Source organism: Solidesulfovibrio carbinoliphilus subsp. oakridgensis, assembly GCF_000177215.2.
Taxonomy (GTDB): domain Bacteria; phylum Desulfobacterota; class Desulfovibrionia; order Desulfovibrionales; family Desulfovibrionaceae; genus Solidesulfovibrio; species Solidesulfovibrio carbinoliphilus.
In genome coordinates this window covers 1,702,405-1,759,071 of record NZ_CM001368.1, presented here as the reverse complement: position 1 = coordinate 1,759,071, position 56,667 = coordinate 1,702,405, and the positions used below count along the sequence as shown (strand labels likewise).

Sequence of the window (56,667 nt, the reverse complement as noted above, 5' to 3'; positions counted from 1 at the left end):
TCGGTAATAGGCCTCGTAGAGGGCCGGGTCGGCGCTGGAGAGACTCACGCGGATGGAGGACCCGCCGGCGGCGGCAAAGGCTTCCACCGCGTCCGGCAGGCTGGCGTTGGTGTTGATGTTGATGGTCCCCCGGCCGCCGTCCTTGCGAAACCGGGCCACGGCCTCGCAGATGACCCGGGCTTCGGTCAGGGGCTCGCCCTCGCAGCCCTGGCCGAAGGAATAGATGGGCCGGCGCTCGTGGCGGCCGTGTTCGGCCATGACTTCCACGATTTCCTGGGCTGTCGGCTGGAAGGCGATCCGGTTCTGGGTCGAGGGGAAGCCCGAGTCCGGGTCCTGGAGGGACAGGCAGCCCACGCATCGGGCGTTGCAGACCCGGGAGGTGGGGAGCGGCGCCTCGAAACGCCCCAGGGCCAGGTTTCGGGCCGCCGGGCAGCACGAGGTCAGGGCGCAGCCGGAAAGGTGCGCAATGAGCCTGTTTTTGGGGTATTTGGCCCGCAGGGCCCGGGCGCCCTTGACGATCCGGTCCTGGGCTATCCCGGTGAAGACCTGCCGCCGGTCCTCGTCCACCTTGGCGGCGGCAACGAAGAAGCGGTCTCCGGAGAAGCCGACCGCGCCGTAGGCGAAAAGGGGCAGCACGGGCGCGCCGGGCCGTGTCGCGTAGGCGGCCGTGGCGGCCAGCGTGTGGCCGGGCGAGAGGAAGGCGGCTACGGCCCGCTCCTCCAGGCGCTCGACCTCGCCGGCCTCGGGATCGAAGCCCAGGGCGTCGCGGCCGGGCAGGAGAAAGAGCTCGCTTTCCGGGGGCAGGGGAATGATCTCGTCCGGGCGCGGCGGTTCCAGCCGGTCGCCCCGGCGGACCAGCATTTCGAGTTCCGGGTGGTCGTAGATGTTGCCGTCGTCGTCGGCGAACACCAGCATGGGGCGGGGTTTGTGCTCGGCCATGGAAGCCTCCTTGGGGCGGCCGGGGGAGGCCGCCCGGCAACGACAAAAGGCGGAACCGCATACGCGGTTCCGCCTCGAATGGTCTTGTAATCGCCGCGCGGATTAACGCTTCGAGTACTGGAACCGGGCGCGGGCGCCGCGCTGGCCAGGCTTCTTGCGTTCCTTTTCGCGGGGGTCGCGGGTGAGCAGGCCGGCCTTCTTGAGGACGCCGCGAAGCTCGGGGTCAAGGGCGAGCAGGGCCCGGGAGATGCCGTGGCGCACGGCCTCGGCCTGGCCGGTCATGCCGCCGCCGGCGACATTGACCTTCACGTCCACGCGGCCGTCGAGCTTGACCAGCAGCAGGGCCTGGCGCACGACGGCGACCAGGGTGGGCCGGGGGAAATATTCCTCGAAGGGCCGGTCGTTGACCAGGATGCGGCCGTTGCCCTTGTACAGACGGGTGCGGGCCACGGCGGACTTGCGGCGTCCGGTGCCGTAGTAAAATTCGTCGCTCATAACTTTTCTCCGCGTGGCGGGTTACACGTCCAGGGTTTCGGGCTTCTGGGCCTCGTGGGGATGGGCCTCGCCGGCATAGACCTTGAGCTTTTTCAGCATGGCCCGGCCGAGGCGGTTTTTGGGCAGCATGCCCCGCACGGCCTTGCGGATGACGTCTTCCGGCTTTTTGACCAGCATGTCGCGCAGCGAGGTTTCCTTCAGGCCGCCGATCCACCCGGAGTGGCGATAGTATTTTTTCTGGTCCAGCTTGCGGCCGGTGGTCTTGACCTTGGCGGCATTGACCACGACGATGAAATCGCCGGTGTCCAGGTGCTGGCAGAATTCGGCCTTGTGCTTGCCCCGCAGGCGAACGGCCACGGCGGTGGCCAAACGGCCGAGGATCTTGTCCGAGGCGTCGACCACGAACCAGTTGTGGGTAATATCTTTGGGCGTCGGGCTAAACGTTTTCATGGCGGCTCCTCTGAGTTGCTCGAAAGACGAATCGTGTAAGCGGACGAGGGGCGATTGTCAACACCCTTTTTGGCCCGGCCGGCCCGCCAAAGGGTGTGGCCGGGGCCGGCCGGTTGCCCTCGGACGCCCGCCGGGCTAGGCTGGCCGGAGCGATTTCCCAAGGAGCCTGCATGGTCAGCGTCCGCAAGAGCCTTTTGCAACTTTTGTTCGCCGGCTCGTTCATGAAGCGGTGGAACGACAAACACCGCAGCATGGATCTGGTCGAGATCGACAAGCAGGCCCACAAGATGATGGTGGCCTGGATGCTCTACGAACTCAACAGCCGCCACCTGTCCGAACCGGACCGTCTGGCCCTTGGCCTCGAAATCGTCGAGGGCGGACTCTTCGAATACCTCTACCGGCTGGTCATCACCGACATCAAGCCGCCGGTCTTCTACCAGATCAAGGCCAACCCGGACCATTACGGGCGGTTGACCGCCTGGGTCTTCGACCAGCTCGAACCCCGGGTCCGGGACCTGGGGGACGATTTCGGCCAGCGCCTGCGGGAGTATCTGGCCGTGCCCGAAGGGACCACTCCGGCCCGGCGCATCCTGGACGCCGCCCACCTCTACGCCAGCGGCTGGGAATATTCGCTTATAAAGCGCGACAATCCCTGGGACGACGAACTCCTCGAGATCGAGTCGTCCTTTCGCGACGGCCTGGCCCGGTTTTCCGATCTCGCGGGGGTGGCCGATCTGGCGGCCGGGCTTTTCGAGGGCAAAAAAACGGCCCTTGGCCACTTCGGCCGGTTGCTCGGCCAGTTGCGGTTCCAGACCCGCTGGTCCCAGACTCCGCGCATTCCCGAGACCTCGGTCCTTGGCCACATGTTCCTGGTCGCGGCCTACGCCTATTTCTTCAGCCTGGCCGTGGACGCCTGCCCGGCCCGGCGGCTCAACAACTTTTTCGCCGGCCTGGTGCACGACATGCCCGAGCTTCTGACCCGGGACATCATCTCCCCGGTCAAGCAGTCCGTGGCCGAGCTTGGCGGCATGATCAAGGAGTACGAGAACGCGGAGATGACCCGCCGGGTGTTTTCGGTGTTGACCGAGGGCGGCTACGCCGGCCTGTCCGACCGGCTGGCCTATTTCCTCGGCATCGAGATCGGTTCGGAGTTTTACGAGTGCATCCGCGACGAGGAGGGGCGGGCGGTGCGGATCACGCCCGAGGACCTGAGCGAGCGGTGCAACCTGGATAGTTTCGACCCCAAGGACGGGCAACTGCTGAAGGTCTGCGACTCCCTGGCCGCCTTCATCGAGGCCTACACCGCCCTTCGAAACGGCATCACCTCGGACCAGCTCCAGCGGGCCGTCTGGCGATTGCGGACCCAGTACGCGGCGGTGGTCCTTTTCGGCCGGGTGCACGTGGGGGCGCTTTTGGCGGATTTCGATTGAGGGCCGTCTCCGGAGCCGCCAGGCCGGGCCCCGGGGCTTCCCAAGCCGCGCCAAACATGGTTAACCTGCCGACGCACCACACCATCGGAGAAAAACCATGATCCGCAAACGGGCCTTCGACGCCATGCGCACCGACCTCCTGACCGTCGATGCCGGGGACACCCTGGACACCGTGTCCGAAAAGCTGGCGCGGCACCTCGAGAAAAGCCCGGACATGGACGCGGTGGCAGTCATGCGCCTGGGCCGGTTCTACGGCATCGTCAGCCTGCGCACGCTTCTTGGGGACTTAAACGACTGCGCCCTGGACGCCAGCCTGCGCACCAGCCTTGGCGACGACGACTTCGAAAGCACCTACCGCGAGGCCACGCGCCACTGCATGGCCCGAAAGGCCTCCGAGGCCGCCCGCCGCGACATCCCCCGCGTCGCCCCTGCCGATCCCCTGCACCTGGTCCTTGACGCCATGATCAAGGCCGACAGCCGTTTCGCCGTGGTCCTCGAGGGCGAACGGGTGCTCGGGCTCGTGCCGCTTGGCGAGATCTTCCGGGAAATGCGCCGCCAGCACGACGCGCTTTAGGCCGTTTCGAAACGCCCGGTCCGGATTCGCGGGAAAAAGGAAAGCGGGGCCGGCCGGTTGCGGCGGAGTCCCGCGGGCTGGACCGCGCCGGCCTGCCGGCGGACGGAAGGGAAACCGGCCGACGCCTATTTGGCCAGGACCCCGAGCAGCCGCTTGACCCAATCGGCTGGATAGCGCCGGTTGTCGTCCAGCAGTTTCTTGGCCGCGGCGAGCGGTTCCATGGCCGGCGCGTAGAGCCGCTTGGTGATCATGGCGCAGTAGGAATCCACCACCCCGGCCAGGAGCCCGGTCTCGGAAATCGAGCCCATGCCGAGCTTTTGCGGATAGCCCGAGCCGTCCAGGCGTTCGTGGTGCTCGGACACCGAACGCTCCATCTCCGGAAATTTGATGTCCAGGCGGGCCAGCATCTCGTACCCGGCCATGGTGTGGCCCCGGACCTTCTGCATTTCCTCGGGCAAAAGGGGCTTGGTCTTGTCGCGGATCATGCCCGGCACCCGGGTCATGCCGAGGTCGTGCAGAAAGAGGCCGAGGATGGTCCGGTCGAGGAGGGTGCGGGCGTTTCTGGACTCGCGGAAGGTTTCGGACTGGCCCGCCAGAAAGAGGAAAAGGCCGAGCAGCCCGCAGTTGACCGCGTGGTTGGCCAGGGTGTGGTTGGGGTGCATGCGCCGGGCCAGGGCCTTGGCCCGGTGGAAATCCTCCCACACGTACTGCGTGAGCACCAGCACGTCCTCGCGCACCTTGTCGTAGACCAGACGCACGGGCTGGTCGAAAAAGGCTTCCATGCGCCTGGTCAGGGCGATCTGGAAGATGTCCGCGATCTCGGCCTCGGTCAGATGCTTGTCCAGAAGCACCAGGTCGAGCTGGTAGCTGATGTGCTTGACGTAGACGGGGTGGTCCTCGCGGGAGACGAAGATGACGCCCGCGGCCACGAGGTCGGCCAGTTCCTGGGTCTGCTCCTTGGAGAGCCGCTCGCCGACCTTATAATACGGCGTGATGCGGCTGACCTCTTCCAGAAAGCGGTAGATATTGAGCGGCGGTCGGAACTTGCTGAAGCTCTGGAGGATGTCCGGGTTGATCTGGTAGTATTCCTCCTCCAGCCCCGCCGGAACATCGAGTGTCGGCCTGTCGCGCATGCTGCCCTTCCATGGGTCGTGGACTGTCGCCGGACGTCGGACCTTTTCCAGGCCGTCCGGATCGACAGGCGGGTTTTCGTGAGGACTTTTGTTCCTTTACGGGCTGGGGACCGTTCTGGCAAGGCTTGGGTCCCGGGCTGCGGTTTTCTCGTCGTTTTTCATGGTCTTGCCGCCCTGTCCCGGGATTTTTCCCCCATCGGCCCAATCCCACTTCCGATATCGAAAACCCCTTCTTTTTCGAACCATTCTCCCACTTTATCCTGGAAACGGCCCCTCAGGCCAGCCGGCTTTTTAAGGGCGGGTGGTTTCTTCTTGACACCCCCCAACGATTGGTGGAGAGAATGTGGGAAATGGTGGTAAGAAGTGGTGACTCCGTTGTGAGGTATTGTGTTCAGAGGGCATTCCAATCGCAGCCTGGACCCCAAGGGCCGGCTGATGCTGCCACCGGAATATCGGGAGGAGGTCCTGCGCCTCGTTCCGGAAGGGCGGCTTATGCTCACGAACAACTTTGACGGCGCCATCACCGGCTACCCCATGCCCGCCTGGGAGGCCGTGGAGGCCAGTTTCCAGGCCGGCAACAAGCTGGATCCGAGAATCCGCGACATCGAGCGCTTCTACATTTCGGGCGCCATGGAAGTTGCCCTGGATAAGCAGGGGCGGATTCTCATTCCGCCCTATCTGCGGAGCTTCGCCGGACTGGACAAGGACCTCGTGTTGGCCGGGGTGGGCGAGAAGTTCGAAATCTGGAATCAGGCGAAGTTCGAGGAACGCCGGCGCCAGGTGGGCCTGCGGTTCGATGCCGACCTGGCCGCCTTGGCCGAGTCGGGCGTAACGCTGCGGCTGTAAGAGGGACATGTGGATTTCGTTCCCTCGCATATCCCGGTGCTTCTGCGTGAAGTGGTCGAGTTTCTGGCCATACGGCCGGGGATGCGAATTTTGGACGCCACGGCGGGGCTTGGCGGGCATATCAAGGGGATGCTCGAAGCGGCCGGGGGAGAGGCTTCGGTGCTCGGCCTCGACAGGGACAGGGAGGCCCTGTCGGAGGCCGGGCGGCGACTGGAAGCCTACGGCGACCGGGTGCGGCTCGTGCGCACCCGATACAGCCGGTTCCCGGCGGCCCTGGCCGAGGCGGGGTGGGAGACGGTCGATGCTGCGCTGTTGGACGCGGGGATGTCCTCTTTGCAGCTCGACGACCCGGAGCGCGGCTTCGGGTTTTTGACCGACGGCCCCCTGGACATGCGCATGGGGGTCGAAGACGGCGGGGAGAGCGCCGAGGGTCTGGTCAACCTGGCGTCCTTCGCAAGGCTTCGGGAGATCATCCGGGAGTACGGGGAAGATCCGCAGGCCGGGCGCATCGCCCGGGCCATCGTGGCGGAACGGGAGACGGCCCCCATCACCACCACCCGGCGTCTGGCCGAGGTGGTGGCGGCGGCCTACCCGGCCAAGTGGCGGGCCATGGCCCGCCAGCACCCGGCCACCCGGACGTTCCAGGCCTTGCGAATGGCGGTCAATGACGAGCTGGGGGAGCTGGAGGAGTTTTTGCGGGCCATTCCCGGTCACATCGCCCCTGGCGGGCGCGTGGCCGTCATCTCCTTCCATTCCCTCGAGGACAGGCTGGTCAAGCGGGCCTTTCGGCTCGAAGCCACGGACTGCCTGTGCCCGCGCGAACAGATCGTGTGCGTGTGCGGGCACAGGGCCAGGTTCCGCATTCTGACCAAAAAGCCTGTCATGGCCGGCGAGGAAGAGGTCGCGGCCAATTCCAGGGCCAGGAGCGCCAAGCTGCGGGTGGCACAGCGGGTTGCGGCGGCGGACGTCGTGGTCGCCGGGGAGTAGGGGAGATGAGCACGCTTTCGAGGGAATGGGGCATATCCATGGCCTTTAGCATCGCGTTGCTGCTGGTCTTCGGCCTGGGGCTCGTCTGGCTCAATATCGAACGTGTGGACCTCGCCTACGAACTCAACAAGATGCAGCGCCAGATCGACGACGTGGAGACCCTGTCCGCCAAGCTCGAAGTGGAGCGCAACACCCTCATCACGCCGTCCCGGCTTCGCGAAGTGGCCAAGGAGTACAACCTCGGTCCGGCCCGGCCCGGCCAGATCCGGCGCGTCACGGCCACGGGCGAGGTCGAGGCCTCGCCGCTCGTGACCATGGCCGAGGACCCCAAGGCCAAGGCCAAGGCGCCGGCCGACCCCGCCGCCCCGGCCAAAGTCAAATCCCGACAGAAGGCCGGGACCAAACCCTAGCGTCGCGCGTAAGAAATATGGCCCTGTTTTTTAATGAAAGTATAATCATTCAAGTGCGTTGCCTCCGAAATTCGCCTGCGCGGATTTCGAAGGCGCGGCGCTAGGAAGCGCGGGAACCGGGCATGCGCAAGCCACCTGCCGACCGCCAGCACAAGACCGTGCGCGATTGGGGCCGGGTCAAGCTCACCTGCGTGGGGGTCTTTTTCTGTCTGGCCTGGCTCGGGCTGTGGACCCGGGCCGGCTATCTCCAGATCGTGGCCGGGCCGGAACTGGCCCAGCAGGCCATACGCCAGCACCTGGCCTCGGAAATCGACAAGGGGGCGCGGGGCGAGATCTACGACCGGGGCGGCCGCCTGCTCGCCAAAAGCGTGGAGTTCGAGGCGGTTTTCGTGCGGCCCAAGGAAGTGACGGACCCGGAGAAGACCGTGGCCTTTCTGGCCAAGGTCCTGCACATGAAGGAACAGCGGGTCCGCAAGAAGGTCCAGAGCTCCTCCAACATGGCCTACCTGTCCTGGCGGGTCGGCGACCGCACCGCGGCCCGCATCCGGGAAGCGGCCCTGCCGGGCGTCTATTTCACCAAGGAATCGGGACGGTTTTACCCCAACGGCCACCTGGCCAGCCAGCTCATGGGCTTTGTCGGCGTCGGGGACGTCGGCCTCGAAGGCGTGGAAAAGTCCTTTGACGAGCGTCTGACCGGTCACCAGGCCAAATACGTGGTCCAGCGCGACGCCTCGGGCCGGCGCTTTTTTTTCGACTCCCAGGGCCGGGAGCTGGCCGACGTCAACGGCCATGACGTCCGGCTGACCATCGACTCCCAGATCCAGTTCTTCGCCGAGGAGGAGCTGGAAAAGGCGGTCACGGCCAACAACGCCAAGGCCGGCACGGCGCTGGTCGTCCACGTGCCGACCGGCGAAATCCTGGCCATGGCCAACTATCCCTTTTTCAATCCCAACGTGGGCCGCGGCATAAGCCCGCGCATCGCGCGAAACCACGCCGCCCTCGACGTCTTCGAGCCCGGCTCCACCATGAAGCCCCTGCTGGTGGCTGCGGCCCTCCAGGAGCGGGTGGTGCGGGCGAGCTCGACGTTCAACTGCGAAAACGGCAGGTTTTCCTTCGCCAACCGGGTCATCAAGGACACCCACCCCTACGGTGTGCTGCCGGTCAACATGATCGTGCGCGTCTCGAGCAACATCGGCGCGGCCAAGATCGGCCTGCAGATGGGGGCCCAGCGGCTCTACGGCTATTTCCAGAAGCTCGGCTTCGGCCAGCCGACCGGGCTGCCCATCTCCGGCGAGGGCAAGGGGCTCTTGCGGCCGCTCAAATCCTGGTCGCCGCTTGACGTGGCCACCCAGTCCTTCGGCCAGGGCGTGGCCGTGACCCCGGTCCAGCTGGCCCAGGCCTTCCTCATCCTGGCCAACGACGGCGTGTACAAGCCGCTTCGGCTCGTGGCCGACCCGACGGACGCCCAGGCCGAACGCAAGCCCTACCGGGTCTTTGACGCCGACGTCTGCCGCACCGTCCAGGGCATGATGCGCGAGGTGGTCCAGGAAGAGCACGGCACCGGCCGCACGGCCCGCATCGATGGCCTGGAGATCGGCGGCAAGACCGGCACGGCCCAGAAGGCCGGCAGCGGCGGCGGCTACGGCAACAAGTACCTGGGCTCGTTCGTGGCCTTCGTGCCCGCGATCAGCCCCGAATATGTCGTCCTGGTCATGGTGGACGAACCCGAACCGAGCCACTACGGCGGTGTCGTCGCCGCGCCGGCCGTGCGGGACGTGACCCTGCGCATGCTGTCCTATCTCGGCCGCATGCCCGAGACCGTGCAGCTGGCCAAGGGCCAGGCCTCGGGCCCGTCCGCGGCCCAGGCCCAGACCCAGGCCGCGTCCGTGCCGGCCGCGTCGGACGCGCCCGTGGAGCTGTCCCGGGCGGACAAGGAGATCATGGAGATCGCCCAGTCCACCCCGTCGGGGGCCAAGGCCGTCGAAGTCCGGTCCGTGCCCAATTTTTCCGGCATGCCGCTGCGAAAGGCCGTGGAGATCCTCATGCAAAAGGGCATCGTGCCCCGGCTCGAGGGACAGGGCCTTGTGGTTTCCAAGCAGACGCCGGCCCCGGGCGCACCCTGGCCCGGGGACAACAACGCCGAATTCGTGCTCTGGCTGGCCAGGCCGTCCTAGATACGAGGCACTGTGATGATGGCAGACACCGACAACGCGGCCCTGGCCGCCCTGACGGAGGCCGTGCGGGCGGAAGCGATTCCTGTGGCCGGGCATTCGGCCAAGGTGCTTCCCGGCGGGGTTTTTGTGGCCGTCGCCGGTCCCGTGGCCGACGGGGAGCGGTTCATTCCCGACGCCCTGGCCCGGGGTGCGGCCCATGTCGTGGCTGGGCCGGGCACGGTGCTGCCGGCCGGCGCCACGGCCAGGCTGGTTGTGGCCGAAAATCCCAAGGCCGCCCTCGGCCGGCTGGCCGCCGCCCGTTACGGCACGGACCGCATGGCCATGCCCGTGGCCGCCATCACCGGCACCAATGGCAAGACCACCATCACCTACCTGATCGAGCGCCTGGCCACGGCCGCCGGCCGCAAGGTCGGGGTGCTCGGCACGGTGGCCTACCGCTGGCCCGGGGTGTCCCGCAACGCTTCGCTGACCACCCCCGACTGCCTGACCATCCACGAGAATCTCGCGGCCATGCACGCCGCCGGCTGCGACCTGGCCGTGATGGAGGCCTCCTCCCACGCCATCGCCCAGGACCGGCTGGCCGGCCTGGCTTTTGCCGCCGGCATCTTCACCAACCTGACCCAGGACCATCTGGACTACCACAAGGACATGGAGTCCTATTTCGAGGCCAAGGCCGGGCTTTTTCGCCGCTACCTCGCCGACCCCCGAAACGCGGTCCTCAATTTCGACGATCCCTTCGGCCGCCGGCTCCTGGAGGAATTTCCCCAGGCCCTCGGCTACGGCCTGACCGCGCCCCCGGCCGGCTTCCCCCGGATTCTGGCCGGGACCGTCCTCGGCCACGGCCGGGAGGGCCAGCGGCTCGACGTCCGCCACGGCGACGCGGCCCATGCCGTGGCTTCCCCCATGCCCGGCCGGCACAACGCCCAGAATGTCCTGGCCGCCATGGGCGCGGCCCTTGTCCTCGGCCTGCCGGCCGCCGCCTTCGCCGCCCTGGCCGACTGCCACGGCGCGCCCGGCCGGCTGGAGCGGATCGCCAATCCCCGGGACCTCACCGTCTTCGTGGACTACGCCCACACCCCGGACGCCCTGGAAAACGTGCTCGGCGCGGCCCGGGAATTCACCAAGGGCAAGCTGTTCGCGGTCTTCGGCTGCGGCGGCGACCGCGACCGGACCAAGCGGCCGCTCATGGCCGCGGCCGTGGCCCGCTTTGCCGACGTGGCCGTCCTCACCTCGGACAACCCCCGCCACGAGGACCCCCTGGCCATCATGGCCGACGCCCGCCCCGGCCTTGCCGGCGCGCGCCGGGCCGTGGCCGAGCCGGACCGCCGCCGGGCCATCGGACTGGCCCTGTCGGAAATGGGCCCCGAGGACGTCCTGGTCATCGCCGGCAAGGGACACGAAACCTATCAGCAGATCGGCGACGTGAAGCACCCGTTTTCCGACGCCGCCGTGGTCAGGGAGCTCACCGGATGCGCATGACCCTGTCTGACATCCTCGCGGCCACCGGCGCCGTCGGCGACGTGGGGGAGCGGGGCAATCCCGTCATCGAGGCCGTCCGCATCGATTCCCGGGCCGTGGTGCCGGGGAGCCTTTTCGTCTGCGTGCCCGGAGCGCGCCTGGACGGCCACCATTTCGCGGCCGAGGCCGTGGAAAAGGGCGCGGCCGCCGTCCTGGCCGACCGGCCCCTGGCCGGCCTGCCCGAAGGCACGCCGGTGCTCCTGGTGCGCGACACCGTGGCCGCCCTCGGCCGGCTGGCCCGGGCTTGGCGCGAGCGGGTCGGGGCCAGGCTTGTGGCCGTCTCCGGCTCGGCCGGCAAGACCACCGTCAAGGAACTCACTGCCGCCATCCTCGGCAAAGTCGGTCCCACGGCCAAAAACTACAAGAATTTCAACAACCGCATAGGGCTCCCCCTGTCCATGCTCGAAGCCGGCGAAAACGACGCCCTCTGGGTTATGGAACTCGGCATTTCCGCGCCCGGCGAAATGGCTCCCCTGGCCTCCATCGCCGAGCCGGACGTGGCCGTCATCCACAACGTGGGTCCGGCCCACTTGCAGGCCCTTGGCGACGTGGCCGGGGTGGCGGCGGAAAAGACCTTTCTGTTCCGGTCCCTGCGTCCCGGCGGCACGGCGCTCGCCTCCATGGACTATCCCGAGCTCTGGGACGCGGCCCGGGCCGCCTTTCCCGGGGTGCGGGGCATGTCCACCAAGGGCCAGGCCGCGCCCTACCGGGCCAAGTACCTGGGCGCCATTTCCGAGGGCCGAGGCCGGTTTTTCCTGAAGCTCGACGACCTGGAGCTCGAGGTGGTGACGCCGCTGACGGGCGGGCACTTCGCCGAGAACATCCTGGCCGCGGCGGCCGCCGCCCGCATCCTCGGCGCCGGGGAGCCGGAGATCGCCGCCGGCCTGGCCACGGCCGTCATGCCCGAGCAGCGCTTTTTCTGCCGCCGGCAAGGCTGCTACACGCTCATTGACGACACCTACAACGCCAACCCGCTGTCCATGCGCCGGGCCATCGCCGCTGCGGCCGAGACGGCCCAGGCGCGGCCCCTGGTCCTGGTCCTTGGCGAGATGCGCGAGATGGGGGCCCACGCCGAGGCCGAGCACGGGAAGCTCGGCGAGGCGGCGGCCGCCAGCGGCGCCAATGCCGTCTTTTACCACGGCGCCCACGCCGAGGCCGTCGGCGAAGGCCTGACCCGCAGCGGCTACGCCGGCCGCTTCGCCGTGGTCGACACCCCGGACGCCTTCCTGGGCGCCCTGGCCCCCATGGGGTTTGGCGGCGGCGTGTTTCTGTTCAAAGGTTCGCGCTCCATGCGCATGGAGGAGTATCTGGCCGCGTTCTCCCAGAGCATCCAAAAGGACCCCAAGGCATGATCTATTACCTGCTGGTGCCGCTGGCGGCGCACCTAAGCGCCTTAAACGTCTTCCGCTACATCACGTTCCGGTCCATCGCGGCGCTGTTGACGGCCCTGGTCCTGTCCATCGTCTTTGGCCCGCGCATGATCCGGGCTCTCACGCGACTCAAGTTCGGCCAGTACATCCACGAGGACGTGGAGGCCCACCGCCGCAAGGCCGGCACCCCGACCATGGGCGGAATTCTCATCGCCTTTTGCATCGTGACCAGCGTCCTTTTATGGGGCGACCTGGCCAACGAATACGTCTGGATGACCATTTTCGTGTACCTGGGCTTCGGGGCCCTGGGCTTTGTGGACGACTACGCCAAGGTCGTCAAAAAGCGGAACAAGGGCCTCTCGGCCCGCAGCAAGCTCCTGGGACAGCTGCTGGTTTCCGGCGTGGCCGCGGCCGTGCTCCTGTCCGACCCCGAGTATTCGACCCGGCTGGCCCTGCCGTTTTTCAAGCACATCACCCCGGATCTCGGCTGGTTCTATTTCCCCTTCGCCATGCTGGTCATGATCGCGGCCTCGAACGCCGTCAACCTGACCGACGGCCTCGACGGCCTGGCCATCGGCCCGATGATCGTCAACGCGGCCATGTTCTCCCTTTTCGTCTACGTGGCCGGGCACGCCCAGATGGCCCGCTACCTGCAAGTCGTGCCGGTTTCGGGCGTGGGGGAGGTGACGGTCTTTTGCGGGGCCATGGTCGGCGCGGGACTCGGGTTTTTGTGGTTCAACGCCTATCCGGCCCAGATCTTCATGGGCGACGTGGGCTCGCTGTCGCTCGGCGGGGCCTTGGGATTTCTCGCCGTCCTTTGCAAGCAGGAGCTGCTGCTCATTATCGTCGGCGGCCTGTACGTGGCCGAGACCGTCTCGGTCATCCTCCAGGTCGGCTACTTCAAGATGACCGGGGGCAAGCGGATTTTCCGCATGGCCCCGTTGCACCACCACTTCGAACTCATGGGCGTGCCGGAATCGAAGATCATCATCCGGTTCTGGATTTTATCCATTTTACTGGCCCTGGTCGGGCTTTCGACTCTCAAACTGCGGTAGGCGGACCATGCGCGACATGCTTCATGCGGGACAATTGAGCGGGCACCAATCCGTTGTCGTCGGCGCCGGCGCTTCGGGACGGGCGGCGGCCCGCCTCCTGTCGCGCCTTGGCGCCTCGGTCCGGTTCCTCGAGAAAAACGCCGCCTCCGTCACCGACGCCTTCCGGGCCGAGGCCGTGGAAGCCGGCTACGACCTGCGCGTGGGCGACCACGGGCCGGCCGATTTCGCCGGCGCGGACCTGGTGGTCCTCTCGCCCGGCATCCGGGCCGCCTCGCTCACCGACTGCCTGGCCGCCTGCCCCGGGGCCCAGGTCGTGTCCGAGCTGGAACTGGCCTCGTGGTTCACGGCTGAGCCCATCGTCGCGGTCACGGGCTCCAACGGCAAGACCACCACGGTCATGCTCATAAGCCACCTGCTCGAGGCCGCCGGCCGCAAGGTCTTCACCGGCGGCAACATCGGCACGCCCTTGTCCGAATACGTCCTGGCCGGCGACCCGGCCGACGTGGTGGTCCTCGAGGTGTCGAGCTTCCAGCTCCAGCTGGTCAGGACGTTTCGGCCGCGCGTCGGCGTGCTGCTCAATTTTTCGCCCAACCACCTCGACTGGCACGCGGACCTCGACGAATATCTCGACGCCAAGCTCAATCTTTTCAAGGCCCAGCGCCCCGGCGATCTGGCCCTCGTGCCCGAGGAACTGCGGGAGACTCTGGCCGGCCGGACCCTGAGCAAGGGCGAGGTCGTCTGGTTCGCACCGTCGGGCCGGTTTCACTGCCCGCGTCTGGCGGGCCTGCACAACCGCCAGAACATGGAGGCCGCCTACCTCGCCTGCCAGCCCTTCGGCGTCACCGAAGAGACGGCCAAGGCCGCCTTCGAGAGCTTTGCCCCGGCCCCGCACCGGCTCCAGATCATCGGCGAGAAGCGGGGCGTCCTTTTCGTCGACGACTCCAAGGCCACCACGGTCGCGGCCATGGAGGCGGCCCTCAAAAGCTTCGACCGGCCGGTCCGGCTCCTGTGCGGCGGCGTCTGGAAGGGCGGCGACCTGGCGGCCCTGCTGCCGCTTCTGAAGGGAAAAGTCGCCTCGGTCGGGCTCTTTGGGGCCAGCCGCGAGATTTTCGAGGCCGCCTGGGCCGGGCAGGTGCCGCTTTTTTACGAGCCGACCCAGAAGGCGGCGGTCACGCGGCTTTTCGCCGAGGCCGTCCCCGGCGACGTGATCCTCCTGTCCCCGGCCACGGCCAGCTTCGACCTGTATGACAGCTACAAGGCCAGGGGTCGGGACTTCCAGGAGATCTTCGCCGGCCTGCCCATGGGACCGGCCGGACAGGCGGAGGGCAGGCCATGAGCCGGGTGAAGGTGGCGACCGCCGAAACCAAGAAGCAGGGCCCCTTCGACCTGTGGCTTCTGGGCGCGGCCCTGCTGTTGGCCGGGCTGGGGCTGGTCATGGTCTTCTCGTCGAGCGGGGTCATGGCCGAGCGCCTAAACGGCAACCGTTACTACTTTTTCCAGCGGCAGGCCCTTTTCGCCCTGGTCAGCCTCACGCTCATGGCCCTTTGCGCCTGGATGCCGCGAAAGGTCCTGCACGGCCCGGTCTACCTGTGGCTTTTTGCCATCGTGGGCCTGCTCGTCCTGACGCTGGTGCCGCCTTTTTCCGTCAAGGCCGGCGGCGCACGCCGCTGGATGCACTTCGGGCCGGCCACGCTCCAGCCCATGGAGCTGGCCAAGGTGGTCCTGGTCATGTACCTGGCCTACTTTTTCAGCCAGAAGCAGAAGCTGGTGCGATCGTTTTCCGTGGGATTCATCCCGCCGGTCGTGGTCACCGGGTTTCTGGGCCTGATTCTCCTTTTGCAGCCCGATTTCGGCGGCGCGGTCTTTCTCGGCATGCTCTTTTTCCTCATGAGCCTGGTCGGCGGCACGCGCATGACCTACCTGGCCGTGTCCATGATGTTCGGCGTCGGGGCCATGGGACTTCTCATCGCCTCCTCGCCCTACCGGTTCAAACGGTGGTTCGCCTTCCTCGATCCGTTCAAGGACCCGCAGAACGTCGGCTACCAGCTCGTCCAGTCCTTTTACGCCTTTGGCTCGGGCGGCATCACCGGGGCCGGATTCGGGGCCGGCAAGCAGAAGCTCTTCTACCTGCCCGAAGCCCACAACGACTTCATCATGGCCGTCCTTGGCGAGGAACTCGGCTTCATCGGCATCTCCATCGTCTTTATCTGCATCGGCATTCTCCTGTGGCGGGCGTTTCGGGTGGCCCTGGCCCAGGACGACCTGCGCGACCGGTTCACGGCCTACGGCATGGCCCTCGTCCTTGGCCTGGGGTTCCTCCTCAACCTGGCCGTGGTCCTCGGCTGCGTGCCGCCCAAGGGCGTGGCCATGCCGTTTCTGAGCTACGGCGGCTCGAACCTCCTGTCGTGCTTCCTGTGCGTGGGCATTCTCCTCAACCTCTCGAGGAGCGCCAGGACATGACACGCATCGTGCTCACCACCGGCGGCACCGGCGGCCACATCTTTCCGGCCCTGGCCGTGGCCGAGGCCCTGCGCGCCCTGCGCCCCGACCTGCATCTCCTTTTCGTCGGCGCTGGCGGCCCCGAGGGCGAGTTGGCCACCAAGGCCGGGCTGCCCTTCGTGGGCCTGCCGGCCAAGGGCGTTTTCGGCCGTGGCCTGCGGGCCCTGGCCGCGCCCTGGTGGATGGGCCGGGCCTTTGGCCTGGCCGTGCGGCTTCTAAACGAATTCCGTCCGGCCGTGGTCGCCGGATTTGGCGGCTACGCCGGGTTCATTCCCGTGGCCGCGGCCCGGCTCATGGGCATCCGCACGGTCATCCACGAGCAGAACAGCGTCCCCGGCATGACCAACAAGGTCCTCGGCCGGTTCGTGGACCGCGTGTTCGTCACCTACCCCGACGAGGCCGGGGCCTTTCCCAAGGCCCGGACCGTGCGGGTCGGCAATCCCATCCGGGGCGGCATCGCCCTGGCCTCGGCCGCGCCCCGCGAACCCGGCGGCCGCCGCCTCCTCGTCCTTGGCGGCAGCCAGGGGGCGCGGGCCGTCAACGACGCCGTGCTCGACATCCTGCCGCGCCTCCTCGCGGCCGGCGTTTCGGTCCGCCTCCAGGCCGGCCGGGCCGACTTCGAGCGGGTCAAGGCCCGGGCGGCCGCGGTCATGGAGGGCCTGCCCACCGCCGGCCGGCAGGCCACGGTGGTCATCGAGAATTTCATCGAAAACATGGCCGAAGCCTATGCCAGGTCCGATCTGGTGGTGGCCCGGGCCGGGGCCACCACCCTGGCCGAGGTCACGGCCGCGGGCAAGCCGTCGCTTTTGATCCCCTTTCCCTTCGCCACCCACGACCACCAGAGCGTCAACGCCGCTTTTCTGGCCCGGGCCGGCGCGGCCGAGGTGGTGGCCCAAAAGGACCTGTCCGCCGGCTACGACCTGGGGACCGCCGTGACGGCCCTCCTCGACGATCCGGCCCGGCTCGCCCGCATGGGCGGGGCCTCCCGGGCCGCGGCCCTGCCCGACGCCGCGGACCGCATCGCCAAAGCCCTGCTCGATCTTGCCGCGCAAAAGGAAGACGCAAAATGACTTCTATCGTAAACACCTCCTGCGCCACGGGCGTTATGCGCACCAAGGTCCGCACCATCCACATGATCGGCATCGGCGGCTCGGGCATGAGCGGCATCGCCGAAGTGCTCTTGAATCTCGGCTACGAGATCTCGGGCTCGGATCTGGCCATGAGCCAGACGGTCAAGCGTCTGGGCAGCCTCGGCGCCGCCATTTCCATCGGCCACGGCCGGGAGAACCTCGGCCACGCCGACGTGGTGGTCAAATCCACGGCTGTCACCAACGACAATCCCGAGGTGGTCGTCGCCCGCGAGCGCGGCATCCCGGTCATCCCCAGGGCCGAGATGCTGGCCGAACTGATGCGGCTTCGCACCGGCATCGCCGTGGCCGGCACCCACGGCAAGACCACCACCACCTCCCTTTTGGCCACCATCTTCACCGAGGCCGGCCTCGACCCCACGGTCATCATCGGCGGCAGGCTGAACGCCTACGGGGCCGGGGCCCGCCTGGGCCAGGGCGAATACCTCATTGCCGAGGCCGACGAATCCGACGGCTCGTTTCTGTGCCTGGCGCCCATCGCCTCGGTGGTCACCAACGTCGACGCCGACCATCTGGACCACTACGCCGGCATCGAGGCCATTGACGACGCCTTTGTGGAATTTCTAAACGGCATCCCCTTTTACGGGGTCAACGTGGTCTGCCTGGACGATCCCGGCGTGGCCCGGCTGTTGCCACGGATCAACCGGCCGTTTGTCACCTACGGCTTCGGCGAAAAGGCCCGGCTTCGCGGCCGCATCCTCGAAACCGGGGCCAAGAGCCGGTTCCTGGTCAGCCTCGACGGCGAGGACCTGGGCGAGATGCGCCTCAATCACCCCGGGCGCCACAATGTCCAAAACGCCCTTGGCGCCATCGGCGTGTCGCTCGAGACCGGCATCGCGCCGGCGGTCATTGCCGAGGCCCTGGCCAAGTTCGGCGGCGTGGGCCGGCGGTTCGAGATCAAGGGCGAGCGGGCCGGCGTGGTGGTGGTCGACGACTACGGCCACCACCCGGCCGAGATCCGGGCCACCCTGGCCACGGCCCGGGCCGTCTATCCGGACCGGCGGCTGGTGGTCGCGTTCCAGCCCCACCGGTTTTCGCGGACCAAGGCCCTTTTCGGCGATTTCTGCACCTGCTTCGAGGCGGCCGACACGCTCCTTCTGACCGAGATCTATCCGGCCTCGGAAGCGCCCATTCCGGGGGTGAGCGGCGAGAGCCTGGCCCGGGGCATCCGGCAGGTGAGCAAGACCGATGTTGCCTACTATCCGGATTTCGCGGCCGTGGAGGCCGCCCTGCCCGGGGTCCTGCGCCCGGGCGACCTGCTGTTGACCCTGGGGGCCGGCAGCGTCTGGCAGGTGGGCGCGCGCTACCTGGAGGCGGGGGATGCCTCCTGAGGTCCTGCCGGGGCCGGTGCTCGCGGCCCGCACCACCTTGCGCCTGGGCGGCCGCGCCCTGGCCGAGGTCGTGCTGCGCCGTCCCGAGGACGCCGACGGGCTCGGGGCAGTCCTGTCCGGCCTCGGCGGGCGGCCGCTGGTCCTTGGGGGCGGCAGCAACCTCCTGGCGCGGGACGGGGAGCTGCCGCTGGTGGTCGTCTCGCCGCGCCTGACCGGCGAGCCCGAGATCCTGCACGAGCGGTACGCGGGCAAGATCCGGGTCCGGGTCCTGGCCGGGGTCAAGCTCCAGCGGCTGGTGGCCTGGATGGCCACCCAGGGCCTTTGCGCCCTGGTCGGGCTGGTCGGCGTGCCGGGTACCGTCGGCGGGGCCGTGGCCGGCAATGCCGGGTCGTATGGCGACGACATGGCCGGGACGCTGGCCCGGGTGCTCCTGTGGACCCCGGAAGAGGGCGTTGCCTGGAGAGGGCGCGAGGAATTTTCGACCGGGTACCGGTTTTTCGCCCCCAGGCGGGCGGCCGGGATGTTCCTGGTCCTGGCGGCGGAGTTCGACTGCGAGGTCTGCGAGCCCATCGAGCTGCGCCAGCGGATGATCGCCCATCTGGGACAGAAAAAGGCCAGCCAGCCGCTGACGGCGGCCACGGCCGGGTGCGTGTTCAAGAATCCGCCGGGCCAGGCGGCCTGGCGGCTGCTCGAAGCGGCCGGATTTCGGGGGAAACGGCTGGGGAACATGGCGTTTTCGGAAAAGCACGCCAATTTTCTGGTCAATTGCGGCGACGGCACGGGCAGGGAGGCTTTTGACCTGATCGAGGCGGCGCGAGAAGCGGTGCGTACGCAAAGCGGTCACGAACTGGAACTGGAAGTGAGGGTGGCGCCATGAACGTCAGGGTGGGGACGCTGTCCGGTCTCGGGGGGGGCGTGTCGGTCAAACGGAAACGCAATGGCTATGGCGGGGGCGGAAGCGGGCCACGCATCTCGGTGAAAAGCCGGGTGGTCAAGTCCAAAAGCAACCGCAACCGCAACGCCCGTGGCGGGTCGTCGCTGTCGCTGCCGTCCGTGAGCCTTGGCGGGATGGGGCGGCTTTTCACCCGGGCCGTGTCCATGGCCTTTCTCGGCGTCCTGGTCCTGGCCGTCAGCGTGGCCCTTTTGGCCGGCTACCGGTGGCTGACCACGGTCAATTATTTCGCCCTGCAGACAGCGACCATCACCGGCTGTTCCCGCCTGTCCGAGGAGCACATCCGCGAGATCGCGGGCCTGGCGCCGGGAACAAACGTCCTGTCCCTGTCCATGGACAGGATGCGGGCCGACCTCGCCCGGGAGCCCTGGGTGGACTCCGTGGTGGTAAAAAGGGTCCTTCCCGGCTCCATCGTAGTGGAAGTCAAGGAAAAGTCCCCTTCCTATCTTGTGCAGTATCAGGGAACGCTCTATTACGCCGACGAGGTTGGACGCATCATCGACAAGGTCGAACCCGGACAGTTCGTGTCCCTGCCCCAGATCGAGGTCGAAGCCGGCATGGAGAAGCATCTGGCGCTCTTGGCCGATCTGCGGCGGGCTGTTGCCGAACACCAGGTGCCGTTCGATTTCGGGCAGATCGCCTGGCTGCGCCTCAGTTGGGGCCGGGGGCTGGAAATTCGGCTCATGGACCCGGGTATTTTGTTGTGTCTCGGGTCCCGAGAGTGGCATAGAAATCTATCGCGCATGAATATGGTCTGGACGGACCTGCGCCGACGTGGTGAACTCGATAAGGTCGGTCTCATCACGGCCGAGGGCGACAAGGTCTGGGTGGAGAAACGCGGCACTTCGGGGGAGGCGCCGCCGGGCTGAAGGCTAGGGGATCGGAGAGCGGGCAATGCCGACGTCGGATTTCCAAAATGCGGCACCGCGATTTTGGACATGAAATCGGCGCGCGTTTGACGTAGAAACGCGCCAGGGCAAACGCCGACGTCACGAGTGGAAACGTTCAGGGAGCGGTTTATGGCCAGGTCGGAACTTATCGTCGGACTCGATATCGGCACCACCAAGATTTGCGTGGTCGTCGGAGAACTTTCGCCCGAGGGCGTGGATGTGGTCGGCATCGGCACGAGCCCGTCCACGGGCCTGCGCAAGGGCGTGGTGGTCAATATCGAGCAGACCGTGCAGTCGATTAAAAAGGCCCTCGAAGAGGCCGAACTCATGGCCGGGTGCGAAATCCGCTCGGTCTATGCCGGCATCGCCGGCAGCCACATCAAAGGCTTCAACAGCCACGGGGTCATCGCCGTCAAGGGCGGCGAGGTCGGCCCCCGGGACATCGAGCGGGTCATCGACGCGGCCAAGGCCGTGGCCATTCCGCTCGACCGGGAGGTCATCCACATCCTGCCCCAGGAATTCATCGTCGACGACCAGCGCGGCATCGCCGATCCGCTCGGCATGGCCGGCGTGCGCCTCGAAGTCCGGGTGCACATCGTCACCGGCGCCGTGACCAGCGCCCAGAACATCATCCGCTCCTGCCACCGGGCCGGGCTCGACGTCTCGGACATCGTGCTCGAATCCCTGGCCTCGTCCAAGGCGGTCCTGACCGGCGAGGAACGGGAGATCGGCGTGGCCCTGGTGGACCTTGGCGGCGGCACGACGGATCTGGCCATCTTTGCCAACGATTCCATCAAGCACACGGCCGTGCTGGCCCTTGGCGGCACCAACCTGACCAACGACATCGCCTTCGGCCTGCGCACGCCCATGGCCTCGGCCGAGAAGATCAAGATCAAGTACGGCTGCGCCCTGGCCGAGATGGTGCCGAAAGACGAGGTCATCGAGGTGATGAGCGTCGGCGGCCGCGAGCCCCGCCGCCTGTCCCGGCAGGTCCTGGCCGAGATCTGCGAGCCGCGCGTCGAGGAGATGCTGGCCCTGGTCGACCAGGAGCTCATCCGCTCGGGCATGAAGAACCAGATCGGCGCGGGCGTGGTCCTGACCGGCGGCACGGCGCTCATCGAAGGCATCCAGGAGCTTGGCGAGCAGATTTTCAACCTGCCCACGCGCATCGGCTACCCCGACAAGGTCGGGGGGCTCAAGGACGTGGTCAACAGCCCCATGTACGCGACGGCGGTGGGGCTTCTCATGTTCGGCGCGGAAAAGGAGGGCGTGGAACAGCGCTTCCGCATCCGCGACGAAAATGTGTTCAACCGCATTCTGGGGAGGATGCGGAAGTGGTTCGTGGACGTGAAGTAGTCCGCGAGAGGTACAGTGTCGGGGGATAACCAGGGAGTTCCGTTAGGGGGAGGTTTCTTTATGGAATATTTGGAACTGGAACACGGATCGAACGCACGCATCAAGGTAGTCGGCTGCGGTGGCGGCGGCGGAAACGCCGTGGAAAACATGATCTGCTCGTCCATGTCGGGCGTGACCTTCATCACGGCCAACACCGACATCCAGGCCTTGCAGAAGTCCCAGGCCGAGTACCGCATCCAGCTCGGCGAAAAACTGACCAAGGGCCTGGGCGCCGGCGCCAACCCGGACGTCGGCCGGGACGCCGCCCTGGAGAGCATCGACGCCATCCGCGAGGCCATCGGCGATTGCGACATGGTCTTCGTCACCGCCGGCATGGGCGGCGGCACGGGCACGGGCGCGGCCCCGGTCATCGCCCAGGTGGCCAAGGAGGTCGGGGCCCTGACGGTGGCCGTCGTGACCAAGCCCTTCTACTTCGAGGGCAAAAAGCGGCTTCTCTCGGCCGAGAAGGGCGTGCAGGCCCTGCGGGACGTGGTGGACTCCATCATCACCATCCCCAACGACCGCCTGCTGTCCCTGGCTTCCAAGAAGGCCACCTTCATGGAGATGCTCAAAAAGGCCGACGAGATCCTGTATTTCGCGGTCAAGGGCATTTCCGACCTGATCATGGTGCCGGGCCTCATTAACCTCGACTTTGCCGACGTCAAGGCGGTCATGAGCGAGATGGGGCTGGCCATGATGGGCTTTGGCACGGCGCGGGGCGAATCCCGGGCCCGGGAGGCCGCCCTCAAGGCCATCACCAGCCCGCTGCTGGAAGACGTCACCATCGACGGGGCCCGGGGCGTCCTCATGAACATCACCTGCGGCCCGGATCTGACCATCGAGGAGGTCGACGAGGCCGCCTCCACCATCACCGAGGCCGTCCACGAGGACGCCAAGGTGTTCTTCGGCACGGTCTTCGATCCCGACGCCACCGACGAGATGCGTATCACGGTCATCGCCACGGGCATCGAGTCGGCCATGCAGCGCGAGGCCGCCCCGCAGCAGAAGCGCGAGGAAGCCAAACAGCCCATGGAAGTCATCACCCAGCTGTCGCGCCAAAAGCCGACCATGCCGCCCCACGGCGGCGGTGGCGGCGGCGGTGGCGGCGTCCAGAGCCCGCGCAGCGTCCGGGTCCTAAACGGCCAGGGCAACGACTACAACATCCCGGCCTACCTTCGCAAAGGCGGCAAAAAAGGCGGCCCCGAGGCGGCCCTGTCCCAGCCGCCCATCAAGACCCAGCCCGTGGGCGAGGAAGAGTTCATCTTCGACGAGGAGGAGTTCGAAATCCCCTCGTTCATCCGCATGCAGGCGGACTAGGCGCGCCACGCCAGGGGAGGGACGGATGCCCCCGTCCCTCCCGGACCACCGGCCGGACGCAGGGGCCGGCCGCTGTGGGTTCGTCACCCCGGCGAAGCCCGGAACGAGGCGGCGGATGCCGCAACCGACCCGGATTTTGCCGGGGTGACGAAAAAGAGCCGGAGCATGGACCATTCCCGGAACGCGCCGTCGCCTCCCCATGCCTCCCGGTTCGGGAGCAGGGACAGGTTTTGAACGAAAGGCAGCGGGATACGGTCTATTTCGGCCTGGAACGGCCGGTAGTGCGCGATTTCGGCGGCCGGCTGCCCGTGGCCCTGGCCGTGCCGGGCGAGGCGGCCATGGCCCTGTCGGCCCTGGGCTGGCAGGCCGTGTGGCGGCTTCTCTGGGACAACCCGGGCCTCGCCGTGGAGCGGGTCTTTTGCAGGGCCGGCCAGCCGCCCAAAGCCGAGGATTCCGGCCGGCCGCTCACCGACTTTCCGGTCATCGCCTTTTCCCTCTGCTACGAAGAGGAATACCTGCCCGTGCTCGCGGCCCTCGACGGCGCGGGCCTTGCGCTGACCGCGGCCGGGCGGCCCGACTTCCCCATCGTGCTCGGCGGCGGGCCGCTGGCCTTTCTAAACCCCGCTCCCATCCTGCCGGCCCTGGACCTCCTCTTTGTCGGCGAGGCCGAGGCCGGGCTGGCCGATGTCCTGGCCCGCCTGGGCGAGTTGGCCCTGGCCGGCGCGGACAAGGCCGCCTGTCTGGCCGCCGTGGCCGACATGCCGGGCGTCCTGGTCCCGGGCCGCACGCCGCTCCCGGTCCGACGGGCCGTGGCCGTGGAGTCGGCCGGCCAGACCGTGCTGACCGCCCCGGCCTATTCCTGCTTCGTGTCCGGCCATGCCGAGTTTCGCGACATGTTCCTGGTCGAGGTCAACCGCGGCTGCCCCTACGGCTGCCGGTTCTGCGCCGCCGGCTACGTCTACCGGCCGCCTAGGCAGGCCGCCATGGCTCGGCTCCAGGCCCTTATCGAGGACGTCTCGCCGCGCAAGGTCGGCCTTGTCGGCACGGCCTTGACCGACTGGCCGGACCTGCTGCCGTTTCTCACTTGGCTTCGCGAGCGGGGCACCAAGTTCTCCCTGTCCTCGGTCCGGGCCGACGGCATCACCCCGGAACTTCTGACCGTCCTTCGCGCCGCCGGCCTTCGCACCCTGACGTTGGCCCTTGAGGCCCCAAGCGAGCGCCTGCGCCGGGCGGCCAACAAGCAGTTGTCCATGGACGCGCTGTTGCGGGCCGTGGCCCTGGCCGGCAAGCACGGCATCAACCACCTGAAATTCTACCTCATTGTCGGCTGGCCCGGCGAGACGGAGGCCGACTTCGAGGAGCTGGCCCCGCTTCTGGCCCAGGTGGCGGCCGCCGGCGGCATCGGGGTCGGCAAGCGCGGCGTGGCCCACGCCACCCTGTCGGTCAATCCGTTGGTGCCCAAGCCCCAGACCCCCATGCAGTGGGCGCCCATGGCTTCCGAAGCGGCCATCGAGGCGGCCTACGCCCGGGTCCGGGCTGCGGCCAAAGGCCTCAAGGGCTTTCGGGTCGAGGTGGAAACCGCGTCCATGGCCCGGATGCAGGGCCTGCTCGCCCGGGGCGACGCGCGGCTTTTTCCGCTCCTTACGTCCGCCGTCCGGGCCGGCAGCGTCCGCCGGGCCCTCAAGACCTGGGATGGCGACATGGCCTCCTTCCTCGACCGGGAGCGCCCCCGGGACGAGGTTTTCCCCTGGGACATCATCGACGTCGGCGTTTCCCGCGACTACCTCTGGCAGGAATGGGAACGCTACCGGCAGGGCGTGGGCACGGCCAAATGCCCGCCCGCCGGCTGCGACGCCTGCCATCGCTGCCAACCGGCCTGACCGGGCCGCCTTCTTCCCAAGCTTTTTTTCCTTACTCTCTGGCTGCCGCCGTCAGCAGGCCGGCGCCGATCATGACGCTGCCGCTGACGCCCTTGATCCGGCGCAGGAAGCGCGGGTTCTGGATGCAGTGGCCGGCCGTGCCGGAGAGGTAGCTGTAGAAGCCGACGTTTAAGGCCGAGAGCAGCACGAAGGTGAGGCCGAGAAGCAGGAGCTGGGGCCCGGCCGGGGCGGCGTGGCTGACGAACTGGGGCAGGAAGGCCACGAAAAAGAGGATGCATTTGGGATTGACGGCCGTGACGGCGAAGGCGTGGGCGAATTTTCGGCGCGGACTGCTGCGGACGGGCTTGGGGGTGAGGGCCGCGCCGGAGCGGAGCATGCCGATGCCGAGGTAGATGAGATAGATGGCGCCGGCATACTTGAGAAAGGTGAAGGCGGCGGCCGAGGCGGCCAGCACCGCGCCGAGCCCGGCCACGGAGCAGGCCAGGGCCACGGCGTCGCCAAGGGCCACGCCGACGACCAGGGCCCACAGGGATCTGCGTCCCTCGGCCAGGCCGTAGCTGACGACCATGAGCACGGTCGGCCCGGGCAGGAGCAGAAGCAGGGATGCGGCGGCGACAAAGGCGAAATACAGGGTGGCGGACATTTGTAATCCTCGCTGTGGTAGGCCCGAGACGATTCGGGCGGGAACCGTCCGGACGCGAAACCCATAGCGCGAGCCGCGCCAATCGTCATCCCCCTGCAGCCGATCTGTTGCCTCCGGCGGCCGGGAGGGGATGATCCCCTCCCGGACCCTCCTCACTTGGGGTTTGGACGGGTGGGAGGAACGGCGCAGGGGAAATATCCTCTAAACCCCGCCAACCACCCGCCTACCCAACTCCCCGTCCAGGGGGTCCGGGGGGATGATCCCCCCCGGCCGCCGGAGGCATCTTCTCGTTTTTTCTCCCCACCCTTACCGAAATCCTTCGGCCACGATGCCGAGTCTTCTCAATATCTTCTGGAGCGAGACGCGTTCGAGGCCGGACAGGCGGGCGGCTTCGGAGACGTTGCCGCGTGTCTGGCTAAGCAGGCGTTCGACGTAGCGGCGGGTGAAGGCATCGACGACCCGGGCCTTGGCTTCGAGGTAGGGGGCCGGCAGGTCCGCGTCGTCGGTCTCGGCCGGTTCGTTGTGGCCGGGGTCGGCGGCCTGGAGCGCGCTTGGGCCGATGACGTCACCCCGGCAGAAGACGGTCAGGCGGCGCACGAAGTTCAAGAGTTCCCGGACGTTTCCCGGCCAGTCCCGGCCGGCGAGCCCGGCCAGGGCCTCGGGGGAGAATTCCTTTTCCCCGATGCCGGTCTCGCGGCAGGCCCGTTCGAGAAAGGCGGTGGCCAGAAGCGGGATGTCGTCGCGGCGTTCGCGCAGGGGCGGCAGGCGCACGGTCAGGACGTTCAGGCGGTAGTAGAGGTCTTCGCGAAAGGTCTTGTCCGCGATCCGGGCTTCCAGGTCCTGGTTGGTCGCGGCCAGGATGCGGACGTCCACGGGGAGGGACCTGCTCGACCCCACGGGCCGGATCTCGCGTTCCTGGAGCACGCGCAAGAGCTTGGTCTGGACGCTCATGGGGATGTCGCCGATTTCGTCCAGCACGATGACCCCGCCCTCGGCCGAGAGGAAAAGCCCCCGCCGGTCGCGTTCGGCCCCGGTGAAGGCGCCGCGCACGTGGCCGAAGAGTTCGCTTTCGAGGAGCTGGTCCGGAATGGCCGGGCAATTGACCGAAAGAAAGGGGCCGGCCGCCCGGCGCGACAGGGCGTGGACGGCCCGGGCGGCCAGTTCCTTGCCCGTGCCGGACTCGCCCCGGATGAGCACGGTGTAGTCCGAGCCGGCCACGGCCGCGATGGCTTCCGTGACCTGCACCATGGCCGGGGACCGGCCAAGGAGCCCCACATCCGCGCCGCAGGCCTTGACCGCGGCCCGCAAACGGATGTTTTCGGTCAAAAGGGCCGCCCGTTCCAGGCCCTTGGCGATGACCCGGGACAGGTGCTCGGAATCCACGGGCTTGGTCAGAAAATCGTAGGCCCCGGCCTTTAAGGCCGCAACCGCGGTGTCGATGTCGCCGTGGGCGGTCAGGAGTACCACGCCAAGCCCCGGGGCCAGGGCCAGGGCCCGGGGGAGCAGGTCCAGGCCGGAAAGGCCCGGCATGCGCAGGTCCGTGACCAGGACGGCGCAGGGGGCGCGTTCGAGATCGGCCAGGGCGGCCTCGCCGGACAGGACATAGGACAGGGAGGCCCCCGGGAGCCGGGGGGCGAGCAGCCGGGCCAGGCCCTTGGCGAAGTCCGGCTGGTCGTCGACAATGAGGACGCGCGGGGTGTCGGTCACGGGGCCTCCTCCTGGCCGGGGCCGGGGCGGGGACAGGCCGGCAGGGTGACGGTGAAGACCGCGCCGCCGCTATTTTCCACCTCGATGCGGCCGTTCATGTCGCGAAGGAGGCCGTAGACCACGGCCAGTCCCAGGCCCGAGCCGCGCCCGGCCTCCTTGGTGGTGAAAAACGGGTCGAAGATGCGCGGCGCGTCTTCCGGGGCGATGCCGGGCCCGTTGTCGGCCACCCGCAGGTAGACGGTGCGGTCGTCCGGCCCGGCCCCGGCTTCGAGCACGATCTCTCCCGCGTCGGGCGTGACCGCGTCCAGGGCGTTTAAAAGCAGGTTGGACAGGACCTGCTCCAGGGCCGAGGCGTCGGCGTTGGCCAGGGGCAGGCCGGCCGAGGCCCGGCTGGAGAGGCGCACCCGCCGGGACTGGGCCTGGATGTCGAAGATGCGCGAGATACTGGCGACCAGGGCCGCCAGATCGCAGGGGCCGGGCGTGGCCTGCCTGGGGCGGGCGAAATCGAGCAGGTCGCGCAGGACCTTTTTGGCCATGACGGCGTGGCGCTCGATGACGGCCAGATCCTCCCGGGCCTGGGGATCGGTCAGGGACTGGCGTAAAAGCTCGGCATAGCAGCTGATGACGCCGAGCGGATTGTTGATCTCGTGGGCCAGGCCCGCGGCCAGCTTGCCCACGGCCACCAGCTTCTCGGTCTGACGCATCTTCTCGCGCATCCGGCGTTCGGCGGTGTTTTCCCGGGCATAGACCACCATGCGGCCGTCCTGGCCCGAGGGCGAGGCCAGGGGGTAGCGGGTGACGGCAAAGGTGCGGCCGTCCGGCAGGGTGATGGTGGACGCGGACGGCTCGACGGCGGACAGGCGTTCGAGGGGGGGCGTGTCGGCCTTGTCCGGAAGCGGCACGGCCGGACCGAAGAATTCCGGCGGCAGGCGCAGCGGGGTCCCGGCAACGGCCGGCGCGGCCGGACAGTCGCCGCCGGCAAGCTCCCTGGCCAGGGCCCGGGCCAGCTCCCGGGCCGGCTCGTTGGCCATGATGACGCCATAGCCGCTGTCGAGGAGGGCCAGGGGATCGGAGATGCCGTCGAAGATGGAGGCGAGCAGCGTGTTCTGGCCGAGGAGCGAATTGATGGCGTCGAGGTTTTCAAGCGCGATGCCGAGCTGCTGGCCGATGGCCCGGTAGAGTTCGGCGGCTTCGGGGTCCGGGCCTTGGTCGCCGCCCGGAAAATAGAGGCGCAAGAGCCCCCGGCTGACGTCGGTGGTCCGGACCGGAATGAAGGCCGCGTCGTCGGTCAGGCGCAGGGAGTCCTCGGCCACCAGCCGCCGCCAGCCGGGCGGGGAGGGCGGCGGCGTCCGGCCCGGGGGCCAGGACACGAACCCGCCGCCGGAAAATTCGCACTCGTAGGCCGCGGCCACCGCGCCGAAGCGGCCGGCGATGCGCCCGAGGGCCCCGCCAAGGAGCTCGGCCCTGGTCTGGGACAGGTTCAAGATGCTTAGAAGCTCGACGAAAAGGGCCACGTCCGCCCGCCGCTCGTCGGCCTCCCGGGCCAGCTCCAGGGTCCGGTCCGCCACCTTGCGCTCCAGGTTCTGGGCATGGTCCTCGATCTTTTCCCGGGCCTCCTTGAGGCGCGAGGCAAAGGCCTCGATGCCGTCGTAGATCTCCTCGATCTCGCCGTCCCCGGCGGCCGGGCGCGGCCCGTCGCCGCCGGCGGGCTTGGGCTCCTCGCCGGCCTCCTTGGGAAAATAGCGGCGCATGACTTCGGTCACCCGGCCCAGGTTGACCACCACCAAGCGGTCGAAAAAGACCTGCACCGTCAGGTAGAAGACGGCCAGGCCCAGGGCGAAAAGGGCCAGGAAGCTGATGGTCGCGCCCTTGACCTGCCCAAGGGCTCCGGCCACGGGCATGGTTACCGCGTCCACGCCCACAAGCTCGCCGTCGTGCCGCCAGAAGCCGCGCGTATCCCCGTAGCGGGCAAGCATCGCCCGCGGCGCCTCGACCGGATCGCCGTGGCAGTGCAGGCAGGTGGCGTCCAGGCGCACCGGCCGGGCGGCCACGAACACCTCTTCGCCGTTTCGGTCCGTGATTTCCTCGATGCGCGCCAGGTCCGGGTCCCTGGCAAACCGCTCCATGAGACCCCGCTCGAAGCCGTCGGCCTCGTAGTCCGGGTTCCTGGCTCCGTGGGCCACCCGGCGGTAGCGGTACTGCTCGCCCTGGACATTCAAGTCGCTCATGACCTTGCGGGTGACGTAGGAGGTGGACATGGCTTCGAGCAGGAAGCCGTCCGGCGGGAGCAGGTCGTACATGGACGGGCGCAGGACCTGCTTGACGTAGGCCTGCAACGCCTCGGCCTGGGACAGGATGAGCGAGGCCTTGTGCTCGGTGTCGGTCACGAGCTGGTTGCGCAGGTTCATGGAGATGACCACGGCGAAAAACGTGCCGAGCACAGCCATGATGACCGACAGGCCGACCACGAACCGGTGCTTGATGGTCTTGGGGTGCTGTTTGGCCATGGGCGTTTCCTTTGGGGCCGGGAGGCCGGATGCGGCCTGCCGTGGCGTCGCGTGGCGTCGCGTGGCGTCGCGTGGCGTCGCGTGGCGGCAGTGTGGGGCGGGCCCGGGAAAAAGGCAATGCAACCGCCGGGCAACGGGGTGCCTCCCGCGGTTGGCAGGGACGGGCCGTTTATTTGGAAATAACCAGTTATTTCAAGACAGTGCAAATGGACACGAGTTGGCCTCCTCCTTGCTATGGGGAAGAACCGGATCGCGGCCGTGCGGCGCGTCCCGTTCACCGACAACGAGAGAGGAGGGAATTATGGCGGAAAAGAAGTGGCTGACAGAAGACAAGCTGGCCCTGATCCTGGGGCTGATCGTTTTCGGCTTGTCCATGCTCAATTTCGGCGGCGTGGATCCGCTGGGCTGGGCCGTCAAGATCAATGTCTGGACCGATGCGTCGAAAATCTTTTCGGCCGCCACGGGCGCCTACAAGGACATGGCCGGACTGTTGAGTCTGGTCCTGACCTGGGTGTTCCTGACGGCCATGCTGGCCTTTGGCGTCAAGGCCCTGGGCGGCGACCCCAAACGGTTCGCCATGAGCTTCGCGCTGGTTTTTTTCATCAGCTATTGCTGCTTTGCGCTCGGCAACTACGCGACCATCGCGGCCACGCCCGACCAGCTCAAGAAGTTCAACCTGACCTGGGCCATGGGGCTGACCGGCGAGGCCGGGTTCATCATCGCCCTCGTGGTCGGCATCCTGATCGGCAACTTCTTTCCCGGGCTTGCGGCCAGGATGAAGGATGCGCTCAAGCCCGAGATGTACGTCAAGATCGCCATCGTCATCCTTGGCGCGGAACTGGGCGTCAAGTCCGTGGACGCCCTGGGCCTGGCTTCGTCGGTCATTTTCCGGGGCCTTTGCGCCATCGTCGAGGCCTATCTCATCTACTGGGCCCTGGTCTATTACATCTCCCGGAAATACTTCAAGTTCAGCCGTGAATGGGCGGCTCCGCTCGCTTCCGGCATCTCGATTTGCGGCGTGTCGGCCGCCATCGCCACCGGCGGGGCCATCCGGGCCCGGCCCATCGTTCCCATCATGGTCTCCTCCCTGGTCGTGGTCTTCACCTGCGTCGAAATGCTCATCCTGCCGTTCGTGGCCCAGCACTGGATGTACGGCGAGCCCATGGTGGCCGGCGCCTGGATGGGCCTGGCCGTCAAGTCGGACGGCGGGGCCATCGCGTCCGGCGTCATCACCGATGCGCTCATCCGGGCCCAGGCCTTTGCCATGGACGGCGTCAAGTACCAGGAAGGCTGGGTGACCATGGCGGCCACCACGATCAAGATCTTCATCGACGTCTTCATCGGCGTGTGGGCCTTTATCCTGGCGGCCATCTGGTGCACCATGATCGAGTGCAAGCCTGGCGAACGCATGAAGTTCGGCGTGATCCTCGACCGTTTCCCGCGTTTCGTCCTCGGCTACGTCATCACCTTCGTGATCATGCTGCTCCTGTGCGCCCAGGGCGGGGACATGCTGAAGTTCGGCAAGACCGCCATTGCCGACACCGGCCCCTTCCGGTCCATCTTCTTCATCCTGACCTTTTTCACCATCGGCGTGGTGTCGAACTTCAAGAAATTGTGGGACGAGGGCATCGGCAAGCTGGCCCTGGTCTATGTCGTCAGCCTGTTCGGATTCATCATCTGGATCGGGCTGTTCATCTCCTGGCTCTTTTTCCACGGGGTCAAGCCGCCCCTGGCGTCGTAGCGAACCGGCAGCACTTTGAAGGAGACATGCATGGAGCCTGAAAAGAAAGACGCGAGCTTTTCCGAAGAGCTCTCCAAGATGGAATGGGAACCGCTTTTGCCCATTGAAAAGAAGCTGATCGGCTGGAGCCTCGGGCTTGGGACGGCGCTGCTTTTCATCCTTTACTACGTGAGCAACATCTTCTTCCCGGGCACGCACGGCTAAGGGCCCCGGCGAAGCATCGAGACAGCGGCGGGCGGTCCGAAAGGGCCGCCCGCTTTTTTGCGGCCGGTCGCCGTCCGCCTCTGCGTCCGGCGAAACGGCAGGAGACCCGGTCCCGGCGGGGCGAAGCGCCGGGACCGGGCGTGTGGAAAGCGGTTGCGGACTCTGGGGAAACGGTTACAGAAAAGACAGGTCGCGCGGCGACCCGGGACCGGCCGGCCGACGGCGACGGTCCGGCGGGAAGGGCGGGCCCAACCTTGCCATTTGCCGGGTTCGGCATTATCTGACTCCCTCCCCTCATTTCAACCCTCGCCGGAAGCGCCCATTATGTCGGAGCGAACGCCCCATATTTCCCTTCCCCTCGAGCGGCTGGTGCCGCGTGTCCTCGATATCGCCGCAAGCGAGCTGGAAACCTGGCCCGAAGACGCGAAAAACCTGGCCGTGGCCGTGGCCGGCGAACTGTTCCTGGTCCGGGCCAATCCATTCGTGAACCCGGGCGACGTCAAGGCCTCGGTGGAAAAACGGCTGGCCGACGCCAACCCCAAGTCCTGGGGCGAGTATCCGCGCACCATCCGCAAGGCCTACAAGGCCTTCTGGGACGTGTACGAGGCGGACGGCCGGTTTCGCGACAACCTGGTCGAGCGGCTCCGGCAGTTTCTGCCCCACGAGGACGTGGTCACGGCCCCCCATTCCCTGGTCGAGTGCTCCACCGACGCCACGGACCTGCGCATGGAGATGCCCCTTTGCATGCTCCTGCCCGAGTCCGGGGACCACATCCGCCACATCCTGCGCCTGGCCAACGAGCTCGAATTCGCCATCATCCCGCGCGGCGGCGGCTCGGGCCTGACCGGCGGGGCCATCCCGGCCCACCGGCGCTCGGTGATCCTCAGTCTCTCCAAGTTCAAGAACATCCTGTCCATCGACACCGAGGCCAGGACGCTGTGCGCCCAGACCGGGGTCATCACCCTGACGGCCATCAAGGCCGCCGAGGCCAAGGGCCTGCTTTTTACCGTGGACCCGGCCTCCAAGGCCGCCTCGTCCCTTGGCGGCAACATCGCGGAAAACGCCGGCGGCCCGTTCGCCTTCGAATACGGCACCACCCTCGACAACATCATCAGCTACAAGATGGTCGAGGCCACGGGCGAGGAGATCGAGGTCCGGCGGGTCGATCACCCGCGCCACAAGATCCGCCCCGAGGAGACGGCCGTGTTCGAGGTCGTGGACGGGGACGGTGCGGTGCGCGACGTGATCCGGCTGCCGGGCAACCAGATCCGGGGGGTGAACCTCGGCAAGGACGTGTCCAACAAGTACCTGGGGGGCCTGCCCGGCGTGCAGAAAGAGGGCGTGGACGGCATCATCACCGAGGCCTGTTTCGTTCTCTATCCGATTCCCCGGTATTCCCGGACGCTGTGCCTGGAGTTTTTCGGCCGGTCCATGAAAAACGCCATGTGCGTCATCCGCGACGTGGTGGGCCTTAGAAACCGCATCCGCGAGGAAGGCGACGCGGTCAAGATTTCGGCCCTGGAAGAGTTCAACTCCAAATACGTCCGGGCCATCAACTACGCCAAGAAGTCCACCCAGTACGAAGGCGACCCCATCTCGGTCCTGCTCCTGCAGCTCGACTCCGACGACGAGGACGCCATGCTGCGGGCTGCGGCCGACATCGTGGACATCGTCGATCCCTACGACAACGTGGACGTGTTCGAGGCCAAAGACGCCAAGACCGCCGAGCTCTACTGGGAGGACCGCCACAAGCTGTCGGCCATCTCCAAGCGGACGTCGGGATTTAAAATCAACGAGGACGTGGTCATTCCGCTGTCCGTGGTGCCGGAATTCGCCGAATTTCTCGAAGACCTGAATCTCCACTGCATCGCCCGGGCCTACCGCACGGCCTTGCAAAACGCCAGCCGCCTGCACGGCCTGCCGGCCTCGGACGAATTCATCGCCATGGAGCTGGAGTTCTGCGACCGGGTGCTGCGCGGCCGGATCACGGCCCGGGAGCTGTCCGACTCGGAAGTCGAGGTCCAGACCCACTATTTCTTCACCGACCTCGCCTCGCGCTACCCGCGCCTCAAGGACCGTCTGGCCGCTATCCATGCCGAGATGTCCGCCACCCGCATCGAGGTGGCCAGCCACATGCACGCCGGCGACGGAAACTGCCACGTCAACATCCCGGTCAACTCCAACGACCCGGACATGATGCGCCAGGCCTGGGAAGCGGCCGAGCGGGTCTTCGAGACCGTGACCACGCTCGGCGGCGCGGTCTCGGGCGAGCACGGCATCGGCATCACCAAGATCGCCTTCCTGGCCCAGGACAAGATCGATGCCCTGCGGGCCTACAAAAAGCGGGTGGACCCGAAAAACATCATCAACCCGGGCAAGCTGACCACCCGCAAGCTCGATGTCGAGCCCTACACGTTCTCGTTCAACCGGCTCATCCGCGACCTCGAAAAGACGGCCCTTCCGGACAAGGACACGCTGATCTCCATCTTGAGCGGCATCCAGTTCTGCAACCGCTGCGGCAAGTGCAAGCAGGTCTGCCCCATGTTCGCGCCGCAGCATGGCATGCTCTACCATCCGCGCAACAAGAACATCAGCCTCGGCGCCTTGATTGAAGCCATCTACTATTCGCAGATCACCCACGGCGAACCCGATCCCGGCCTGCTCGACAAGCTGCGCCGGCTGACCGACCACTGCACGGCCTGCGGCAAGTGCACGGGCGTCTGCTCGGTCAAGATCGAATCCGGCAAGGTGGCCCTCGGGCTGCGCAATTTCCTGGACCAGCAGGGCTGCGGCGGACATCCCATCAAACACAAGCTCCTGTCCTACCTGGTCGAGGACGTGGCCACCCGCGCCCCCAAGGCGGCCAAGCTCGCGGCCTACGGCCAGCAGTTTCACAACAAGGCCATGCCGCTCCTGCCCGGGTTCTGGCGGAACCGCATCGAGAACCCCGGCCTTCGCGGCCCCAACCCGTCCTTGGGCCTTCGCAACCTGACCGAGCGCCTGGACCTGGACAAGGGCTCCATCTTCATCCCCCAGGAAGGGCGCGAGGCCCCGGAAACGGTCCTCTATTTTCCGGGCTGCGGGGCATCGCTTTTTTCGAGCACCATCGGCATGGCTGCCGTGCACCTGCTCCTGCGGGCCGAGGTCGCGGTCCTCATCCCCCACCGGCATCTCTGCTGCGGCTATCCGCTCCTGGCCGCCGGCATGGGCGAGGCCTACCGGACCAACCGCGAGAAGAACCGCGCCGCCCTGGCCGCCCTCCTCGAAGAGGCCGCGCGGATGGGGCTCAACCCCACCCACTGCCTGACCAGCTGCGGCACCTGCCGGGAGGCCCTGGAGGAGCACGAACTCAAAACCCTGCGCCCGAACCTCGTCCACCGGGACGTCACCCAGTTCCTGCTCGGCCGCCTGGATTTCCCCGCGCCGTCCGAGGCCGAGGCCGCGGTGCCCATCCTCTACCACGCCGCCTGCCACAGCGAATGGGCCGATGTGCCGAAGACCAAGGGCGCGGAGATGTACCGGGCCAGCGTCGCCCAGGTGACGGGCCGGCCGGTCGCGCTCTCGCCTTTCTGCTGCGGCGAGTCCGGCATGGGGGCCATGACCACGCCGGACATCTACAACCGGCTGCGCGACCGCAAGCGGGCCACCCTGGCCGAGAATCTGGCCGAAGCGCCCGAGGCCATGCCCATCCTGGTCGGCTGCCCGTCCTGCAAAATGGGCATCCAGCGCATCCTCATGGAAATGCGCGACAAGCATCAGGTCATGCACACCCTGGAATTCCTGGCCGAGGCCCTGGACGGCCCGAAGTGGAAGAAGCTTTTGCGCAAAAACGCCAAGGACGCCCGGGTCCGGGGATAAAAGAGGCCTCCGGCGGCCGGGGCGCTGCCCCGGACCCCGCCAGGGCTCTGCCCTGGACCCGCCGGGGGGATCATCCCCCCGGCCCCCCGGGCGGGTGTCGTGTGGCCGCGAGGCCGGGTGGCAACTGGCGGAAGCCGTAGGGGAGTCCAGAGGGCGACAGCCCTTTGGCCGCCGGAGGCCTCTGCCTGGCCCTTTTCGCCGAACCCTTGGCTCCAGGGCCGCCGGAGGCCGCATGCCGAAAATTCTTGCCATCGACTACGGACAGGCCCGGGTGGGGTTGGCTGTCTCCGATCCCGAGGGCCGGATGGCCTTCCCCTTCGCCACCGTGGCCTGGCAGACGCGCGACGCCTTGTTTCGGGAACTCCTTGACGTTATCACCAGCCAGGGCATCGCTGCCATCGTGGTCGGCTACCCGGCCCGGGCCGGCGGCGACGAAAGCCTGACCGGACGGCAGGTCCGCAAGTTCGTGGCCAGGCTCTCCCGGCGCACGGATCTGCCCATCGTACTCGTCGACGAGGCCCATTCCACCGAAGAAGCGGCCGAACAACTGCGCGAGGCCGGACTGTCCGGCCCCGCACTCTCGGCCCGGGTCGATGCCCAGGCCGCGGCCGTGATCCTTACGCGCTACCTGCGCGGCGGAGCGTTATGCTGCGATCCCTCTTGCTCGGATTCTTCCTCGTCGTCCTCGTGACGGCCGGCCTCGTCGGCTACCGCGCCTACGACTTCCTGGCCGTGTCGCCCGAGTCGCCGGGACAGCCGAAAATCGTCTACATCGAACAGGGCCAGTCCTTCGAAGCCGTGGCCAACATGCTCGTGGCCGAAGGCGTGCTGCGCGACGCCACGGGCTTTCGCCTCCTGGCCAAGGCCACGGACAAGGGCGGCCGGGTCAAGGCCGGCGAGTTCGAAGTCAGCACCGGCTGGACGCCCATGCGCCTGCTCGACTACCTGACCACGGCCAAAGGCGTGCAGCACCGCCTGGCCGCGCCCGAAGGCCTGACCATGCGCCAGATCGCCCGGCTGGCCGAAGAAGCCGGCCTCTGCTCCCAGGCCGCCTTCCTCAAAGCCGCCAGCGACCCGGAACTGCTCAAGAAATACAATATTCCGGCCAGCAACGCCGAAGGCTTCCTCTTTCCCAACACCTACCTCTTCACCCGCAAGCGCGGCGACGACGGCACCTACGTCGTCGAAGCCATGCTCAAGGAATTCTGGAAGCAGGCCGACTTCGTCTGGCCCACCGCCAAACCCGCCGGCAAGGACCTCCTCGCCGTCGTGACGCTCGCCTCCCTCGTGGAAAAGGAAACCGGCGTGGACGCCGAACGGCCACGCGTGGCCGGTGTGTTCCTGAACCGTCTGGCCAAAGGCATGCTGCTCCAGACCGATCCCACCATCATCTACGGCCTCGGCGACAAGTTCAACGGCAACCTGACCCGGGCCCACCTCGAAGACCCCACCAACCTCTACAACACCTACACCCGCCCCGGCCTGCCCCCGGGCCCCATCTGCTCGCCCGGCCTCAAATCCCTGCAGGCCGTCACCGCCCCGGAGATCCACGACTTCTACTACTTCGTCGCCACCGGCGAAGGCGAACACAAATTCAGCAAGACCCTCGACGAGCACGTCAACGCCGTCAACAAGTACCAGCGGGGACGTCGCGGCAAGGCGCAGCCGTAGGAAGATAGGATAAGAGGAAGATGCCTCCGGCGGCCGGGGGGATCATCCCCCCGGACCCCCGAACGGGGTGGGCGGGGGCTGGGGAAGCGGGTGGGCTGGTGGCCGTTGGCGGGTGTGCGTCGGTGTGGCCGGAATCGGGCCGGCGACGCAGGCCGCAAGGCCGGCCAGCACGCCGACCCGATTCCGGCCACACAGGCCCGTCGCCCCGGGGACGGGGTGAGTTTAAAGGAATTTTACGTATACGATTTTTAAGAGGAACCAGGGAGTATTTTTCCCTCGCACCGCATGAAAAGATGTTGCGGATTACGTCTTGCCACCCGCTCTCGCGCGCCCTTCCGACAACAGTCCGTCCGACTCCGCCATCCCTCCCACCCGTCCATCACCGTTGAGGAGGGTCCGGGAGGGGATCATCCCCCCCCGGCCGCCGGAGGCATTCTTCGCCTTTTCTTCCCGCCGCCGCTTACGGCTTACGCCTTGGGCGTGGCGACGCCGCCGGCGTCGGCGAGTTCCTTGAGGGCGATGTCGCACATGGCGGGCAGGCGTTCGTCGATGGTGGGGGAGAGTTCGACGGCCATGTTCTTGAAGTCGAAGGGTTCCATGCCGATGACCACGGTATCGGGCCTTTTGCCGATGAGTTCGCAGTAGATGAGGGTATCGACGAGGTCGGACTGGTGCATGGAGTCCTTGAAGGCCAGGGATTTGCGGAGGTCTTCGCCGGTCAGGCGGTAGATGGTGCCTGGCGCGTCGCCGCCGAGCACGGCGTCGAGGACGATGCAGTAGTCGGCGTCCATGAGCGGCTGCATGAGGCGCATGCCGAGGTTGCCGCCGTCCATGAGGGTGACGTTGTCGGAAAATTCATAGGTCTCAAGGAGCCGTTCCACGGCCCGGACGCCGACGCCCTCATCGGTGTAGAGGATGTTGCCGACGCCGAGGATGAGGATTTTTTTGGGGGCCTCGGTCATGGGTTTCCCTTGAAAAAGGGAACCCGGCCTAAAGCCGGGTTCCCTGTCGATGTTATGGAGGCGTGGGGGGTTAGCTCACGCGGAACTTCAAGATCTCGTTGGTCTCGGGCTCGATGACGTGCACGCCGCAGGCGATGCAGGGGTCAAAGGCGTGGACCGTGCGCAGGATCTCGACCGGGCGCTTGGGGTCGGCGATGGGCGTGCCGATCAGGGCTTCCTCGACCGGGCTCTTGTCGCCCTTGGCGCCGCGGGGGCCGAGGTTCCAGGTCGAGGGCACGACGAGCTGGAAGTTGTCGATCTTTTTGCCCTTGATGCGGATCCAGTGGGACAGGGCGCCGCGGGGGGCGTCGACCAGGCCGACACCCTTGGCCTCGTCGGGCATTTCCCATTTGGCGCAAAGGGTGTTGTCTTTGGCCGAGCTGTCGGCGAATTCCTTGATCCAGGTCTCCATGTTGGCGGCGACGATGGCGGTCTCGATGCCGCGGGCGGCGGTGCGTCCGAGGGTCGAGTGCAGGGCCGTGGCCGGGACGGAGAGCTTGCCGAGGACCATGTCCACGACCTTTTTGAACTCCGGCTGTCCCTTGGCGTAGGCGATGAAGGTACGGGCCAGGGGACCGACCTCCATGGCGTTGCCCTTGTAGCGGGGGGCCTTCATCCAGGAGTAGTGGTCCTTGTCGTCGAGCTTGGTGTACTTCGGATCGGTGACGCCGTCGTAGGGGTGCAGGCCGTCGGCGCCGGGCGTGTACCACGAGTATTTGACGTCCTCGTAGATGGCGCCGAGGTCGACGCCGTCGACCTTGCCGAGGTCGCGGTTCATGATGACGCCGGCCGGGAAGTAGGAGCTGGCCATGTGCTTTTCGGGCGAGCTTTCGTCAGAGGCGAATTCGCCGAAGGCCATGTAGTTGGTGCAGCCGCCGATACCGCCCCAGTCCTTGTAGAAGCCGGCCACGGCCAGGAGGTCCGGGATGTAGACGTCGTTGACGAACTGGCAGACTTCTTTGGTCAGGGCCAGATAGTTGGCGAGGGGATCCTTGGTCATGGCTTGGTAGTTGGAGCAGCCGCCCACGACCGTGAACTGGGTGTGGGGGTTTTTGCCGCCCAAAATGGCCATGGCGCTGGCGGCCTTGACCTGGAGGTGCAGGGCTTCCAGGTAGTGGGCCGTGGCGATGAGATCGACCTCGGGCGGCAGGTAGTAGGCCTTGTGCCCGCCGAGGAAGTAGGCGTTGGTGAAGATGCCGAGCTGTCCGGTGGCCACGAAGGCTTTGAGCTTGTCCTGGACGGCTTTGAGGGACTCGGCGGAGTTGCCGGGGCGGGCCGGGGCGATGGAGGCGGCCAGTTTGGCGGCCTTTTGCGGATCGGCCTTCAGGGCATTGGTCACGTCCACCCAGTCGAGGGCGTGCAGGTGGTAGAAGTGGACGAGGTGGTCGTGCAGGTACTGGGAGGCCATGACGAGGTTTCGCATCATGCGGGCGTTGCCCGGGATGTTGACCTTGACGGCGTCGTCGACGCACCGGGTGGAGGCCAGGGCGTGGACGTAGGTGCACACGCCGCAGGCGCGCTGGGTGAAGTGCTGGGCGTCGCGGGGATCGCGGCCCTTCAGGATGATTTCGAGGCCGCGGAAGAGCTGCGAGGAGCTCCAGGCGTCCTTGACCTTGCCGTTTTCCACCTCGACCATGATCCGCAGGTGACCTTCGATCCGGGTAATGGGGTCGACCACGATGGGGCCGGTGAAGGTGGATTGCGGCGTGGGTTTGCTCTCAGCCATATGCTTCCTCCGTCACGAAACGTTCGCTGCTGTTTGAGTGATCCAGGTATTGGCCGTGCCGATGCGGGAGCGTGCTAGCCCTGCTCGTAGAACGGGGTCATGGTGTCCCAGAAATCCGGCTCGCTGCATCCGATGCAGGGGTGGCCGGCCTGGACGGGCCAGTTGACCTGGTTGAACAGCACTTTCGGGCAGTTGTTGTAGGTCACGGGACCTTTGCAGCCGAGTTCGTAGAGGCAGTAGCCTTTCTTGGCCTCTTCGGATTCGAAGGAAGGCGCGAATTCGGAAGCCTCGAAGTGGGGCAGGCGCGGACAGTTGTCGTGGACCAGTTCGCCGAAGAAGATTTTCGGACGGCCGTTGTCGTCGAGTTCCGGGATGCCCTTTTCAAGAACATGGACCACGGCGCCGACGAAGTTGATGGGGTTGGGCGGGCAGCCGGCGATGTTGATGGTCTTGATGCCGAGACCCTCGGTGACGCCCTTGGCCTGGCTCGGATTGGGCTTGGCCTTCTGGATGCCGCCGTAGCAGGCGCAGGCGCCGATGCAGATGACGCCCTTGGCCTTGGGGGCGATTTTCTTGGTGGTCTCGAACATCGGGTGCCCGGAGACCATGCCCCAGTTGCCGCCGTCGATGGTGGGCAGGCCGCCCTCGATCACCAGGTAGAATCCGTCGGGGGATTCGATGGCCTTGTGCAGGGCATCCTCGGCGGCTTCGCCGGCGGCGGCCATGATGGTCTCCTGGTAATCCAGGGAGATGGTGTCGAGGATGAGGGAATCGATAAAGGGTTTGATCGTGCGCAGCGTCGCCTCGGTGCAGCCGGTGCACTCGGCGTTGTGCAGCCAGACCACGGACGGACGGTGTTTGCCCGTCAGGGCCTGGGCCACTTTGGGCGCAAAGGCGGGGCCCATGCCCATGGCCGCGGCGACGGTGGCGCAAAATTTCATGAAGTCGCGGCGGGAGACGCCGTTCTGCTCAAGCCGTTTTTCCGCATCATCCCTGCCAAGACCCACGGAAAAGTTCATAAACATCCTCCTTTGTTTTACGAAAGGCCACGACCGGAGCATCCGGTGATCCTCCCGATCGTGTTGCATCCAACCATCTCATCGGCGTCATCGGACGGGCACAGCCCGGCCCCGCCCGTCCGATGGTTCTGCGTGTACTCGAAAATAAAGCCAGCCCAGGGTTGTTATTGCTTCCTTACTTGATCACGAATAGCCGAGCCCGTCAATGGCTATGGCAAATTTTTCACATGATTCGAGGGTGTTACCATGGGCTTTGGCCCGGAGTCGTTATGGATACGGAATTGAAAAACGTATGCAATATTTCGTACCGGTGACAAGGCCGTTACGCAGCGGCCGCTCAACGGACCGGTCGCACCAGCGGCCCGATGTCGGCAAGCGGCACCGATTCGCCCCGGGCCAGGCGGGCCAGCAGGATCAGCTCCGGCCGGTACTCGAAGTGCATGATGTCGAATTCCGCCCACTTGCCGCCCCAGATGAATCCCTCCCGCTCGAAGGCCGCGACCACGGTCGCCGGAAAGGCCTGGCGCACGGCGAGCATATTTTTCCCGCGCGGCAGGTTGCGCCAGTACGGGTTGCCCTTGGGGCTCACGTCCACGGCCGCGGCAAAGGAGTGGACCGACAACCGGTCCGTGCCGGCCACCACCCGCCAGACGATGCCGCCGGAGGCCGGCAGCAGGAACCGCTTCATCCCCGGGTCGGCGGCCACCAGTCGGCGCAGGGCCGCTTCGGCCCGGCCGAAGGCCTCGGCCGCGCCGAAGCGGGTGTTAACGAGCATGGTCTGGCCGAGAAACGGCATGGGCCGGCAGTTTGCCCGGACCTCGGCCTGGTTGTGGCCGTAGAGGGCCAGGAACAGGGGCTCCACCCGCCGCCGGCCCGGCGAGAACCACAGCGGCGGCTCGCTCGTGACCGGTCCCAGCGGATAGGGCTTTGCCAGCATGGTCCGCAGGTCCGGGTTTTCGAGGGCCTCCTCCTCGGTCCGGGGCCGGCCGTCGTCGTAGGCCAGGCGCGTGCCGTCGGTGAGCGCGACCGTGGCCCGGCCGTCCGGGGCGACCTCGATGGCGGCGATGATTCCGGGGTAGGCTGTCGCCAGCACGGCCAGATCGCGCCGGGCCTGGGCGCTTAGGGCGGGCGGGCCGGACTGGGCCAGGGTCGGGCCGGCCAGGGCCAGGCCCAAAGTCAGAGAGACGAGCAGGAAAAGCGGCGGGGCGATGCGGCGGGGCATGGCGGCTCCTTGTGGGGCGGCAGGGCGGGGCCTGCCGGAAATGGGCGGACGCGGTCCTTCCGGACCGGCTCAGCGGCAAAAAAGGGACAACAGCCACTTGACCCGGCCGCACAGGCGCGGCTCCCGGCCGGGGCCGGCGTCCGGGCATTCGGCCAGCTCCGGCCGCAGACGCAGGATCGACCGGGCTGCCAGTTCCGCGCCAAAGCCGGTCAGGTCCGCGCACTGGACCATGTGGGCGGCCGGGTCCTCTTTCACGGCCTTGGTCAGCACCCGGCAGCAGGCCGACCGGTGCCGGTCCGTGAAGGCCTCGTGGATGGCGGCGGATTCCAGGCGCACCGCCGCCCGGGTGGCGGCGTGGCTGCCCTTGGCGCAGACGGCACCGACGGCGACGCAGGCGCCGGCCACGGCCCCGCACAGGCAGCCCCGGTCGCCAAGGCCGGCCGTCAGGCCGGCGGCCACGCCAAGCGCCTGCTCTTCAGACAGGGGGCCGCCAAAGGCGTCGTTGACCGCGACCAGGATGGCCTCGGCGCACAGGAGCTTTCGGTGGGTGAAAAGCGAGGCGGCCTGCCCGGCTACGGCCAGGGCCAGGGCCTCGTGGCGCGAGGCGGCAGCGGTGTCAGGTGCGTTCATGGCGGCTTCCCTACGCCGGGGAAGCCCGGCGCGCAAGCGATGCTGGTAAGCGGGGGATGCCTCCGGCGGCCGGGGCTCTGCCCCGGACCCCGCCGGGGCGTTGCCCCGGACCCCACCAGGGCTCTGCCCTGGACTCGCCGGGGGGATCATCCCCCCGGACCCCTGGAAAGGGGGGTGGGCATTGGGGGCGCATTGTCCGAAGCATCGCCGCCCGACGTTGCCGGCCTCGTCGCCACCCGCCCCGTCGGGGAGGGTCCGGGAGGGGATCATCCCCTCCCGGTGGGGTGGGTGTGGGAGGGGCAACGCCCCTCCCACCTCTTATTTTGCTGCTTCGACGGGGTAGGCGGCGCCTTTCCAGGCGAAGATGCCGCCGGGGAAGCGGACCACGTTCTTGTAGCCGAGTTTTTTGGCCCAGACCGCGCCGTTGTGGCTGCGGGTGCATTTGACGAAGCCGCAGTAGACCACGATGGTGGCGTCCTTGTCCGGGCCGAGGAGCTTGGCGTAGTCGGCCTCGGTCTTGCCGCCGGTCTCCTTGGCCTCCCAGGCGTCCATGTCCGGGATGGGGAACAGGAAGCTGACCGCACCGGGCAGGTGTTCCTTCTTGTAGCTGTCCTCAAAGGGCATGGTGTCGACGATGACGAGCTTTTTGCCTTCGTCCATCCACTTCTTGAGTTCTTCGGCCGTGACCAGCCCATAGCCGCCCTTCTGGGTGTCGCGGGTAAGCTTGACGGCTTCTTTTTCCTTGGCCGCCTCGTCCTCGAACTTGTCGGCCCGGGCCGTCTGGGCCAGGCAGAAGACGGAGAGCAGGAGCAGGGCCAGGACTTTTTGGACGACGCGCATGGAGCCTCCTTGCGGGGTTGGGGTTAGGGAGCCGGGATGGGCCCGGGGGGCGGACGCCGCCGGGCCAGACAGTAGACAACGCCGGCCAGCATGGCGCAGTCGCGCCACACGGTCGGCCACAGTCCATGATAGACCTCGCCTTCGGGATCGCCCGGGCCGTAGCAGCCGCAATCGATGGCCAGGCCCTGGCGGAGGGCGTTGCCGGCCACGCCGATAAAAAGGAGGAGCAGGCCGCCGACGAGGAGGAGGCCGGTCCGGGGCCGGACCAGGACGAGCCCGCCGGCCAGAATCTCGAGGATCGGGAGCAGGACGGCCACGGGCTTGACCGCGTCGGTCGGCAGGAGGGCGAAGGCCTTTATCGTCAGGACGAAGGCGTGGACGTCGGCGAGCTTGACCGCCCCGGCCGCCAGGAAGGCGACGGCCAGGACCAGTCGGACGGCCCGGCAGGGCCAGGCCGAGGCAAGAAGCGTGGCGATTTTGGGCATGGCATAGGGTCGCGCGGCCAGGCCGGCGACCCTATGTCTGTAGCACGGGCGGGGTTTTGTGACAAATTAGTCAGGCAAATCAATGGACCGGCGATGGATCGGCCCAGCCGATCACTGTCCGGCCGGCGGCTCGACCACCTCGGGCCGCTCGACCGGGATCTTGAGGATCGAGCCGGGTTTGAGGGCGTCGGGGTTGATGTCCGGGTTGGCCCTGACCACGTCCCGGGTCCTGGCCCCGTGGCTGTTGGCCACCTTGGACAGGATGTCGCCGTCTTTCACCGTGTATTCGATGTAGTCGTGGGACGCGGCCGGGCCGGCCGCCTTGTCCGGCGAACCGGCTCCCGGGGATGCCAAAGGCGCGGCCGGCGAAGGGGCCGGGGGGGCGGCCTTGGCTCCGGCCGGAAGGTTCAGGGTGGCGCCGGCCTTGAGGGTCTTGTCGGAGAGGCCCGGGTTGGCGGCGACGAGGTCGGCCTCGGTCAGGCCGAGCTTTTTGGCGATCCGGGCCAGGCTGTCGCCCTTTTTGACGGCATAGCCCGAGCCCGCCCGGGGCGAGGCCGGCGCGGCGGCCGTTTTGGGCGCAAGGCCCTGGTCCCTGGCCGAGGCATCGGTCAGGGGCGCGTAGTAGTAGAAGACCCGGCCGTTTTTCCCGTCCTTGTCGTGGCGGTTGCCGATGAAGGCGAATCCCGGCCAGTTCCAGGTGGCCACGGTGTAGGGGTGGCCGCTGGGATCGGTCTTTTCCCGCACCACGTCCGGCGGGCCGTACTTGGCCTCCAGGCTCTGCTGCAGGGCCGTGGCCGCCCGTTCGCCCACGTAGCCGATTTCGGCGTGGTAGAACTGCTTTTTGTAAAACGAGTAGGTGACGTGGTCGAGGGCGATGCCGCCCAGTTCCTTTTTCTCGTCGGGCCTCTCCATGTGGACGATCTCGCCGTCCCGCTCGACCGGGGTCAGGCCGGGCAGGCTCGATGCCGGCGCGCCCCAGGCGATGCCGCGAAAGTCTTCGGGTTTTTTCTGGGGATCGGCGGCCAGGCCCGGCCGGGTGGCGGCCAGGGACAGGGCGCAGCAAAGAAACGCGAGGGCCGGGAAACGCATGGACATAGAAGCGTGTGCCTCCGTGAAAGGATGCCGCCTTATATCCCGGTCGGGCCGGTCAGTACAGCACTTGCCCGCTTTGGGTCTCGGGCCGGTGGAAGTAGAATTCCACCCGCCGGCCGCGATGATGTGGCGGGCGGCAGGCCTGTGACGATAAGCGAGAGCGAGGTGCGGGTGGAGCCGATGAGCAGGGACCCAGGGCCGCCCCGAAAATGATCAGCCACTCGGCCGGCTGGACGAGGACGCTGAAGATGCCCCCTTCCAGGTAATAGCCGAGGCAGATCGAAGCCAGGACCACGAACACGCCGGCGAGAACGATCAATCCCCCTCCCTTTGCGCATCCGCCGATGCCGCCAGTTCCGGTTCGAGCAGCAGTCCGTCGAGGTCGAGTCCTGGCCCCAGGCCCTCGGCCTGCCGCTGCCCTTCCCGGGCCACGGCGTCGATCCAGACTGTGAGCTCCCGGGCGCCGAAACGGCTGACATCGAGAAATTCCAGGGCTTTTTCAAACGAGGAGCCCCGGCCGAGGCGCAACAGGCGCAGGCCGAAGCGCAGCCCGCCGGGCAGGGGGTCGGCCCGGACGTTCTGGGCCAGGAAGAAAAAGGAGAGGACCTCGGTCGAGGGATGGGAACGGTAGTCCCGAAGCTTCAGGTAGACGAAAAGGGCCGGGGCCCCGGACAGGCGGGCCAGGACGTCGGGTGGGCCGGACAGGCGAAGGCCGAGGCCGATGGCCGCGATGTCGGACAGTTCGAGGTGCTGGCCGGACCGGCGGCAGGCGGCCGGCGGGCCGAGGACGGACAGAGGCAGCCGGACCGGGGGAAAGGGATCGGCCGGCCACAGGGCAAAATCCAGAAGGGCGTCGCCTGGTGGGTGTACCCGTTTCTCGGCGCGGCGTTCGACTGCGTCCATGTCCCCTCCCGGACGTGCCCACCCTGCCGTGGCCGGCCGGGTTTGTCAAAGGGAGGCGGGCTTCCGCTTTCCCCCTCTTCCTGGTAGGAGAAGGCCGCGAGGAAGCCTATGAGCGAATACGTGGAACACGCCGCCTCCGGATCCAGCGTCGGCCGGGTGGAAAAGAAGTTTTTCACCTTTGCCGAGCCGCCCCGGCCTCTGATCGTCGAATCGGGCAAGGCCCTCGGGCCCGTGACCCTGGCCTATGAAACCTACGGCGAATTGGACGCGGACGCGGGCAACGCCGTCCTGGTCCTCCACGCCCTGTCCGGCGACTCCCATGCCGCCGGCTACTACGACAAGAGCGATCCCAAGCCCGGCTGGTGGGACCTCATGATCGGTCCGGGCAAGCCCATCGACACGGACCGCTATTTTGTCATCTGCGCCAACGTCATCGGCGGCTGCATGGGCTCGACCGGCCCGTCGAGCCCGGACCCGGCCACGGGCAAACCCTACGGCCTGACGTTTCCGGTCATCACCATCGGCGACATGGTCCGGGCCCAGAAGCGGCTGGTCGAGCACCTGGGCATAAAAAAGCTCCTGTGCGCCATCGGCGGCTCCATGGGTGGCATGCAGGTCCTCGAATGGGCCGTGCGCTATCCGGACATGGTCCGCTCGGCCGTGCCGCTGGCCACCACCACCAAGCATTCGGCCCTGGCCATCGCCTTCAACGAAGTGGCCCGGCAGGCCATCATGGCCGATCCCAAGTGGAACTGCGGCAACTACTACGACGGCGAGAAGCCCGGCCACGGGCTGGCCGTGGCCCGCATGATCGGGCACATCACCTACCTCTCCGACGAGGCCATGCGCCAGAAGTTCGACCGCCGGCTCCAGGACCGGTGCGAAATCTCGTTCAATTTCGAGGAGGCCGACTTCCAGGTGGAATCCTACCTGCGCTACCAGGGCCAGAAGTTCGTGGACCGGTTCGACGCCAACGCCTTTCTCTACGTCACCAAGGCGGCGGACTATTTCAATCTGGAGGCCACCCACGGCGCGGGTTCGGTGGTGTCGGCCTTTGCCAAGGCCAAATGCCGCTTCCTGGTGGCCTCGTTCTCCTCGGACTGGCTCTACCCGACCTACCAGTCCCGGGCCATGGTCCAGGCCATGAAGAAAAACGGCCTGGATGTGAGCTTTGTCGAGATCGAGGCCAAGTGGGGCCACGACGCCTTCCTGCTCCCCAACTCCCGGCTGTCCGGCATGATCGACAGCTTCCTCGACCGGGCCGCGGCCGACGCCAAAAAGGAGGCCGGCCATGCGCTATGACCTGTCCGTCATCGCCTCCTGGATCGAACCCGGGGCCAGCGTCCTCGACCTCGGCTGCGGCTCGGGCGACCTGCTCCACTCCCTGTCCGTGGACAAGAACGTGCGTGGCACCGGCATCGAGGCCGAAGAGGGCAAGGTGACGCGCGGCATCGAAAAGGGCCTGTCGATTCTGCACGGCGACATCAACGAGGAAGTGAAGGACTACCCGGACGGGCACTTCGACTATGTGATCCTGTCCCAGACCCTGCAGCAGGTCTACGACCCGGCCAGCCTCATCCGGGAGATGCTCCGGGTCGGCCGGTGCGGCGTGGTCAGCTTCCCGAACTTCGCCAACTACCGCATCCGGGGCCAGCTCCTCTTTCGCGGCCGGGCCCCGGTCTCCCGCGAGCTGCCCTACGAGTGGTACGACACCCCCAACATCCGGGTCATCACCATCCGCGACTTCCGGCGCTTTTGCCGCAAGGAAGGCTTCGTCATCGACCGCGAAACCGCCATCAGCACCCCCCACCACCACGAGCAAGGCGTGGTGGTGAAGTTCCTGCCGAACCTCTTCGCCACCTACGGCATGTTCCTGCTGCGCCGCAAGTAGGGGCGGGATGAGGGGGATGCCTCCGGCGGCCAGACACAAACCCGCCAACGACCATCCCACTACCCGTTTTCCACACTTTCCCTTCCAGGGGGTCCGGGGGGGATGATCCCCCCCGGCCGCCGGAGGCATCCCTCCGTCTACTCGTCCTCGCCGAACTGGTTCCAGGGGGCCGGGCACAGGGGGACGAATCCCTTGGCCTGGGCCGCGGCGTCCAGGTGGGACAGTCCGGCCGGGGCCACGTCTGGGTCCACCTCGCGGTCGGAGACGCTTTCCACGCGGTTGAGCACGATCAGGTAGCGGCCGCAGGTGGAGCAGGTGTGGATGCGTTCCCGGTCCCGTCCGGCCGGAATCAGGACGTCGAGCTTCTCCTGGTCGCCCTCGCCGCAGGCCAGGCACTTGAGCCTCGGAAACCGCCACAAATGGCCGCACAGGGAACAGTGGAGCTGGAGCCGTCCGGCCTTGGCGACGAGGAATTCCGACGGCTCCCGGTGTTCCTTGAGCAGGCCGAGATCCGGCACGGAGCCGCAGATCGGGCAGGTCGGCTTTTGCCACAGGGCGTCGTCGGCCAGGGGCGAGAGCGTCGCCGTTTCCCGGCGCAGCACCGTGGCCAGGAGTTCCCGGGCCAGAAAGGCCAGCGCCGCCGGCGCCAGGCCGATGTCGGCGGAGAGGGATTCGGTCAGGTCTTCCCGGCCGTTTAGGACCGCATCGGCCAGTCCGTCGGCCAATTCCGGCCGCTCGGCCAGGGCCTCGGCCAGGAGGATGGCTTCCCGGGCGATGGCCGGGAAGATGCCGGCCAGGCCGGCGAGGAGGTCGGGCCCGGCCGCGAGCGTGGCGGCCACGATTCCCTCGGGGTCGGCATGGGCCAAAAGGGGCGTGCCGGCGGCGAAGCGGTCCGGGTCGTAGGCCAGGCCGGGGCGCGGGTCGGGCAGGGAGGCGGCCACCTCGCGCCGCAACCTGGCCAGGGCGGCGAAGGTGGCGAGCACGGCCTCGGCCCCGGGCGGCGGCGACGCTTCCGGCAGGTCGGGCGTGGTGTGGGACAGCATGGAACGGGGTACGCGCATGGGGTGATCCTTGGAAAAAGGAGCCGTCCCGCCCGCCATTGGCAGCTGGCGGGCGGGACGGCCCTTGGAATGCGGCGGCGGCCGATACGGAGACGTTCTCCCTTGCCGCCCCAAAATCCGCGTGCTCGAATCCGGGGATGCGGCGCTAGCCCCGCATCCGGGTCACGGGCCGGGCCAGCATGGCCAGGAAGGCCTGCCGGGTCATGGGGCCCTTGGGCTCCCGGCGCTCGGCGTATTCGTGGTAGAGGGTGCGCGGCTCGGTGACGAGGTAGATGACGTTGATGAAGTCCTCGTCCAAAAGTTCCGCCTTGGGATGGGTCTCCTTGACCTTGGCCAGGGTCTGCCGGGCCAGGGCCAGCATGTCGGCCCGTTCGCCTATGCTCATGGCCCCGGTGCAGCAGGTCTTGACACAGGCGGGCAGCATGCCGGCCCGCTGGCGGTCGATGCACCAGTCGCATTTGGTGAGCAGGCCCGAATCCTGATCCCGCACGGGGATGTGGTAGGGGCAGACGTCCTGGACTTCCCGGGCCTGGTCGATGGTCAGCTGCTTGGTCTTGTCGGTGTAGAGCACCGCTCCGGTGGCCTCGTCCTGCAGGATGGCCCCGGGGACGTAGGCGTCGGCCGCGTCCTTGCAGGGGGGGCTGACGCAATGGCGGCACTGGTCCGGGAAAAAGAGCCATTTGATCTTGCCGTCGATCTTGTGCTCGGCAAACCGGACGATCTTGAAGTTTTGCGGCGTGAAGTCGGGCGGATTCTGGTGGGTTCCGCGCTGACGGGTGGGCACGGCCACATGCTCGTGCCATTCCTTGCAGGCCACCTGGCAACCCCGGCAGGCCGTGCACCGTGAGGTGTCGATGAAAAACGTTTTGGGCATGGCGCGCTCCCTTGATGACGCGGCCGGGAACCCGGGGGCCCCGGCCGCGTTGCGGTTTTAAACGGCAAGCTCCGTCACCTTGTCGGCCTTGCGCAGGTTGACCAGGCAGGCCTTGTACTCCGGAATGGTGGTGTTGGGATCGCCGACCGACACGGTGAGCCGGTTGGTGGCGTCCCCGACGCCGGGCGTGGTCCAGCCGAAGCAGAAAGGCATGCCCACGAGGTGGACGGTCTTGCCCTGGATCTGGAGCGGAGTCATGCGCACCGTGACCATGGCGATGGCCTCGACCTTGCCTCGCAGGCTTTCGATGACCACCGGGTCGCCGTTTTTGATGCCTTTTTCCTTGGCCAGCTCCTGGCTCATCTCGATGTAGAGCTGGGGCTCGGCTTCAAGGAGTGGCGGGGTGTTGCGCGTGTCGCCGCCGCCGCACCAGTGTTCGGTCATGCTGTAGGTGGTCAGCACGATGGGGAAGCGCGGATCGCCGTTTTTGGCCAGGACGTCCATGTCGCTGTCGATGATCTTGATGCAGGGGTTGCTCATCTGTTTCGAGAACGGGTTGACCGTGACCGGGGTCTCGGCCGGCTCGTAGTGCTCGGGGAAGGGCCCGTCCACCCGGCCGGGGCCGTAAAGCTGGCCGTGGCCTTCGGTGTGCATGATAAACGGGTACTTGCCCTTGGGGTCGGCCATGGGCGGCCACGGGCCGTCCGGAATGTCTCCGACCCACTTGCCGTCTTCCCAGGCGATGACGGTCTTGGCCGGGTTGAACGGCTTGCCGGTAACGTCCACGGAAGCGCGGTTGTAGATGATGCGCCGGTTGACCGGCCAGGCCCAGGAGTAGTTCGGGAAGAGTCCGATCTTGGCCTGCATGGGCGTTTGCGAGTGGTCGCGACGCTTGGCCAGGTTGCCGGCTGGACCGTAGCAGCCGGTGTAGAGCCAGTTCATGGACGTGGTGGAGCCGTCGTCGCGCAGAAAGGCGAAGCTGGCTACCTGCTCGCCCTTCTTGTACGTCTTGTCCCCCACAGTGACGTCTTGGGTGTACCAGCCGTTGATCTTTTTCGCTATGAAGTCGGCGTCGTATTCCGGGTACCAGTCGAGGTTGACGATGGGGGCCGGGAAGGCGCCGCCGTCTTTCTGGTACAGGGCCTTGACCCGCTTCATGATCTCGACCACCATCCATCCCATCGGCCGGCTGACGCCCATGGGCTCGTAGCCCTTGTAGTGCCACATGTGCCAGCGGCCGGAGTTGGACGTGGTGCCGTCCTTTTCGCCGCGCTGGCACGACGGCAGCAGGAACACCTCTGTCTTGACGTTTTTGGGATCATAGCCCGGCTGATGCCAGAACGATGAGGTCTCGGTGTCGTGGGCCTCGCCCACCACCAACCAGTCGAGTTGGGTCAGGGCCTTTCGGATCTTATGCGTATTGGGCATGGACTGGGCCGGGTTGTGGCCGTAGATGAAGCCGCCCCGCACCTTGCCCTTATACATACGGTCGAACAGGTAGAGGCTGGCGTAGTCCACGCCCGGCTCGACCTTGGGCAGCCAGCCGTAGCCGAATTCGTTCTCGGCCGTGGCTGCGTCGCCATACCAGGCTTTGAGCAGGCTCGCCATGTACTTGGGCCTGTTGGCCCACCAGTTGGCGCTCTTCGGGTCCTTGGACACCGGCGTGTTGGCCTTGTTGTAGTCGGCCAGCGTCGGCCAAGCCGTGGTCGGCACGGCGTTGTAGCCGGGAAGGATGTGCCACAGGATGGCATGGTCCGTGGAGCCCTGAACGTTGGGTTCGCCGCGAAGCGCGTTGACGCCGCCGCCGGCCACGCCGATGTTGCCCAAAAGGAGCTGGATGATGCCGGCGCAGCGGATGTTCTGCACGCCCACGCTGTGCTGGGTCCAGCCCAGGGCGTACATCATGGTGCCGGCCTTGTCGGGTTTGCCCGTGGCCGAGTAGATGGAATAGACTTTTTCCAGGTTATCCTTGGAAACACCGGTGATCGAGGACACGGTGTCCATGTCGTAGCGGGCATAGTGTTTTTTGAGGAGCTGGTAGACGCAACGGGGATCCTTGAGCGTCTTGTCGCGCTTCGGTATCCCGTTCTCGTCCATGGCAAAGGCCCATTTCTTCTGGTCGTAGCGCTTGGTGGCCGGATCGAAGCCGGAAAACAGGCCGTCCTTGAATTCGTACCCGTCGCCGACGATGAAGGCGGCGTTGGTGTACTCGACCACGTAGTCCTTGTGGATGAGATCCTTTTCCAGGATGTACTTCATCATACCGCCCAGAAACGCGATGTCCGTTCCGGAACGAAGGGGCACGTGGAAATCGCTTCTGGCCGAAGTACGGGAGAATTTGGGGTCCACATGGATGACCGGGGCCCCGGCATCCTTGGCCTTGAGCACCCACTTGAACGAGATGGGGTGGTGCTCCGCCGCGTTGCTCCCCATGATGAGGATGGCGTCGGAATTCTTGATGTCAATCCAGTGCTGGGTCATCGCGCCGCGTCCGAACGACTCTGCCAGAGCCGGTACAGTGGGCGAGTGTCAGACCCGGGCCTGGTGGTCGAAATAAACGACCCCCAGGCTTCTGAGCATTTGGTGGCTGACGGCGCATTCCTCGTTGTCCATCTGGGAGGTGCCGAGTTGGAAGATGGATTCGACCCGGTTGACGGTCTGGCCCTTGTCGTTTTTCTCGGTGAAATCGCGGTCGCGCGTCTCTTTCACCCGATGGGCGATGCGGTCCAGGACGAAGTCCCAGTCCTTTTCCTCCCACTTGTCGCTGCCCGGAGCCCGGTAGCGGGGTTTCAAGACCCGGTGGTGGCTGACGTGCATGGCATGAAAGGCCGCGCCCTTGGGGCAAAGCGCCCCTTCGCTGACCGGATAGTCCGGGTCGCCCTCGGAGCTGATGAACTTGCCGTCCTTGACGAACATCAGGATGCTGCACCCGCAGGAGCAAAACGGGCACGTGGACTGGTATTCCTTGGCCCCTTCGATGCGTAGCGTCGTGGCGTACGCCGCCGCCGGACGGGGATCGAAGCCCAGGTCCTTGAGCCCCAGGCAGGCGATCCCGGCGCCCGTCAGTTTCATGAAACCTCTTCGCGAAATGCCCATGCCGCCTCCTTTTTCCCTTTCCCCAATTCCCGGGCGGACATCCGTCCGGGTTCACTTTACGCTATGTCAAAACAGGCACACGACTTTTCTAAAAAAAGGAGTGCGGCCGGGTCAAAACAAACCGCATTGCTTTACTTCTGACACCAACTGTCACGGTTTCCCCAGGAAAAATGCCGTGATAGGCAACTTTTATCCCTCCAAATAATGTTAAGTTATTTTAAATAGATCAAAAAAAAGAGGGGGGTTGCGGGCCGCGTCGCGACGGGGGCGACACCGCATTGACGCCCGGCCGGAATCTTGGCATCGCCGGGGGACCGGAGGCGGCGGCCGGCCCGCCGCCCTGTCCTGTGCCAGGGCCGGCCGCCGCCGCCTCGTGCCGGACCCGCCGGCCCCGCGGGGGGGAGCGGCCAAGGAGGCGTCATGGCCGAATTTTCCGTATCCATCGCCCGGGACGTGGACCGGCTGCGGCGGGAGCGCCCCCACGTCCGGGCCTTTGTCGATCCGTTCCTGGGGCTGCTCCTGGCCCGTCCGTCCCTGGTCGCGGTCCTGGCCTGCCAGGCCGGGGACGGGCCCAGGCCGGTGGTCGAACCGGCCCGGCTGGGCCTTGGGGCCTGCCTTTTGCCGCGCGACGAGTTTCCCTTGGACGCCGTGGCGCTTGGCCGTTCCCACGAGGTGCTGGAGCCGGTCCTGGCGGCCGGATTTCGCGAAGTCCGCTCCGATCTTTTGGCCATCGGCCGGGCCGTGGCGGCCGATGCGGGCTTCCTCGCCGGCCTGGCCCGGGCGCTCCTTGGCGACCGGCGCGAAATGGTCGTGCGCGCGGCCGGGGCTCTCGGCGTCGATCCGCGCGTGCTCGGCTTTTTCGGGGTGCAGGTCCTGACCCCCCTGGCCATGGCCCTGGGCCGCCGGCTTGGCCGGCTAGTGGCCGACGCGGCCTGGAACCGGGGCTATTGTCCGGTCTGCGGCTCCTGGCCGGGGATCATGCGCCGGGTGCCCGGCGGCGGGGAGATGACCTGCTCCCTGTGCGCCGCCACCTGGCGGTTCACCCGCCGGGAGTGTCCCTTTTGCGAGGCTCCCGGTCCGTCCGGCCAGGTCTACGCCGTGCCCGGCTGCGACGCCGAGCGGGTCATGGTTTGCCGGCGGTGCAACCACTATCTGGCCGAGTTCGACGCCGACGGCCTGGCCGGCTACGCGCCCGAGGTGGCGGCCCTGGCGCTGGCTCCCCTCGAACTGCTGGCCCGCCAGCACGGCCACCTCGCCCCCGCCCTGGACTGGCGGCAGATGGTCTGGGCCTGACCCTCGGCCGACGACGCGACCGCCAGGAAGACAAGACCGAATTTTTTTCCTATACTGCCGGCCAAACGATCCGCAATCCCAAGCACCGCGCCGCTTCAGGCCGTTCTCCCGGAAAAGTGGAAACGAGGAGTCCCATGCGCGAACGCAAAACCGCCACCCTGACCTATGGCGACAAGACCCTGGAACTGCCCGTGCTGGTCGGTTCCGAGGGCGAGGTCGGCATCGACGTCACCTCGCTCGAAAAAGACATGGGTCTTTTGACCTTTGACCCCGGCTACGCCAACACCGGCTCCTGCCAGTCGGCCATCACCTTTGTGGACGGCGAAAAGGGCATCCTGCGCTACCGCGGCCTTCCCATCGAGCAGTTGGCGGAGAAAAGCTCGTTTATCGAAACGGCCATGCTGCTCATTTTCGGCAAGCTGCCGACCGCCGAAGAACGTACGGTCTTCCGGGCCCTGCTCTCGGACCACGAGCTGCTCCACGAGGGCCTGCTCCACCATTTCGACGGGTTTCCGCCCGGCGGCCAGCCCATGGCCATCCTTTCGGCCGTGATCAATTCGCTCGGCAACTACCATCCCGAACTCCTCGAAATCCAGAGCATGGACGAGTTCACCATGGCCGTGGCCAAGCTCATCAGCAAGGTCCGCACCATCGCCGCCTTCAGCTACCGCAAATCGCTTGGTCTGCCCTTCATGTACCCGGATCCGAACCTGAGCTATTGCCGCAATTTCCTGCACATGATGTTCTCGGTGCCCAACCGCGACTACGAACCCACGCCCCAGGCCGTCTCGGCCCTGTCGCTGTTTCTCGTGGTCCACGCCGACCACGAGCAGAACTGCTCCTGCTCCACCGTGCGCATGGTCGGCTCCACCCAGGCCAATCTCTTCGCCAGTGTGTCGTCGGGCATCTGCGCCCTGTGGGGCCGGCTCCACGGCGGGGCCAACGCGGCGGTCATCGAGATGCTCACCCAGATCCTCTCCGGCCGCCACAAGGTCAAAACCTTCCTGGAGATGGTCAAGCGCAAGGAAACCCGGCTCATGGGATTTGGCCACCGGGTCTACAAGAACTTCGATCCCCGGGCCCGGGTCCTCAAAAAGGCCGCCCACGAACTGGTCTTCCAGTCCGGCATCCACGATCCGCTCATGGACATCGCCCTGGAACTCGAGGAAACGGCCCTGTCGGACGAGTACTTCCAGTCCCGCAAGCTCTATCCCAACGTGGACTTCTATTCCGGCATCATCCTGCGGGCCCTCGGCATCCCGGTCAACATGTTCCCGGTCATGTTCGCCATCGGCCGCATGCCCGGCTGGATCGCCCACTGGCGCGAGGAGAACAGGGACCCCACCACCCGCATCCACCGGCCGCGCCAGATCTACATCGGCCCCCCCCGCCGGCCCTACATTCCCCTGGACCAGCGGTAGCGGCAAGGGATGCCTCCGGCGGCCAGGAGAGGCGCTGCCTCTCCTGGACCTCTCCGCTGGGGCGCCGCCCCAGACCCCGCCGGGGCTCTGCCCCGGACCCCGCCAGGGCGCTGCCCTGGACCTGCCGGGGGGGATCATCCCCCCCGGACCCCCTGGATGGGGGAAGGGGGTGGGGGGCGGTCGTGTCGAAAGGGGTGAATCGTGTGGAGTGAGTTGGCGCGTTGTCAGGCGAAAGGCTGGGACGCGGGCGGTGGGGTGCCAGGCGGCGCGGCGTCGCCTGGGGCCGGCGGAAGGGCTGCCTGACGGAGAGGAGGGGACATGGCCGAGGTGTCGTTGCTGCAAGTGGGACTGGCCCTTGGCCTCGGTATTGCCGTGGCCGTGGTCCTCGGCTTTGTCCTTGGCCGCCGGGCCGAGGGCCGGCCGGCGGGCGCGAGCCTTTTCACGACGTTTTTTCTCGCCCTGATCTGCGTCTACGCCCTGGGCTTCGCCGCCCGCTACGTGCTGGTCGAACTCCTGCCGTAAGGGCGCCGCTGTCCGCCGCGCAACGGACGAACACCCGCCTCAAGGAAAGGGCAAGGCTTTCCCGCATGTCACCGGGGCTGGGCCGGGCCCGGACTTGGCGGGCTGTTGCCCGGCCGGCGGCGGTCACTGCCAGGTGATGGTCAGGGTCCGCTTGCCCCACTGCAGGGCCCCGCACTGGTCGTCCCCGTAGAAGATGTCGATGCTCTTGTCGTGGCGGTCGTGCATGACGTCAAGGACCTTGTATTTGCCGGGCAGGCCCTCGATGCTGATCACGTCCCCCCGGTCCAGGCCCATTTCGAGCAGGTCGGGCGAGACGGCCACGGCCTTGGCGTCCCGGGTCAGGGGATCGCCCCAGGCCCCGCGCGGCGTGCGCTTGGACTTCTTTCTGGGCGAACAGCCGGTGTAGGCCATGGCCTTGACCCGCAGGGCCTTGGCGTCGCTGGCGGGCGTGGCGCTCGCAAAGAGGT

49 protein-coding genes (2 of these 49 cut by a window edge) are annotated in these 56,667 nt (G+C 67.1%); 28 read left to right on the top strand and 21 right to left on the bottom strand.

From position 1 onward, the window contains the following. The 3 genes from DFW101_RS07685 to rplM form a co-directional block, all read right to left on the bottom strand. Positions 1-939 carry the 5' portion of a radical SAM family protein gene (locus DFW101_RS07685; RefSeq protein ID WP_009180944.1) on the bottom strand. It extends 357 nt beyond the left edge of the window, so only the first 939 of its 1,296 coding nucleotides appear in the window; its start codon is at positions 937-939; its stop codon lies beyond the left edge, outside the window. Positions 940-1,041: 102 nt separating this feature from the next. Beyond that, positions 1,042-1,434 carry a 30S ribosomal protein S9 gene (rpsI, locus tag DFW101_RS07680; protein WP_009180943.1) on the bottom strand — a complete coding sequence of 131 codons (393 nt, stop codon included), beginning with the start codon at positions 1,432-1,434 and terminating at the stop codon, positions 1,042-1,044. A gap of 21 nt (positions 1,435-1,455) precedes the next feature. Continuing rightward, entirely contained in the window at positions 1,456-1,884 is a 429-nt protein-coding gene (rplM, locus tag DFW101_RS07675) for a 50S ribosomal protein L13 (protein WP_009109918.1), read from the bottom strand. 170 nt (positions 1,885-2,054) lie between these two features. Here rplM and DFW101_RS07670 point away from each other — a divergent pair, with 170 nt between their 5' ends. Then, a complete protein-coding gene (locus DFW101_RS07670; RefSeq protein WP_009180942.1) occupies positions 2,055-3,314 on the top strand; it encodes an HD domain-containing protein in 1,260 nt (419 codons plus the stop codon). Positions 3,315-3,411: 97 nt separating this feature from the next. Beyond that, positions 3,412-3,888 (top strand): CBS domain-containing protein, encoded by a 477-nt coding sequence (locus DFW101_RS07665; RefSeq protein WP_009180941.1) that lies wholly within the window; start codon positions 3,412-3,414, stop codon positions 3,886-3,888. Positions 3,889-4,013: 125 nt separating this feature from the next. On the opposite strand, the gene DFW101_RS07660 is transcribed toward DFW101_RS07665, so the two are convergent. Beyond that, positions 4,014-5,021, bottom strand: a complete 1,008-nt coding sequence (locus tag DFW101_RS07660) for an HD-GYP domain-containing protein (RefSeq protein ID WP_009180940.1) — start codon at positions 5,019-5,021, stop codon at positions 4,014-4,016. A gap of 435 nt (positions 5,022-5,456) precedes the next feature. Between DFW101_RS07660 and DFW101_RS07655 the strand changes: the two genes are divergently transcribed. The 16 genes from DFW101_RS07655 (at position 5,457) to DFW101_RS07580 (ending at position 24,793) form a co-directional block, all read left to right on the top strand. Then, positions 5,457-5,867, top strand: coding sequence for a division/cell wall cluster transcriptional repressor MraZ (locus tag DFW101_RS07655; protein WP_232286185.1), 411 nt, complete (start codon positions 5,457-5,459; stop codon positions 5,865-5,867). A gap of 9 nt (positions 5,868-5,876) precedes the next feature. Then, positions 5,877-6,854 carry a 16S rRNA (cytosine(1402)-N(4))-methyltransferase RsmH gene (gene rsmH / locus DFW101_RS07650; protein ID WP_009180938.1) on the top strand — a complete coding sequence of 326 codons (978 nt, stop codon included), beginning with the start codon at positions 5,877-5,879 and terminating at the stop codon, positions 6,852-6,854. 5 nt (positions 6,855-6,859) lie between these two features. Next, a complete protein-coding gene (locus tag DFW101_RS07645; RefSeq protein ID WP_009180937.1) occupies positions 6,860-7,264 on the top strand; it encodes an FtsB/FtsL family cell division protein in 405 nt (134 codons plus the stop codon). A gap of 122 nt (positions 7,265-7,386) precedes the next feature. Next, positions 7,387-9,438 carry a penicillin-binding transpeptidase domain-containing protein gene (locus DFW101_RS07640; RefSeq protein ID WP_009180936.1) on the top strand — a complete coding sequence of 684 codons (2,052 nt, stop codon included), beginning with the start codon at positions 7,387-7,389 and terminating at the stop codon, positions 9,436-9,438. A gap of 15 nt (positions 9,439-9,453) precedes the next feature. After that, positions 9,454-10,917 (top strand): UDP-N-acetylmuramoyl-L-alanyl-D-glutamate--2,6-diaminopimelate ligase, encoded by a 1,464-nt coding sequence (locus tag DFW101_RS07635; RefSeq protein ID WP_009180935.1) that lies wholly within the window; start codon positions 9,454-9,456, stop codon positions 10,915-10,917. Then, positions 10,908-12,308 carry a UDP-N-acetylmuramoyl-tripeptide--D-alanyl-D-alanine ligase gene (locus DFW101_RS07630; RefSeq protein WP_009180934.1) on the top strand — a complete coding sequence of 467 codons (1,401 nt, stop codon included), beginning with the start codon at positions 10,908-10,910 and terminating at the stop codon, positions 12,306-12,308. The genes DFW101_RS07635 and DFW101_RS07630 overlap by 10 nt, the downstream gene beginning before the upstream one ends. Further along, positions 12,305-13,381: a phospho-N-acetylmuramoyl-pentapeptide-transferase gene (gene mraY, locus DFW101_RS07625; protein WP_009180933.1), complete on the top strand. Its 1,077-nt coding sequence runs from the start codon at positions 12,305-12,307 to the stop codon at positions 13,379-13,381. Before DFW101_RS07630 ends, mraY begins: the two co-directional genes overlap by 4 nt. A 7-nt stretch (positions 13,382-13,388) precedes the next feature. Continuing rightward, a complete protein-coding gene (gene murD / locus DFW101_RS07620) occupies positions 13,389-14,717 on the top strand; it encodes a UDP-N-acetylmuramoyl-L-alanine--D-glutamate ligase (protein WP_009180932.1) in 1,329 nt (442 codons plus the stop codon). After that, positions 14,714-15,841: a putative lipid II flippase FtsW gene (gene ftsW, locus DFW101_RS07615; protein ID WP_009180931.1), complete on the top strand. Its 1,128-nt coding sequence runs from the start codon at positions 14,714-14,716 to the stop codon at positions 15,839-15,841. Before murD ends, ftsW begins: the two co-directional genes overlap by 4 nt. Next, complete coding sequence (murG, locus tag DFW101_RS07610) at positions 15,838-16,950, top strand: undecaprenyldiphospho-muramoylpentapeptide beta-N-acetylglucosaminyltransferase (protein ID WP_009180930.1); 1,113 nt, start codon at positions 15,838-15,840, stop codon at positions 16,948-16,950. The genes ftsW and murG overlap by 4 nt, the downstream gene beginning before the upstream one ends. A 35-nt stretch (positions 16,951-16,985) precedes the next feature. Next, positions 16,986-18,359 carry a UDP-N-acetylmuramate--L-alanine ligase gene (gene murC, locus DFW101_RS07605; RefSeq protein ID WP_043643258.1) on the top strand — a complete coding sequence of 458 codons (1,374 nt, stop codon included), beginning with the start codon at positions 16,986-16,988 and terminating at the stop codon, positions 18,357-18,359. Then, a complete protein-coding gene (locus DFW101_RS07600) occupies positions 18,349-19,236 on the top strand; it encodes a UDP-N-acetylmuramate dehydrogenase (protein WP_009180928.1) in 888 nt (295 codons plus the stop codon). Before murC ends, DFW101_RS07600 begins: the two co-directional genes overlap by 11 nt. Beyond that, positions 19,233-20,180, top strand: coding sequence for a cell division protein FtsQ/DivIB (locus tag DFW101_RS07595; RefSeq protein WP_009180927.1), 948 nt, complete (start codon positions 19,233-19,235; stop codon positions 20,178-20,180). Before DFW101_RS07600 ends, DFW101_RS07595 begins: the two co-directional genes overlap by 4 nt. Before the next feature lie 150 nt (positions 20,181-20,330). After that, a complete protein-coding gene (gene ftsA, locus DFW101_RS07590) occupies positions 20,331-21,557 on the top strand; it encodes a cell division protein FtsA (RefSeq protein ID WP_009109895.1) in 1,227 nt (408 codons plus the stop codon). Between the two features lie 60 nt (positions 21,558-21,617). Beyond that, a complete protein-coding gene (ftsZ, locus tag DFW101_RS07585) occupies positions 21,618-22,913 on the top strand; it encodes a cell division protein FtsZ (protein ID WP_009180926.1) in 1,296 nt (431 codons plus the stop codon). A 230-nt stretch (positions 22,914-23,143) separates the two neighbouring features. Continuing rightward, positions 23,144-24,793 carry a radical SAM protein gene (locus DFW101_RS07580; protein WP_009180925.1) on the top strand — a complete coding sequence of 550 codons (1,650 nt, stop codon included), beginning with the start codon at positions 23,144-23,146 and terminating at the stop codon, positions 24,791-24,793. A gap of 31 nt (positions 24,794-24,824) precedes the next feature. Here the strand turns inward: DFW101_RS07580 and DFW101_RS07575 are convergent, their stop codons facing one another. From DFW101_RS07575 to DFW101_RS07565, 3 genes are all read right to left on the bottom strand, one after another. Then, positions 24,825-25,436, bottom strand: a complete 612-nt coding sequence (locus DFW101_RS07575; RefSeq protein ID WP_009180924.1) for a LysE family translocator — start codon at positions 25,434-25,436, stop codon at positions 24,825-24,827. A 306-nt stretch (positions 25,437-25,742) separates the two neighbouring features. Then, positions 25,743-27,143, bottom strand: a complete 1,401-nt coding sequence (locus tag DFW101_RS07570) for a sigma-54-dependent transcriptional regulator (RefSeq protein ID WP_009180923.1) — start codon at positions 27,141-27,143, stop codon at positions 25,743-25,745. Continuing rightward, positions 27,140-29,650, bottom strand: a complete 2,511-nt coding sequence (locus DFW101_RS07565) for a c-type heme family protein (protein ID WP_009180922.1) — start codon at positions 29,648-29,650, stop codon at positions 27,140-27,142. Before DFW101_RS07565 ends, DFW101_RS07570 begins: the two co-directional genes overlap by 4 nt. A 301-nt stretch (positions 29,651-29,951) precedes the next feature. On the opposite strand from DFW101_RS07565, the gene DFW101_RS07560 reads away from it, so the two are divergent. The 5 genes from DFW101_RS07560 (at position 29,952) to mltG (ending at position 37,124) form a co-directional block, all read left to right on the top strand. Then, positions 29,952-31,391, top strand: coding sequence for a putative sulfate exporter family transporter (locus DFW101_RS07560; protein ID WP_009180921.1), 1,440 nt, complete (start codon positions 29,952-29,954; stop codon positions 31,389-31,391). Positions 31,392-31,421: 30 nt separating this feature from the next. After that, positions 31,422-31,595, top strand: coding sequence for a hypothetical protein (locus DFW101_RS19770; RefSeq protein WP_009180920.1), 174 nt, complete (start codon positions 31,422-31,424; stop codon positions 31,593-31,595). 324 nt (positions 31,596-31,919) lie between these two features. After that, positions 31,920-35,453 carry an FAD-binding and (Fe-S)-binding domain-containing protein gene (locus tag DFW101_RS07555; RefSeq protein WP_009180919.1) on the top strand — a complete coding sequence of 1,178 codons (3,534 nt, stop codon included), beginning with the start codon at positions 31,920-31,922 and terminating at the stop codon, positions 35,451-35,453. Between the two features lie 232 nt (positions 35,454-35,685). Beyond that, complete coding sequence (gene ruvX, locus DFW101_RS07550) at positions 35,686-36,144, top strand: Holliday junction resolvase RuvX (RefSeq protein WP_009180918.1); 459 nt, start codon at positions 35,686-35,688, stop codon at positions 36,142-36,144. Then, positions 36,099-37,124, top strand: a complete 1,026-nt coding sequence (mltG, locus tag DFW101_RS07545) for an endolytic transglycosylase MltG (protein ID WP_009180917.1) — start codon at positions 36,099-36,101, stop codon at positions 37,122-37,124. Before ruvX ends, mltG begins: the two co-directional genes overlap by 46 nt. Positions 37,125-37,591: 467 nt before the next feature. Here the strand turns inward: mltG and DFW101_RS07540 are convergent, their stop codons facing one another. The 10 genes from DFW101_RS07540 to DFW101_RS07495 all read right to left on the bottom strand — a co-directional run bounded on the left by DFW101_RS07540 (position 37,592) and on the right by DFW101_RS07495 (position 46,042). Further along, complete coding sequence (locus tag DFW101_RS07540) at positions 37,592-38,086, bottom strand: HyaD/HybD family hydrogenase maturation endopeptidase (protein ID WP_009180916.1); 495 nt, start codon at positions 38,084-38,086, stop codon at positions 37,592-37,594. Positions 38,087-38,156: 70 nt separating this feature from the next. Beyond that, a complete protein-coding gene (locus DFW101_RS07535) occupies positions 38,157-39,851 on the bottom strand; it encodes a nickel-dependent hydrogenase large subunit (protein ID WP_009109810.1) in 1,695 nt (564 codons plus the stop codon). Positions 39,852-39,925: 74 nt separating this feature from the next. Continuing rightward, complete coding sequence (locus DFW101_RS07530) at positions 39,926-40,870, bottom strand: hydrogenase small subunit (protein WP_009109811.1); 945 nt, start codon at positions 40,868-40,870, stop codon at positions 39,926-39,928. A 337-nt stretch (positions 40,871-41,207) separates the two neighbouring features. Continuing rightward, positions 41,208-42,092, bottom strand: a complete 885-nt coding sequence (locus DFW101_RS07525) for a M15 family metallopeptidase (RefSeq protein ID WP_009180915.1) — start codon at positions 42,090-42,092, stop codon at positions 41,208-41,210. A gap of 69 nt (positions 42,093-42,161) precedes the next feature. Next, entirely contained in the window at positions 42,162-42,722 is a 561-nt protein-coding gene (locus tag DFW101_RS07520; RefSeq protein WP_009180914.1) for a C-GCAxxG-C-C family protein, read from the bottom strand. A gap of 318 nt (positions 42,723-43,040) precedes the next feature. Further along, on the bottom strand, positions 43,041-43,562 hold the full coding sequence (locus DFW101_RS07515; protein WP_009180913.1) for a rhodanese-like domain-containing protein: 522 nt from the start codon (positions 43,560-43,562) through the stop codon (positions 43,041-43,043). Positions 43,563-43,585: 23 nt separating this feature from the next. Next, the gene (locus DFW101_RS07510) at positions 43,586-44,047 is read right to left on the bottom strand and encodes a MauE/DoxX family redox-associated membrane protein (RefSeq protein ID WP_009180912.1); all 462 of its coding nucleotides are present in this window, start codon (positions 44,045-44,047) and stop codon (positions 43,586-43,588) included. A gap of 111 nt (positions 44,048-44,158) precedes the next feature. Beyond that, on the bottom strand, positions 44,159-45,142 hold the full coding sequence (locus DFW101_RS07505; RefSeq protein ID WP_009180911.1) for a lytic transglycosylase: 984 nt from the start codon (positions 45,140-45,142) through the stop codon (positions 44,159-44,161). Between the two features lie 52 nt (positions 45,143-45,194). Continuing rightward, a complete protein-coding gene (locus DFW101_RS07500; RefSeq protein ID WP_009180910.1) occupies positions 45,195-45,458 on the bottom strand; it encodes a motility-associated protein in 264 nt (87 codons plus the stop codon). Continuing rightward, on the bottom strand, positions 45,455-46,042 hold the full coding sequence (locus tag DFW101_RS07495; RefSeq protein WP_009180909.1) for a hypothetical protein: 588 nt from the start codon (positions 46,040-46,042) through the stop codon (positions 45,455-45,457). The genes DFW101_RS07500 and DFW101_RS07495 overlap by 4 nt, the downstream gene beginning before the upstream one ends. Before the next feature lie 108 nt (positions 46,043-46,150). On the opposite strand from DFW101_RS07495, the gene metX reads away from it, so the two are divergent. Further along, positions 46,151-47,344, top strand: a complete 1,194-nt coding sequence (metX, locus tag DFW101_RS07490; RefSeq protein ID WP_009180908.1) for a homoserine O-acetyltransferase MetX — start codon at positions 46,151-46,153, stop codon at positions 47,342-47,344. Further along, positions 47,334-47,933: a methionine biosynthesis protein MetW gene (gene metW, locus DFW101_RS07485; protein WP_009180907.1), complete on the top strand. Its 600-nt coding sequence runs from the start codon at positions 47,334-47,336 to the stop codon at positions 47,931-47,933. Before metX ends, metW begins: the two co-directional genes overlap by 11 nt. Before the next feature lie 137 nt (positions 47,934-48,070). On the opposite strand, the gene DFW101_RS07480 is transcribed toward metW, so the two are convergent. The 3 genes from DFW101_RS07480 to fdnG all read right to left on the bottom strand — a co-directional run bounded on the left by DFW101_RS07480 (position 48,071) and on the right by fdnG (position 52,964). Beyond that, the gene (locus DFW101_RS07480; protein WP_009180906.1) at positions 48,071-48,994 is read right to left on the bottom strand and encodes a formate dehydrogenase accessory protein FdhE; all 924 of its coding nucleotides are present in this window, start codon (positions 48,992-48,994) and stop codon (positions 48,071-48,073) included. Between the two features lie 145 nt (positions 48,995-49,139). Beyond that, complete coding sequence (locus DFW101_RS07475; RefSeq protein ID WP_009180905.1) at positions 49,140-49,868, bottom strand: 4Fe-4S dicluster domain-containing protein; 729 nt, start codon at positions 49,866-49,868, stop codon at positions 49,140-49,142. A gap of 57 nt (positions 49,869-49,925) precedes the next feature. Then, positions 49,926-52,964: a formate dehydrogenase-N subunit alpha gene (fdnG, locus tag DFW101_RS07470; RefSeq protein ID WP_009180904.1), complete on the bottom strand. Its 3,039-nt coding sequence runs from the start codon at positions 52,962-52,964 to the stop codon at positions 49,926-49,928. Between the two features lie 420 nt (positions 52,965-53,384). Between fdnG and DFW101_RS07460 the strand changes: the two genes are divergently transcribed. From DFW101_RS07460 to DFW101_RS07450, 3 genes are all read left to right on the top strand, one after another. Continuing rightward, complete coding sequence (locus DFW101_RS07460; protein WP_009180903.1) at positions 53,385-54,257, top strand: formate dehydrogenase accessory protein FdhE; 873 nt, start codon at positions 53,385-53,387, stop codon at positions 54,255-54,257. Between the two features lie 134 nt (positions 54,258-54,391). Then, the gene (locus tag DFW101_RS07455; protein ID WP_009180902.1) at positions 54,392-55,678 is read left to right on the top strand and encodes a citrate synthase; all 1,287 of its coding nucleotides are present in this window, start codon (positions 54,392-54,394) and stop codon (positions 55,676-55,678) included. A gap of 318 nt (positions 55,679-55,996) precedes the next feature. Beyond that, the gene (locus tag DFW101_RS07450) at positions 55,997-56,200 is read left to right on the top strand and encodes a hypothetical protein (protein ID WP_009180901.1); all 204 of its coding nucleotides are present in this window, start codon (positions 55,997-55,999) and stop codon (positions 56,198-56,200) included. A 123-nt stretch (positions 56,201-56,323) separates the two neighbouring features. Here the strand turns inward: DFW101_RS07450 and DFW101_RS07445 are convergent, their stop codons facing one another. Further along, positions 56,324-56,667: the 3' portion of an RlpA-like double-psi beta-barrel domain-containing protein gene (locus DFW101_RS07445; protein ID WP_009180900.1), read on the bottom strand. 154 nt of this gene lie beyond the right edge of the window; only the last 344 of its 498 coding nucleotides appear in the window; its start codon lies beyond the right edge, outside the window; its stop codon occupies positions 56,324-56,326.

What these genes read in the sequence shown, in the direction of transcription:
- rpsI (WP_009180943.1), bottom strand. Translation starts at nt 1,434, where the DNA reads ATGAGCGACGAATTTTACTACGGCACCGGACGCCGCAAGTCCGCCGTG.
- rplM (WP_009109918.1), bottom strand. Translation starts at nt 1,884, where the DNA reads ATGAAAACGTTTAGCCCGACGCCCAAAGATATTACCCACAACTGGTTC.
- DFW101_RS07670 (WP_009180942.1), top strand. Translation starts at nt 2,055, where the DNA reads ATGGTCAGCGTCCGCAAGAGCCTTTTGCAACTTTTGTTCGCCGGCTCG.
- DFW101_RS07665 (WP_009180941.1), top strand. Translation starts at nt 3,412, where the DNA reads ATGATCCGCAAACGGGCCTTCGACGCCATGCGCACCGACCTCCTGACC.
- DFW101_RS07660 (WP_009180940.1), bottom strand. Translation starts at nt 5,021, where the DNA reads ATGCGCGACAGGCCGACACTCGATGTTCCGGCGGGGCTGGAGGAGGAA.
- DFW101_RS07655 (WP_232286185.1), top strand. Translation starts at nt 5,457, where the DNA reads ATGCTGCCACCGGAATATCGGGAGGAGGTCCTGCGCCTCGTTCCGGAA.
- DFW101_RS07645 (WP_009180937.1), top strand. Translation starts at nt 6,860, where the DNA reads ATGAGCACGCTTTCGAGGGAATGGGGCATATCCATGGCCTTTAGCATC.
- DFW101_RS07640 (WP_009180936.1), top strand. Translation starts at nt 7,387, where the DNA reads ATGCGCAAGCCACCTGCCGACCGCCAGCACAAGACCGTGCGCGATTGG.
- DFW101_RS07635 (WP_009180935.1), top strand. Translation starts at nt 9,454, where the DNA reads ATGATGGCAGACACCGACAACGCGGCCCTGGCCGCCCTGACGGAGGCC.
- DFW101_RS07630 (WP_009180934.1), top strand. Translation starts at nt 10,908, where the DNA reads ATGCGCATGACCCTGTCTGACATCCTCGCGGCCACCGGCGCCGTCGGC.
- mraY (WP_009180933.1), top strand. Translation starts at nt 12,305, where the DNA reads ATGATCTATTACCTGCTGGTGCCGCTGGCGGCGCACCTAAGCGCCTTA.
- murD (WP_009180932.1), top strand. Translation starts at nt 13,389, where the DNA reads ATGCGCGACATGCTTCATGCGGGACAATTGAGCGGGCACCAATCCGTT.
- ftsW (WP_009180931.1), top strand. Translation starts at nt 14,714, where the DNA reads ATGAGCCGGGTGAAGGTGGCGACCGCCGAAACCAAGAAGCAGGGCCCC.
- murG (WP_009180930.1), top strand. Translation starts at nt 15,838, where the DNA reads ATGACACGCATCGTGCTCACCACCGGCGGCACCGGCGGCCACATCTTT.
- murC (WP_043643258.1), top strand. Translation starts at nt 16,986, where the DNA reads ATGCGCACCAAGGTCCGCACCATCCACATGATCGGCATCGGCGGCTCG.
- DFW101_RS07600 (WP_009180928.1), top strand. Translation starts at nt 18,349, where the DNA reads ATGCCTCCTGAGGTCCTGCCGGGGCCGGTGCTCGCGGCCCGCACCACC.
- DFW101_RS07595 (WP_009180927.1), top strand. Translation starts at nt 19,233, where the DNA reads ATGAACGTCAGGGTGGGGACGCTGTCCGGTCTCGGGGGGGGCGTGTCG.
- ftsA (WP_009109895.1), top strand. Translation starts at nt 20,331, where the DNA reads ATGGCCAGGTCGGAACTTATCGTCGGACTCGATATCGGCACCACCAAG.
- ftsZ (WP_009180926.1), top strand. Translation starts at nt 21,618, where the DNA reads ATGGAATATTTGGAACTGGAACACGGATCGAACGCACGCATCAAGGTA.
- DFW101_RS07575 (WP_009180924.1), bottom strand. Translation starts at nt 25,436, where the DNA reads ATGTCCGCCACCCTGTATTTCGCCTTTGTCGCCGCCGCATCCCTGCTT.
- DFW101_RS07565 (WP_009180922.1), bottom strand. Translation starts at nt 29,650, where the DNA reads ATGGCCAAACAGCACCCCAAGACCATCAAGCACCGGTTCGTGGTCGGC.
- DFW101_RS07560 (WP_009180921.1), top strand. Translation starts at nt 29,952, where the DNA reads ATGGCGGAAAAGAAGTGGCTGACAGAAGACAAGCTGGCCCTGATCCTG.
- DFW101_RS19770 (WP_009180920.1), top strand. Translation starts at nt 31,422, where the DNA reads ATGGAGCCTGAAAAGAAAGACGCGAGCTTTTCCGAAGAGCTCTCCAAG.
- DFW101_RS07555 (WP_009180919.1), top strand. Translation starts at nt 31,920, where the DNA reads ATGTCGGAGCGAACGCCCCATATTTCCCTTCCCCTCGAGCGGCTGGTG.
- ruvX (WP_009180918.1), top strand. Translation starts at nt 35,686, where the DNA reads ATGCCGAAAATTCTTGCCATCGACTACGGACAGGCCCGGGTGGGGTTG.
- mltG (WP_009180917.1), top strand. Translation starts at nt 36,099, where the DNA reads ATGCTGCGATCCCTCTTGCTCGGATTCTTCCTCGTCGTCCTCGTGACG.
- DFW101_RS07540 (WP_009180916.1), bottom strand. Translation starts at nt 38,086, where the DNA reads ATGACCGAGGCCCCCAAAAAAATCCTCATCCTCGGCGTCGGCAACATC.
- DFW101_RS07535 (WP_009109810.1), bottom strand. Translation starts at nt 39,851, where the DNA reads ATGGCTGAGAGCAAACCCACGCCGCAATCCACCTTCACCGGCCCCATC.
- DFW101_RS07530 (WP_009109811.1), bottom strand. Translation starts at nt 40,870, where the DNA reads ATGAACTTTTCCGTGGGTCTTGGCAGGGATGATGCGGAAAAACGGCTT.
- DFW101_RS07525 (WP_009180915.1), bottom strand. Translation starts at nt 42,092, where the DNA reads ATGCCCCGCCGCATCGCCCCGCCGCTTTTCCTGCTCGTCTCTCTGACT.
- DFW101_RS07520 (WP_009180914.1), bottom strand. Translation starts at nt 42,722, where the DNA reads ATGAACGCACCTGACACCGCTGCCGCCTCGCGCCACGAGGCCCTGGCC.
- DFW101_RS07515 (WP_009180913.1), bottom strand. Translation starts at nt 43,562, where the DNA reads ATGCGCGTCGTCCAAAAAGTCCTGGCCCTGCTCCTGCTCTCCGTCTTC.
- DFW101_RS07510 (WP_009180912.1), bottom strand. Translation starts at nt 44,047, where the DNA reads ATGCCCAAAATCGCCACGCTTCTTGCCTCGGCCTGGCCCTGCCGGGCC.
- DFW101_RS07505 (WP_009180911.1), bottom strand. Translation starts at nt 45,142, where the DNA reads ATGTCCATGCGTTTCCCGGCCCTCGCGTTTCTTTGCTGCGCCCTGTCC.
- DFW101_RS07495 (WP_009180909.1), bottom strand. Translation starts at nt 46,042, where the DNA reads ATGGACGCAGTCGAACGCCGCGCCGAGAAACGGGTACACCCACCAGGC.
- metX (WP_009180908.1), top strand. Translation starts at nt 46,151, where the DNA reads ATGAGCGAATACGTGGAACACGCCGCCTCCGGATCCAGCGTCGGCCGG.
- metW (WP_009180907.1), top strand. Translation starts at nt 47,334, where the DNA reads ATGCGCTATGACCTGTCCGTCATCGCCTCCTGGATCGAACCCGGGGCC.
- DFW101_RS07480 (WP_009180906.1), bottom strand. Translation starts at nt 48,994, where the DNA reads ATGCGCGTACCCCGTTCCATGCTGTCCCACACCACGCCCGACCTGCCG.
- DFW101_RS07475 (WP_009180905.1), bottom strand. Translation starts at nt 49,868, where the DNA reads ATGCCCAAAACGTTTTTCATCGACACCTCACGGTGCACGGCCTGCCGG.
- DFW101_RS07460 (WP_009180903.1), top strand. Translation starts at nt 53,385, where the DNA reads ATGGCCGAATTTTCCGTATCCATCGCCCGGGACGTGGACCGGCTGCGG.
- DFW101_RS07455 (WP_009180902.1), top strand. Translation starts at nt 54,392, where the DNA reads ATGCGCGAACGCAAAACCGCCACCCTGACCTATGGCGACAAGACCCTG.
- DFW101_RS07450 (WP_009180901.1), top strand. Translation starts at nt 55,997, where the DNA reads ATGGCCGAGGTGTCGTTGCTGCAAGTGGGACTGGCCCTTGGCCTCGGT.